Raw genomic sequence first — 41638 nt, 5'->3', positions numbered from 1 at the left:
TCCGGAAGTTAGCCAAGATCTTTCCTGCACCGCAGAAACCGCGAACAGCCTGACAAGAAAGGCATGCGGCCATTCTTTCTGGCGACACATTCTGCACTCGCGACACGTTGTTTTTCAACAGAATCAGCCCGAAGCAGTCGTTAGTCTAAGTCTTTTCATGTGGCTTGAATTGAATGATACTGACATATGGAGGGGGCAATGTTTGAAGCTGGGCTAAATCGAAGCGGATATCACATGCGACCCGTCTTGATGGCTGATGCCAACGCAATTGCCACAAAGTTATTTTTGGATATCGACGTCGCAAAAACCCTCATGCACGACGCATCAACGCCCGCCAAGGCTCAAGAATGCGCGGATAGCTGGTGCAATTTTTTTGCTCTGGATTCAGATGATGAAGACCACTGTGAACCCGGCTTAGGCCTGTGGGCAATCTGTGAACCAGACTCAATGGGGTCAGCTGGAGAATTGGTTGGGGTCAGAGGCTTATTTGTTGATCCAGCGTTGCCACCAAATACGGCAGAGGGCTTTGCGGCCATAACAAAGAGCCATTGGGGGCGAGGCTTATCATCAGAATCGTCAGTGATTTTACTCCGATATGCGTTCGAAGAGTTGAAGCTTGATGCCATCTACACAAACATTTGGCCTTTATTGAATCCGGCAAGCGAGGCCGTCCAACGAAAAGTTGGTTACGAGTATGTTGGTCGCACCACTGTACTTGAAAGCTTTGGAGCCGAACGGATTGAGGATGTGTTGCGACTTGAGCTACGTAGACTTTCGAACTCATCTGGCGAAGAGAGGTCTCAGATATTCAAAGAGGTTGGAATCAAGCTTGGTCAACTGTCGGCAGAAGATAACAATACTATAGGTGGCATCTTCGAAAGAGTGAAAGAAGTCTTGCTCGACGAGAGTGAGCGTCGTGTTGTTTTTGCCCACATGGAAAAGGGTTATGACAATCCCGGCTGGGCAACATATCGCCTCGCACGGGAAACTTGGCTTGCCAATCAATAAAGTTGACTGACCAATGGCGGCTCTTTCCGCATAGTGGTCATCGAACCCCTAAAAACATAAGCATGAAAAAGCCGCCCGAATGGGGCGGCTTTCCTGTTTCTGACCTTCTACCTTACAGCAGAGATTTGACCTTCTCAGCCACGGCTTCGGCGGTGATGCCGAAGTGCTTAAACAGCGTGCCAGCGGGCGCGGAGGCGCCGAAGCTCGACATGCCGACGAAGCCTGCCTTGTTTGATTTGCCACGCTCGCCGGTTAGCCAGCGATCCCAGCCTTGTTGGACGCCTGCCTCGACCGCGACACGGACCGGGCCGCCGGGCAGGACGCGTTTGCGGTAAGCCTCGTCCTGCTGGGCGAAGAGTTCCATACAGGGCATGGAGACGACGCGGGTGCCGATGCCCTCTGCCTGCAGGATATCGCGGGCTTTGAGCGCGACCTCAACCTCTGACCCGGTGGCGATGATGATCGCCTGACGTTTGCCCTCTGCATCGGCCAGAACATAGGCACCCTGTTCGGTCAGGTTCTTGTTTTTATGCTCGGTCCGCACGGTGGGCAGGCCCTGACGGCTGAGCGCCAGCACTGAAGGCGTGATTTTGGAGGTGAGCGCAATTTCCCATGCCTCCGCCGTTTCCACTGTGTCAGCAGGGCGGATGACCATGGTGTTGGGTGTCGCGCGGCTGATGGCCAGATGCTCGACCGGCTGGTGGGTGGGGCCGTCCTCTCCCAACCCGATGGAATCGTGGGTCATCACGAACACGGTCGGGATTTTCATCAACGCGGCCAGACGCAACGATGGGCGGGCGTAATCGGTAAAGCACATGAAGGTGCCGCCATAGGGGCGCACGCCGCCATGCAGCGCCATACCGTTCATCGCCGCCGCCATGCCATGTTCGCGGATGCCGTAATAGATGTAACGACCCTTGCGGTTTTCCGGCAGGAAGACGCCCAGATCGTTGGTCTTGGTGTTGTTGGACCCGGTTAGATCGGCAGAGCCGCCAACGGTTTCCTGCATGATCGGGTTGACGACCTGCAGCACCATTTCGGATGACTTGCGGGTCGCGGCCTTTGGTTGGGTCTCTGATACTTCGCGTTTCAGCTTCTTGATGGTGGCCGACAAACGTTTGGGGGCCTCCAGCGCGTAGGCGCGGTTGAATTCGGCCTGTTTGTTGGTTGACAGGGCGGCAAAGCGGGCTTCCCACTCTACACGATCAGCACCGCCACGGGCACCGATGTCTTCCCACCAGGATTTGACCTCTGCCGGGATTTCAAAAGCCGGGTAATCCCAGCCGTAGCCGGCCTTGGTGTCTGCGATCAACTGCGGATCGGTCAACGCGCCGTGGCCTTTGGATGTGTCCTGGGCAGAGGAACCAATTGCGATATGGGTTTTGCAGGCAACAAGAGCCGGCTTGCCGGTTTTCTTGGCCTCAGTGATGGCGCGGTCGATGTCTTCGGGATCATGGCCGTCGCATTCATGGGTGGACCAGCCTGAGGCCGCAAAGCGTTTGATCTGGTTGGTGCGGTCGGAGATGTCCACGGTGCCGTCGATGGTGATGCCGTTGTCATCCCACAAAACGATCAGCTTCGATAGTTCGTGGCGTCCGGCAAGGCCGATCGCCTCTTGGCTGACGCCCTCCATCAAACAGCCATCGCCGGCGATGACATAGGTGTGGTGATCGACAGCTTTTTTGCCGAAACGGGCGCGTTGGATTTCCTCGGCCATGGCGAAACCAACGGCATTGGAAATGCCCTGACCCAGGGGGCCAGTGGTGGTTTCGATGCCGGAGGCCAGGAAGTTTTCCGGGTGGCCTGCGGTTTTGGCGCCCAGTTGGCGGAAGTTCTTGATCTCTTCCAGCGTGATCTCTGGGTTGCCGGTGAGATAGAGGAGCGAATAGATCAGCATCGACCCGTGACCAGCAGACAGGATGAACCGGTCGCGGTCTGGCCAGTTTGGGTTGGCTGCGTCAAATTTCAGGTGATTGCCAAAGAGAACCGTCGCCACATCGGCCATGCCCATCGGCATGCCGGAATGGCCGGAATTCGCGGCTGCGACCGCATCAAGGGCAAGGGTGCGGATCGCGGTGGCGCGCATCCAGTGCTGGGGGTGTTTTTCGCGAAGGGCGGGAATATCCACGGATTTGTCCTCTGGCATTGCTCGGTTTCAAGGCCTCTTTAGCAGCGATTGGCCGAAGATCAAGCAAGCTGGCCGGAAAGGGGGCGAAATCAGTGCGGGCTTTGGGTAAGATTGGGGGAATATCGACCATCGCGATTCGCATCCGACAGGTCAGTGGGTACAGAGCTAAGAGTACGGCGGGACAGGGCAATGACAGATTTATCAGAATTGGAACGGCGGATCACCTATGCGTTAGAACGCATTTCAAAGGCCGCGGATCAGGGCGGGGGCAACAGCGTGGCCTTGTCCGAGCTGAAGGATCAACTGACCGAAGAGCAATTGGAATCTGAACGTCTGCGCGACCGGATCGAAGATCTGAAAGACAGCCACGGGGCGGCGTTGGAAGCGCTGGAGAAAAAGCTGGATAAGGTACGCGCCCAGGTCGCGCGGCAGGAACATGATCTGGCCAAGCTGCGTGGTGTGAATGCGCAACTGCGCGAAAACAATGCGAAATTGCGGGAGGCCAACGCGGCAGGTCTGGCTGACGCCGGATTGATCAATTCCGGTGTGGGGACCGAGTTGGATGCCTTGCGCACGGTGCAAGCTGCGGACCGGGCGGAGTTGGATGCGGTGCTGGAAGAGTTGCGCCCGATGGTAGAGGAGAGCGCCTGATGCCTGAGGTAACGATCACGATTGCCAGCCGAGATTTTGTGGTTGCCTGCCAGGATGGGGAGGAGCCCTATCTGAAAACAGCGGCCAAGATGTTGGACAACGAAGCAAAGATCATGATGGAGCAGGTCGGACGCCTGCCAGAGGGTCGGATGCTGTTGATGGCTGGCCTGATGCTGGCGGATCGCACTGTTGGGCTGGAAGACAGCCAGCGGGAGTTGAAAGACCGCGTTGCGAGTTTGGAACAGGAATTGGAGGAGCTGAAATCCACCCCCGCGCCGGAACCTGAGCGGGTGGAGGTTGCGGTGATTCCCGACAGTGTGACCGATACGCTGGCCGAGATTGCGGCCCGGGCTGAGGCCTTGGCGGACAGTCTGGAAGAGCGCGTCGGGTAGCGCGAGCAGGGGATTTCTACCCCCGGCAGCCCCGAGAGTGTTTATGGCAAAATGAAGCTGTAGGGGATTGTAAACAAAGAAAAACCCGCCGGAATGGCGGGTTTCTTTTTAGAGCAGTCCGGGCCGTTTAGGCGTTGGCCTCTCGGATTTTATCGGCAGCCTCTTTGTTATAGGCCACGTCGTTTTCATCAAACATCTGGTCCAACTCGCCAGACAGGGTCATTTCGGTGATGATGTCGCAGCCGCCGACAAACTCGCCTTTGACATAAAGCTGCGGGATGGTGGGCCAGTCGGAATAATCCTTGATACCCTGCCGAATGCCCTCGTCCGCCAGAACGTTAACATCGGTGAAATCCACGCCCATGAAGTTCAGAACGCCAGCCACACGGGAGGAAAACCCGCATTGGGGCATTTCCTTGGTGCCTTTCATATAGAGCACCACATCGTTGGCTTTGACAGTTTCGTCAATTTGGGTTTTCGCGTCGGTCATTTTGGTTTTCCTAAAGATGTCAGGACCTTGTCCTGGTTATTCGGGGGCCTTCGTGGTCAGGGCCAGAGCATGTAATTCACCAGCGGGCCCGTCCATTTTGCCCTTGAGCGCGGCATAGACGGCGCGTTGTTGCTGGACACGGTTCATACCGCGGAAGGATTCATCAACGACCATGGCAGACATATGCACGCCGTCATCACCGGCCACCATAATCTCGGCGTCAGGGAAAGCGTCGCGCAGCAGCTCTTCGAGGTCATGGGCATGCATCGGCATGGGCGGGTGTCCTTTGTCGTTTGGTTAAAAGTATGTCTGCATTGGGGTTGGCGCAAGGGGGGAGCGGTGCGGTCATTTGGCATAGTCGGCAGTTTTTTGGAAAACGGTGTTAACGAGCTTATTTTCCGGGGTTTGTTCGGTCTGCCGAGCGGCGGTATAGCGTCGGTTTTGCGACGGTGTGATTTGGCCCAAATTAGTGATAAACAGCCCGCGCGCGGTGTTAACGCGCGGGCATCAAATCAGGCGACGGCCTGAGCAAAGGCACCGCGATAGAGATTTGCGAGCTCTGCCAGAGAGCTGTTGCTGCCGCCGATGGTCACGGCCTCGCCACCAAACCGGCCGATGCTGGTTAGGGTAACGCCAGCCCCCGCCGCGTGGGTCATCAGGGCCTCTGCCTGGTCAAAGTTGCAGGCGATCAGATAGCGGGCCTGATCTTCGCCAAAGAGAGTGGGCGTGTCGTTGGTGTCGAGCGTGACGCCAACCTGGGACCCTTCGGCCAGTTCGAACGCGGCGAGCGCGATGCCACCATCAGAGACATCCGTGCAGGCGGTGATCAGGTCGCGGTTGGCGCGGATGAAATCGCCATTGGCCTTTTCTGCCGCCAAATCCACGGTTGGAGCGTCGCCCTCTTCCCGGTGGAAAACCTCTGCCAGAATGGCTGACTGGCCCAGATGGCCACGGGTTTCGCCCAGAACCAGCAAAACGTGGCCCTCGCGGACCTCATTACCGATGATATGATCTGGATGATCGATCAGGCCAACCGCGCCAATGGTCGGGGTGGGCAGGATCGCGGTGCCATCGGTTTCATTGTAGAGCGAGACGTTGCCCGACACGATCGGCATATCAAGTGCGGCCACAGCTTCGCCAATGCCTTTGATCGCGCCAACAAACTGGCCCATAATCTCGGGCTTTTCAGGGTTGCCGAAATTCATATTGTCGGTGGTGGCCAGCGGGCGGGCACCCACGGCGGTCAGGTTGCGGTAGGCCTCTGCCACCGCCTGCTTGCCGCCCTCGACCGGGTTGGCACGCACGTAGCGCGGAGTCACGTCAGAAGTGAAGGCCAGCGATTTGTCGGTGCCGTGCACGCGGATAATGCCAGAGCCGATACCCGGCGTGCGGGCGCTGTCGGCCATGACCATGGTGTCATATTGTTCATAGACCCATTGTTTGGCCGCGTAGTTGGGGGAGGAGATGAGCGCACGTAGTCCGTCGATCGGATCAACATTCGGCACGTCGCCCAGTGGTTCAGCCGCCGGGGTTTCTACCCAAGGACGGTCATATTCGGGGGCGGAGGAGGAAAGTTTCGACAGCGGCAGGTCTGCCTTGACCTCGCCATTATGCATGATGAGGAAGCGGTCCTCGTCAATGGTTTCTCCAACGATGGCGAAATCGAGGTCCCATTTCTCGAACACCGCTTTGGCTTTAGCCTCCAGTTCCGGTTTCAGAACCATCAGCATGCGTTCCTGAGATTCCGACAACATCATCTCATAGGCAGTCATGTTGCGTTCGCGCTGGGGAACATCCTCGAGATTCAGTTTGACGCCAAGGCCACCCTTATCTCCCATTTCTACGGCAGAGCAGGTCAGACCCGCGGCGCCCATGTCCTGGATCGAAATCACCGCGCCGGTTTGCATCAGCTCCAGCGTCGCCTCCATCAGGCGTTTTTCTGTGAAGGGGTCGCCGACCTGAACGGTGGGGCGTTTTTCCTCGATCGTGTCGTCAAATTCGGCCGAGGCCATGGTCGCGCCGCCAACGCCGTCGCGCCCGGTTTTGGCACCAAGGTAAACCACAGGCATGCCGATGCCAGAGGCGGCGGAGTAGAAAATTTTGTCGCTGTCCGCCAGGCCAGCGGCGAAGGCGTTGACCAGACAGTTGCCGTTATAGGCGGGATGGAAGCGCACCTCGCCGCCCGCGCAAGGCACGCCGAAGCAGTTGCCGTAGCCGCCGATGCCCTCGACCACGCCATTGACCAGCTGTTTGGTCTTGTGATGGCTGGGGGAGCCGAAGGACAGAGAGTTCATCGACGCGATCGGGCGGGCGCCCATTGTGAAGACATCGCGCAGGATGCCGCCCACACCGGTTGCGGCGCCCTGATAGGGTTCGATATAGGACGGGTGGTTGTGGCTTTCCATCTTGAACACCACAGCCTGACCATCGCCAATATCGACAACGCCTGCGTTTTCGCCGGGGCCGCAGATAACTTGCGGGCCGGTGGTGGGTAGGGTGCGGAGCCATTTTTTCGAAGACTTATAGGAACAATGTTCGTTCCACATAGCCGAAAAGATGCCAAGTTCCGTGTAGGTGGGTTCCCGGTTCAGGATCTTGATGACCTCTGCATATTCATCCGGTGTGAAGCCGTGGGCGGCGATCAGGTCTTCGGTGATGGCAGGCTCTTGCATGAAACGGATTCCCCCGGGTGACATAGTTGGCGTCTCTTTAGTCGAAGCGCGCGCGAGGGGGAAGGGCCGAGGTGCCGCAGATATTCGGTTTTCGAGCGGTGCGTCTGCGGCAGAAGTCATTTTTGTCACCTCTGCTGCCGATCAGCGGTTTTGATTGCCTCCGGTGGGAGTATCTTTGCCATAAAAGCAGCGGGACGAAAAAAAAGGCCGAGCACTAAGCTCGGCCGAAGTCCAACAGGGAGGTAGAAGGAAATGAGAATTCTCAATCACTGCCTTCTGAAGTTGAAGGTAGAATTTGGCGCTTGACATTTCAAGAAAAAAACTGTTGCCGCGACGCAAAGCCGCTATGCGCGTGACGCATAGGTCACGCTTTGTTGGCCTTTTGGTTTTTGCGGTACTGAATGATTTCTTCCTGCACGAAATCTCGGAACGCGGCGATGCGGCGGGATTGACGCAATTCCGACGGGTAGGCCAGATAGACTGGTACCTCGTTTGAATGGGTGTCAGGAAGCACTTCGATCAGATCCTCGAAATCCTCGGTCACGTAGTCGGGCAGGACGCCGATCCCCAGATCATGGGTCACGCCCTGCAAAATGGCGTAGTAATTGTTTACAGTCATCGTCGAGGTGACGCCTTGGGCCAGCAGCTCTTTGACAAACGCAGCGCCCGCGTAAACCTGCGCGGAATTGGGGCGCTGACACAGCAGGCGATGGTTGGCGATATCGGCCAATGTTTGGGGGGTGCCGTGTTTTTCCAGATAGGAGCGGGAGGCGTAGAGTTTCATCTGCACCGACATCAGCCGTTTGCGGATCAGATCGGCCTGACTGGGCTCTTTCATGCGAATTGCCACATCCGCTTCGCGCATGGGCAGGTCGAGCACCCGCTCCTCCAGCATTAGGTCGACTTTGATGTCGGGATATTGTTCGTAGAAATGGCCCAAGCGCGGGGCCAGCCATAGCAGGCCAAAGCCAAAGGTTGTGGTGACGCGCAGTTCGCCAAAGACCTCTTCTTCGGAATCGCGGATGCGGGCCTCTGCGGCCTCTAGCCGTTGATCCATGGCAGAGGTCGCCTCGAACAGCAATTCGCCCTGTTCAGTGAGAATCAGGCCGCGGGCATGGCGGTGAAACAGCGTCGCATTCAAGCTCTCTTCAAGGGCGCGAATTTGGCGGCTGACCGCGGATTGTGACAGGTGAAGTGTGTCACCGGCGTGAGTCAGACTGCCTGCATCTGCCACGGCGTGAAATATTCTGAGCTTATCCCAATCCATTTTTTACACTTCCTGCCATTCGCGCTGGTCATCCTTTACAGGAATTGCGCGCGGTTGTGCACCGTTCAAATCATCTCAAATGACATGATTTTTCCTTTGTAGGTCATTATTTATGACCTATTATTGTGTTATCATTCCCGCGTCAGGAGGTATGTGATGACATTGCACAATGTAAGCCTGAATGACCGATTTGATCTAAAAAAATCGCCGGTGTTGCTGAACGGAACCCAGGCGCTGGTGCGGTTTATGCTGATGCAAAAGGCGCGCGACCGGGCGGCAGGGTTGAACACGGCGGGCTATGTGACCGGATATCGGGGATCGCCCTTGGGGGCGGTTGATATCCAGATGGGCCGGGCGGAGAAACTGCTGGCCGAGGCGGATATCCGCTTTCAGGCCGGGTTGAACGAGGATTTGGCGGCGACAGCCCTGTGGGGATCGCAGCAGGCGGAATTGCGTGGTGAGGGCCGGTTCGATGGTGTCTTCGGCCTGTGGTACGGCAAGGGGCCGGGCGTGGATCGATCGGGCGATGTGATGCGCCATGCCAATATGGCCGGGACCAGCCCCTATGGCGGCGTGGTCATGGCAATGGGTGATGACCATACCGGGGAAAGTTCGACCGTCTGTCATCAATCGGACTGGGCGCTGGTCGATGCCTATATGCCTGTGCTGTCGCCCGCCGGCGTGCAGGAAATACTGGATTACGGGCTGTATGGCTTTGCCCTGTCACGCTTTGCCGGGGTTTGGGCCGGGCTGAAGGTGATGAAAGACACGATCGAGGTCACGTCCATCGTGGATGGGCGCGCGGACCGGATGGAATTCGTGACGCCTGATTTTGACATGCCGCCGGACGGGTTGAACATTCGCCTTGCCGATCATTGGATCCCGCAAGAGGCGCGGATGATTGATCATAAGCGTTTCGCGGCAGAGGCGTTTTCGCGCGCCAATCGCATGGACAAGCGGGTCTGGGGGAAGCCGGGGGCCAAGGTCGGCTTTGTCGCGGCTGGAAAGAACTGGCTGGATCTGACCCATGCGCTGTCCCTGCTGGGCGTGGATGCCGAGGAGGCAGGGCGGTTGGGCCTGACCACCTATAAAGTAGCGCAGACCTTCCCGCTGGATATGACCTCTTTCCACGAATGGGCCGAGGGGCTGGAGCTGATCGTGGTTATCGAGGAAAAGCGCAAACTGATCGAGGTGCAGATCAAGGAGGCGATCTTTGATGACCGGCGTGGGCGGCGGGTCTATGGCTGGTATAAGGGCGGTGCCGGCGGCATGCATCGCGAGGAACTGTTCCCCACGCGCATGGCGTTGGACCCGGTTTTGATTGCTGAAAAAATCGGCACGATCCTGATCGAGGAGGGACGCGGCACCGAAGGCGTCAAGGCCGGAATGGCCCGAATTGCGGAGGCACAGAGGGCCGATAATGCCGAGGATTACGCGGCGCGGTTGCCCTATTTCTGCGCGGGGTGTCCGCACAATACCTCGACCAAGTTGCCAGACGGATCACGCGCTTATGCCGGGATTGGGTGTCACATCATGGCCACCTGGATGGACCGGGAAACCGTTGGATACACCCATATGGGTGGCGAGGGCGCGAACTGGATCGGGGAGGCGCCGTTTTCGACCACACAGCATGTCTTCCAGAACCTCGGCGACGGAACCTATAACCATTCCGGCCTTTTGGCGATCCGGGCAGCGGTCGCGGCAGAGGTCAATATCACCTACAAAATCCTCTTTAACGATGCGGTGGCGATGACCGGCGGGCAAGCCAATGAGGGCGGGCTGACGGCGGACAAAATCGTGCGCGAACTATGGGCTGCAGGGGTCGGGCATCTATGCGTGGTTTATGACGAAAAGGAAGAAATTGATTTCAAAACCTTCCCGAAGGCCACGATCTTTCACCCCCGATCAGAATTGATGGCCATTCAGGAGGAGTTTCGGGAATTCAAGGGTGTATCAGCCATTGTTTATGTACAAACCTGCGCGGCAGAAAAGCGGCGGCGCCGAAAGCGCGGGGAGTTTCCCGACCCTGACAAGCGGGTCTTTATCGACACGGATGTGTGCGAGGGCTGCGGCGATTGTGGGGTGCAATCGAACTGTGTCGCGGTGGTGCCGGTGGAGACAGAGCTGGGCCGCAAGCGCGCGATTGACCAATCGGCGTGCAACAAGGATTTTTCCTGCCTGAACGGGTTCTGCCCGTCTTTTGTGACTGTCGAGGGCGGGGCGCTGCGCAAGGGTGCAGTGGTGGAGTTTGACGTGCCTGCATTGCCCGCGCCCAAGCTTCCCGTGATCCAGGGCACCCATAACATGGTGATCACAGGCGTCGGCGGGTCGGGCGTGGTGACCATCGGTGCGATCCTGGCCCAGGCGGCGCAGCTGGATGGCAAGGGCGCCGGTGTGATGGAGATGGCGGGCCTCGCACAAAAAGGCGGGGCGGTGCACATCCATTGTCGTCTGGCAGAGCGGCCCGATGATATCAGCGCCATTCGTGTGGCGACGGGGGAGGCCCATGCGGTGATTGGCGGTGATTTGGTCACCACGGCGGGGTCGAAAACCATCGGGCTGATGCGTGCGGGCCAGACCCGCGCGGTGGTCAACAGCCATGAAATCATCACTGGTGAGTTCACCCGCAATACAGAGTTTCGCATCCCGACCGACCGGCTGCGTCTGGCGTTGGAGGCGCGTCTGGGGGGCGGATTGCAGGTGTTCGATGCCACAGAGATCGCCACGAGTTTGCTGGGCGATTCCATCTTTGCCAACATGCTGATGCTGGGGGCGGCCTGGCAGCGCGGGTTAGTGCCCTTGTCTGACGCGGCGATCCTGCGGGCAATCGAAATGAATGGCGCGGCCGTCGAGGGTAATAAGCGCGCCTTTGCGCTGGGGCGCTGGGCCGGGCAAGATGCGGCGGCGGTGATGGCGATGTTGCCTGCTAAAGTGGTGGCAAAGCCAAAGACGCTGGACGAACAGATCGCATTTCGTGCCGATCATCTGGTGACGTATCAATCGCGGCGCTTGGCGAAGAAGTACCGCAGGCTGGTGGATGGCATCACAGATGAAGCGATGCGCGGGGCAGTGGCGAAATCATACCACAAGCTGTTGGCCTACAAGGATGAATATGAGGTTGCGCGGCTGTTGATGGACACCGAGGCCAAGGTGCGGGAGGTGTTTGAGGGGGACATTACCCTGAAACACCATCTGGCCCCGCCGATACTGGGGGGCACCGGGCCGGACGGTCGCCCGAAGAAACGCGCCTTTGGCCCCTGGGTGCGGCGGCTCTTCCCCTTGATGGCCGCGATGCGCCGCCTGCGGGGCACGCCGCTGGATGTCTTCGGCTATCAGGCCGAGCGGAAGGAGGAACGCCGCCTGATCCGGCAATATGAGTTGGATGTGAAGACGTTTCTGCTGTCCTCGAATGCGGATCATCACGATCTGCTGATGGAATTGGCAGGGCTGCCGCAGTCAATCCGGGGCTTCGGCTCAGTCAAACGTGCAAATATTGATCGGGTAGAAGCCAGGCGCGCCGAAATCTTGCAAATGTTGCGAGAGGGACGGCACGCGCCTGTTTTGGCAGCGGAATAGAGAAATAAAGGTTCGATTTGTGACAGGAGGGGCGCTGCCCCTCTGGCCCTACGGGCCATTCACCCCGAGGTATTTTTGGCGAAAGGGAAGGGGGGGATGCGGCCTGTAATGGACTAACCCCATCCATCGGCGTAGATATCGGACGAGGCAATATGGACTGATGCGATGGCGATTGGGGTTTTTGATTCTGGGCTTGGCGGGCTGACGGTATTGGATGCGGCGGCGGCGCGGTTGCCGGAACATGCGTTTGTCTATTATGGCGACAACGCCCATGCGCCCTATGGGGTGCGCGATCCCGAGGATATTTACAATCTGACCCGTGGGGCGGTGGCTCGGTTATGGGAGGAAGGCTGCGATCTGGTGATCTTGGCCTGCAATACCGCCTCTGCCGCTGCGCTGCGGCGCATGCAAGAAGCCGGCGTGCCGAATGGCAAACGGGTGTTGGGCGTCTTTGTCCCCCTGATCGAGGCGCTGACCGAACGGCAATGGGGCGACAATTCCCCCCCGCGCGAGGTCGATGTGAAAACCGTGGCGTTGTTTGCGACACCGGCGACGGTGGCCAGCCGTGCTTTTCAGCGGGAGCTGGCGTTTCGCGCCATTGGCGTGGATGTGGAGGCGCAGCCCTGTGGCGGGGTTGTCGATGCCATCGAGGATGGCGACGACATACTGGCGGAGGCGTTGGTCAAAAGCCATGTGGACGCGTTGAAGCGCCGGATGCCGCATCCACAGGCCGCAATATTGGGTTGCACGCATTATCCGTGGATGGAAGACACGTTTCAGGCGGCGCTGGGGCCGGAGGTTAAGGTATTCAGCCAGGCCGGACTGGTGGCCGAAAGCCTGGCGGACTATCTGGGTCGGCATCCTGACAAGGCTGGTGAGGGGATTGATACCAAATTTCTGACCACGGGTGATCCGGATCGGGTGTCGGTGCAGGCGACCAAGCTCTTGCGACGAAACATCGCCTTTGGCGCGGTTTGATTGCAGCCGCGTGAATTTGTGCTTACATCGTCTTTGCTGAGTTTTGGAACCTGATCATGACGCATCAAATCGCTATTCTGGGTGCCTCCGGTTACACCGGGGCAGAGCTTGTCCGGCTAATCGCCACCCATCCCAACATGGACATTGCGGCGCTGTCTGCGGACCGAAAGGCCGGGATGGATATGGGGGCCGTGTTTCCACATCTGCGCCATCTGGATCTACCCAAGCTGGTCAAAATTGATCAGATCGATTTTGCAGGCATTGATCTTTGTTTCTGTGCGTTGCCCCATGCGACCAGCCAGGCGGTGATCCGGGAGTTGCCGAAGGATCTGAAGATTCTCGATCTGTCAGCTGATTTTCGGCTGCGTGATCCGGCAGAGTACCAAAAATGGTATGGCGGGGAACATGCGGCGTTGGAGGCCCAGGCCGAGGCGGTATATGGCCTGACAGAGTTTTACCGCGAGGATATCCGCGCCGCGCGTTTGGTGGCGGGAACCGGCTGCAATGCCGCGACTGGACAATATGCGCTGCGGCCTTTGATCGCGGGTGGGCTGATCGATCTGGATGAGATTATTCTGGACCTGAAATGCGCGGTGTCCGGGGCCGGGCGGTCGTTGAAGGAAAACCTGCTGCATGCAGAGCTGAGCGAGGGCTATCACCCTTATGCCATTGGTGGCACGCACCGGCATTTGGGGGAATTTGATCAGGAGTTTTCTGCCATTGCCGGGCGGCCCGTGCGGGTCCAGTTCACGCCGCATCTGATCCCCGCGAACCGGGGTATTTTGGCGACGGTTTACGTGAAAGGTGATGCACAAGCCATTCATAAGGCATTTGAAACAGCCTATGCGGATGAGCCATTCATCGTGACGCTGCCGTTTGGTGAGGCCCCATCGACCCGCCATGTTCGGGGTTCGAACTTTTGCCATATCGGGGTGTGTGCGGATCGGACCCCCGGGCGCGCCATTGTTTTCGCGGCGCTCGATAACCTGACCAAAGGCTCGTCCGGGCAAGCGCTGCAGAACGCCAACCTGATGCTGGGTGAGGATGAGACCACGGGGCTGATGCTGGCCCCGTGCTTCCCATGAGGCCGCTATGAAATCGTTAAAGAAAACCCGCCGTATCCAGGTAATCGTCATGGCCTCTGTGGCGTTGGCGCTGGCGACCGCGTTGATTGGGTATGCGATGCGCGATGGGATCAATTTCTTCCGCTCACCGTCGCAGGTTGTGGTGGAAACCATTGTCCCGACAGAGGTGTTCCGGTTGGGCGGGTTGGTCGAGACCGGGTCGCTGGTTATCGGAGAGGGTGAAGCGATACGGTTCACCGTCACAGATGGCGGTGCGTCGATCCCGGTGACCTATACCGGCATCCGGCCAGACCTGTTTGAGGAGGGTCAGGGTACCATTGCCACCGGGCGTTATGTGGATGGTGTGTTTGTGGCAACAGAAATCCTTGCCAAGCATGACGAGACCTATGTGCCCAAAGAGGTCGTTGATGCGCTGAAAGAACAAGGCGTCTATCAGGAGCCAGAATAGGCACCGCGCGGCCCGGTTGGGCGGAGTTTACCATTAGAGATCACATTTCAGGCATGTCCAAGATGAGGGGATGCCATGAAAACGGTACGCGAACTGGCCGAAGAGATCGTCGCGCGGGAGGGCGGGTTTGTTCATGACCCGGACGATCCGGGGGGCGCCACGAATTACGGTGTGACGCTGGCCACCTTGCGCCGGGTGCGAGGACAGGCGGATGTGTCGGACGTTCGGGCCTTATCCCGGGCAGAGGCCGTTGATATCTATATCGAGCATTATTTTAATCATCCCCGGATCGGGGACTTGCCCCGGGTGCTGCAGGCGTCGGTCTTTGATATGTATGTGAATGCCGGGGCCAGTGCGGTGCGGATATTGCAGCGATTGTTGGGTGAAATGGGACAGATCTTGACAGTGGACGGGGTTATCGGCCCACAGACTGTGACCGCGACCAAAGCTGCCTATGCGGCGGGGCCGGGGCATTTGGCCGATGCTTATGGGATTGCCCGGCGGAACTATTACTACCGGTTGGGCGACGCCCGACCGCAAAGCCGAAAATATGCGCGCCGGCGTGATGGCGGCAAGGGTGGATGGATCAGGCGGGCCGAAGAGTTCATCTCGGCCCGCTACCATCTGAGCGATCAGGAGCACAGGGTGAGGGTTCAGGCATGGGGATGATCGGGGCGTTTCTGAACGTGCTGTTTGGCGGCGGGCGGAATGTGGTGGTCGAGACCGCCGAGGTGTTTCGGGAAAACGCAGAGGCCGGGGCCGACCGCGGCGCAGTATTGCGAGAGCAGGCCCTGCAACAATTCGCGGCCGAATTTGCCCGCGCGCAGAAAGGCCCATTTGATCGGTTTATGGATGGTCTTAACCGGGTGCCGCGCCCGGCGATGGCGCTGGGGGTGATCGGGCTTTTGATCGCGGCAATGGCTGACCCGGTGTGGTTCGCGGCCCGGATGCAAGGCCTGGTTTTAGTGCCCGAACCCCTGTGGTGGCTGCTGGGCATTGTGGTGTCCTTTTATTTCGGTGCGCGCCACCAGGCCAAGGGGATGGAGTTTCAGCAATCGCTGGCAGTGACGATGGCGCGGGTGCCCGGGGTGGTGGATAACTTGCAGGCGCTGGAGCAGGTCGAAGAGCCAAATCGCATTGACCGGAACGCCGCACTTGAAGACTGGCGCAAAAGCGCTGGTGGTTAGGTTGACGCCTTTGGCGGGCGTATTGAGAGCAAAAGAAACAAAGGGTTTATCTGGCTTCCTTTCGCCTGAAATACCTCGGGGGTGAGCAGGCCTGCCTGCGAGGGGGCAGCGCCCCCTCTTTTTCTTCTGAACTGGTTGTGACAATCTGCACCATCGGAACTTACCGATTGCAGTGGTGGATCGTCTGCTTCCTTCCTATATTTGATCCATGATTATTGAGTTGGGACATTTCGCGCTGATCCTCGCCTTCATGGTGGCGATTGTGCAGGCCGTGGTGCCGATGATTGGGGCCACGCGGGGTTGGCGTGGCTGGATGGCCGTGGCAGAACCTGCGGCCAATGCGCAGTTTCTGCTGATCGGGTTTTCCTTTGCGGCCCTGACCTACGGCTTTGTGACGTCAGATTTTTCATTGGAGCTTGTCGTCAAAAACTCGCACACCCTGAAACCGATGCTCTATAAAATTTCGGGCGTGTGGGGCAACCATGAGGGCTCGATGCTGCTATGGGTGTTGATCCTGGCGCTGTTTGGGGCCTCTGCCGCGTGGTTCGGTCAGGGGTTGCCGGATGATCTGCGTGCCCGGGTGCTGTCGGTGCAGGCGGCCATTGGCGTTGCATTTCTGGCCTTTATCCTGTTCACCTCTAACCCGTTTTTGCGCCTGGATGTGCCGCCGATGAACGGGCAGGATTTGAACCCGTTGTTGCAGGATCCCGGTTTGGCCTTTCATCCGCCGTTTTTGTATCTGGGCTATGTGGGGCTGTCGATGGCGTTCAGCTTTGCCGTTGCGGCGCTGATCGGTGGGCGGGTGGATGCCGCCTGGGGGCGCTGGGTGCGTCCCTGGACGCTGGCCGCCTGGCTGTTTCTGACCATCGGTATCGCACTGGGATCGTGGTGGGCCTATTACGAGTTGGGTTGGGGCGGTTTCTGGTTCTGGGACCCTGTGGAAAATGCCTCTTTCATGCCATGGATTTTGGCAGCGGCGCTTTTGCATTCCGCTATTGTGGTGGAAAAACGAGAAAGTCTGAAAAGCTGGACGATCCTTTTGGCGATCCTTGCTTTTGGCTTTTCCCTGATTGGGACCTTCATTGTGCGTTCGGGGGTTTTGACCTCTGTCCATGCCTTTGCCAATGACCCTGAACGGGGCGTGTTTATCCTGATCATTCTTGCTGTCTTTATGGGCGGCGCGCTGAGCCTTTTTGCCGCCCGGGCCGGATCGTTGGAGGCCAAGGGCGTTTTTTCCATGGTCAGCCGGGAAAGCGCGCTGGTTTTAAACAATATATTGCTGGCTGTGTCTGCCTTGGTGGTGTTTGTGGGCACCGTCTGGCCGTTGGTGTCAGATATGCTTTTTGATCGGCCATTGTCGGTTGGGCCGCCATTCTTTAACGCGGCCTTCACGCCGTTTATGGTGGCCTTGGCGGTGGTTTTGCCGGTGGGTGCGGTGTTGCCCTGGAAACGCGCGCGGCTGGGAAAGGCGATCTATTCCATGCGCTATGTGCTGGGGTTGGCCGTGGCGATCGCGCTTTTGGTTTGGGCGATGGCCGCCAACAAAAGTGCCATGGCGCCGGTCGGGCTGTTTCTGGGCAGTTGGATGATCCTTGGAGCCGTGGCCGATCTATGGCAGCGATCCGGGCGCAAGGGCATAGCAGATCGCCTGCGTCGGGTGTTGCGCCTGCCGCGGGCCGATTGGGGCAAAGCGCTGGCGCATTCCGGGCTTGGGATCACCTTTATCGGCATTGCCGGGCTGATGGCCTGGGAGGTTGAGGATATCCGCGTGGCAAAACCGGGCGAGGCATTCAACGTGGCCGGGTTTGAGATCACCCTGATCGGGGTGGAGGAAGTGCGCGGGCCAAACTATTTCAGCACGCAGGCAGAGATGGTTGTGGCCAAAGACGGGCGTGAGGTTTCACGCCTCTTTCCGGAAAAGCGGGTCTATCCGGTGGCCGGGATGCCAACGACAGAGGCCGCGATTGATAACGGGATCATGCGCGATATCTATCTGGTCATCGGTGACGCGCAGGCGGATGGCGGTTGGGCGGTTCGGACTTATATCAAGCCCTTTGCCAACTGGATTTGGGCCGGTAGCATCATCATGGCGTTGGGTGGGCTGATCAGCCTGACGGATCGCCGTTACCGGGTGGCATCGGGCGCGCGCAAAGGCTCTGGGTCTGTGGTCGCGGCGGAGTAGGTGATGATCAGGTTATTCCTTCTCCTCTTCATGTATTTCGCATTGCCAGCCCATGCGGTTGAACCGGATGAAATGCTGGCCAACCCAGCGCTGGAGGCACGCGCGCAGGCCTTGGACGAGGATATCCGCTGTGTTCAGTGCCAGTCGGAAAACATTGCGTCCTCCAATGCCGACTGGGCGCGGGATGCGCGGCTGATCGTGCGTGAATTGATCGTGGATGGCCGGTCAGACGTAGAGATCATGACCTTTTTTGTCGAACGCTATGGCGAACGAGTGATGATGAACCCGCGCAAGGACGGGGCGAATATGGTGCTGTGGCTGGCAGGGCCTGCAATGCTGATCCTGGCACTGATGATTGGTGCAGGATATCTGCGCCGTCGTCGGGTGGCAGAGGCACCAAAGCCGCTGAGCGCCAAAGAAGCGGCGCGGTTGAAGGAAATTCTGGAAGAGTGACGGCGGGTTTGGCTTTCGCTTGGCCTCAAGAACGCTAGAGTGCGCGCACAGATATTCAAAGAGGCATTTATGGACTATCAAACAATCCGGCTGACCACGCGTGAGGATATTGCGGTTCTGACGCTCAACCGTCCAGAATCGAAAAACGCGCTGAACACGCAGATGCGGGCAGAAATTACCCATGCCATGCGCGCGGCGGCGAAAACGGCGCGGGTTATTGTGATCACCGGTACGGCCGGCGCGTTTTGTTCCGGACAGGATTTGGGCGGCGGGCGCAATGTGGCGCATATGGACCTGCAGCGTACATTGCGTGATGAATATCTGCCGATGCTGATGTCGATTGTTGATTGCCCGGTGCCTGTTATTGCAGCGGTCAACGGCGTGGCCGCCGGGGCCGGGGCCAATCTGGCCTTGGCCTGTGACGTGGTGATTGCGACCCAATCGGCCAAATTCCACCAGCCATTTACCAAGATCGGGTTGATCCCCGGGGCGGGTGGCACCTATTGGCCGCCGCGGATGATGGGCATGGCCAAGGCGATGGGTGCAGCGCTGTTTGCTGAACCGATCACCGCTCAGCAAGCCAGCGATTGGGGTCTGATCTGGGAGGCTGTCGCTGACGACGCGTTTGAGGATCACTGGCACGCTCGTGCCCGCAGCCTGTCAACCGGGCCGACCGTCGCCTACACCCATTTGAAAGAGGCCATGCGTGCCAGTTTTGACAATACGCTGGAAGAGCAGTTTGCCCTGGAGGCCCGCCTGCAAGGTGCCTGTGGTCAGACCCGCGATTTCCAAGAGGGCGTCGTGGCGTTTTTGGAAAAACGCAAGGCGGAGTATGAGGGGCGGTAGGCAAGTGCGTGCATCCTTGCCGACAGCGAAATTGTTTGGCAGGATCATCGCATGTCACAGCAATGGCAAAGAGCAATTGGCTGGATCCTGTGCTGTTTCGGCTTTCTGGTAACGCTGATCGGTGTCTGGGCCGTTGGTGGCTATATCTGGGGCGTCATATCGGTTCTGGATGAGCCAGACAGATCCTGGATGTTCTGGGGGCTTGCCATTTTGTTCATAGGTCTCGCGGGCCTTGGTCTGGGAGTTGGATTGATCATGGCGGGCCGATCATTGATCAAGAGAAGCAAAGTCTAATCTGGCTGTCTTAACCGTTCCGCCATCACATCAAATCCATATATCTCTGCCAGTTCCAGTGGCGTCCTTCCGTTTCTATCGGTTAGGGTCCGGTCAGCACCGGCAGTCAGGAGCGCATCCAGCACTGCCTGATGATCCGGGCCGCCATCGCCCAAGACCACTGCCTCTATCACTGCGGTCCAGTGCAGATTGTTGATGTGATCAAGAGGCGCGCCTGCTGCAATCAGGCGGCGCACGACCTCCACATGGCCCAGATGGGCGGCGGCGATCAGGGCTGTTCCATCATAGGGGCTGGTCGTCAAACCGGGATCATTGCCAAGCTCTATCGCAAGTGACATGAGCTCCGGGTCATTATCGACGGCGGCGATGGTGACGATGTCATAGGCCTGAAACTCCAACGCATTCATATCGGCTCCATGTTCGGCAAGCGCGCGTAGGGCGTCATCTTGTGAAGCATAGGCCGCGACATGGGCGGGCGTGCGGCCACGGGGGTCGCGGGCGTTCACATCAGCGCCCTCGGCCACCAATTGCCGGATCGTCTCTACATCGCCGTCAATTGCGGCCCGAAACAAGCCGTCATAGGCGAGAGCCTCATTGGTGGAAGGTGGGGTTTGGGCGGCGGCCAGTGGAGCAATCAAGTAAAGGAAAAGAACAACAAGAAGACGAGACATGGGATAGTCCTGTTTTGGGGTTTGGCGCGAGTATAGCGCGTGGTCGCCAAATCAGCGACAATTCACGTCCCTTCTGCTAGTGTTCAGGCAACAATCAGGAGAGACCCGTGCCAGATCACAGCAATTTGCCGCAGATGAACGGCCACCTGATGACCTGTGGTGGAGGGTTTGAAACCTGGATGCAATATGTGGACGGGTTCGAGCTGCGCCATTTTTGTGCGTTTGAGTTGCTGAATGACAAGCGTGGTGTTGCCTGTTTGACTGACTATTTCCGCAAAATTGTCGAGGCGTCGGTGGCCAAAGGGTTTGGCGTGATCAATGAGGGGCTGCATTATCGGGCCAGCCGGGATTGGGGCGAATTGATCGGGTTTTCACGCAGTGCATTGGAAGAGATCAACATCCGCGGCATCGAATTCCATCGCGATCTGGCACGAGAATATGACAGCCCGGACACACCGATGCGGGTGGGTGGCGTGATTGGGCCACGCGGCGACGCCTATAATGTTGGGCGCACCCCTGATGCGGCAGAGGCAGAGGATTATCATGCTGAGCAGATCGCGACATTTAAGAAGGCTGGCGCCGATCAGGTCAGTGCCTTGACCTTTTCAAGTGTACAGGAGGTCATCGGACTATCTCGCGCAGCAAAGGGGTTAGAGATGCCGGTGGTGATTTCGTTCTTTGTGGCGCGCGGCGGGCGGCTGAATGGCGGCGAAACATTGGAAGAGGCGATCGCAGCGGTGGATGAAGCTACAGGGAATGCGCCCGCCTATTACATGGTTAACTGCACCCATCCCACTGAATTTGCCCCGGCGCTGACCGATGGAGAATGGACCCGTCGGTTGGGTGGTTTCATGCCCAATGCTGTGGCGATGGAAACACTGTCGCTGTGCAAACTGGGTCATCTGGAGGATGGCGATCCAGAGGAACTGGGCGGGCAGATGGCCGACATTGCACGCCGTTTCCCGCATATCAATGTCTGGGGCGGGTGCTGTGGCACCGACGGGCGCCATATCGGCGAAATCAGCCGTCAGGTGGGGGATGTGCGGCGGGGGCATTAGAAAACGCCAGATCGGACGCTGTACCGTGTCTGGTGTTTTTTTGATCAAGAACTGGAAGCGGCTTCGAGGAGTTCAACCTCGACAAAGGCGCATTCGAAGTCGTTTCCGTTGATGACATCGTGTTCAACGCCAATTTCCCGAAAGTAGGGAACGCCGGATTTCATTTCGGCGCGCGTGCGTTCCCCATTGCCAAGATCGATTTCCAAAATGCCATCAAATTGTGGAATGACGATGTAGTCATAGGCGTGTCGGTGCCAGCCTGTGTTGTCGCCTTGTTTCTTGAAACGCCACTCTGCGACTTTCACGCGTTGGTTTTCAATCATGAAGGTCGGAATTGCCGATCCTGTATTGTCACACATCTAAATATCCTACCCTGTGGTTTTGAAATGATATCAGATGCTTTGAGCAGCAATAGCGCCACTTTGGTGTGATCGCTAAGACCAAGCGAATGAGCCAACAGCATATAAAAAAAGCCGCGCTGTTGGGCGCGGCTTTCAAATATTCAGGTCGGGGATGTACGGCGGGGGATCGATAACTCAGCGCAGAAACCTGCTAGACAATACAGCCAATACGTGTGTTAATTTCAGCACAATACCAGCAAAAGTCATTGCAGTGTGAATGTGGCCAAAAATTTGCCGCGAAATTTCTTATGGTGCGACTTGCCTGAACGGGCGCATTTGAAAACACAAAAAGGTTGCAGAGGATTTCATGAAAAAAGCGATTATCGGTTTGTCTTTGTTGGTGTTGTCGGGGTGCAGTCTGACATATGCACAAAACGCAAGTGAACTGCGTGCAAATGCTGGAGGTGGAGGTCTCATCAGCATTACGTCGAGAAGTTTTGTTGTGGACCGAAGTTTTTCTTCGGTTGTGTCGGTTCTGCGCCGTATGTCGTCACAGTGCTATAATCATACCAAACAGGCCCAGCATGTGTATCGTGCGGGTGCGTACGGGCCGCAAAGTTTTGCGACAAGATATCAATATAGTAGCCGCGTGACGGTGAGTGGAGGTACGGCCGCGCTGCCAGTTCGCGTGAAACAGTTGAACAATAGTCTTGGCAATGCGATGGCAAAGCAGCCTGAGAATGGCTTCATCGGCATTCTGTTGGATGCAAAGCGTGTCAACAGCGGGACACAGGTTACCTATTATGGGCCGAATATTGGGATGAGAAAGCAGAGTGAATTGCTGCAGGAAGCGTTCCAAGAGGGCCGGGTCGAATGCGCCCATTACAATTGACGCGGTTTGTCTATGGCCTGAGTGTTGCCGTTGCTCTGGCAGGATGTTTGGGCGGTGCGCAACCATATATATCGCATAGCCGGGACAATCTGACCGTTGGTGTAGAGACAGTAGACGCCGCTGTGTTTCGGAGTCGTAGCACAGACATTGCGGTATTGTACGAATCTGAGCCGTGCCATTTTGATTATTCAGGTACGATTTACATGGGGCAGGAAGCATCCCGACACGGGCTGGAAACAGGCAGGCGGGTTGCGTTGCGATTCAATTTCCATGACGCGGGGGGGCTGCTGTCATATGGGGCGTCATACATCCAGCGAACCGGTGTTTTCATAGTGCAGCCCGGGCGCAATTACAGTGTTGACATGATTTACGTGGATGAGGGTGCGAATGTGATATTTCGAGAAAATGGCCGGGTGCGAGAATTGCCATCCTATGAGGCTGTATGTAGCAGTTAACTAAAAAAAGCCGCGCAGGAGCTGCGCGGCTTTTATGTTCGTTTTGCGGTGAAGATTACTCTTCTTCGCTGGCTTCTTCTTCGACTGCTTCGGCCAGGTCTTCGTCGTCGTTGGTTGCAGCGCCGATATCGTCGAACAGTTCGGCGATTTCAAACTCTGCTGCAGCTTCTTCTTCTGCGGCCAGTTCCTGGATGGATTTACCAGAAGCTTGCAGTTCTGCCTCTTCCGGGGAACGGGCGACGTTCAGTTCGATCTGGGCGTCTACTTCGGGGTGCAGATTGACGATCACACCGTGCAGGCCCAGGGCCTTGATCGGCGCAGACAGAACGATCTGGCTGCGAGAGATGGTGAAGCCAGACTCGGTTGCCGCTTCGGCTGCGTCACGTGTCGACACAGAGCCATAAAGCGAACCGCCATCGGAAGCCGCGCGAATCACAACGAATTGCTGACCGTTCAGCTTTTCGGCCATGGCTACGGCTTCTTTTTTGGTTTCCAGGTTGTCAGCTTCCAGCTGTGCTTTCTGTGCTTCAAACGCTGCAATGTTCGCCTTGGAGGCGGTCAGAGCTTTGCGCTGCGGTAGCAGGAAGTTACGAGCGTAACCGGGTTTCACATCGACGACTTCGCCCATCTGGCCCAGTTTGGCAACGCGTTCAAGAAGGATAACTTGCATGTCAGGTTCTCCTTATTTCACAGCGTAGGGCAGCAGGGCGAGGAAGCGGGCGCGTTTGATGGCACGGGCCAGTTCACGCTGCTTTTTCGCAGAGACTGCGGTGATGCGGGACGGCACGATTTTGCCACGCTCAGAGATGTAGCGTTGCAGTGTGCGTGTGTCTTTGTAGTCGATTTTGGGTGCGTTCTCACCAGAGAATGGGCAAACCTTACGACGGCGGAAAAATGGTTTAGATGCCATGATTTACAATCCTTTCCTAAACCAAATTAGCGACGTTCGCGGCGGTCGCCACGGTCGCCACGGTCATCACGTTTCTGCATTTGAACAGACGGGCCTTCGGCGTGGTCGTCGACCTTGATGGTCAGAATACGCATCACGTCATCATGCAGGCGCATCAGGCGTTCCATTTCCTGAATGGCCGGTGCCGGGGCATCGGATTTCAGGAAGGCATAGTGGCCTTTGCGGTTCTTGTTGATCTTGTAGGCCATGGTTTTGACGCCCCAGTATTCCTGGTCGACGACTTTACCACCATTGTCTGCAAGGACTGTGCCGAAATGTTCAATCAGACCTTCGGCTTGCGTGTTGGACAAGTCCTGACGCGAGATAAAAACATGCTCGTAAAGTGGCATGTGCTCTCCATTCATTTTCAAGCGCGTTTCAAAGGGCGGGCTGACCTTCTGCTCCCACCCACGAGAGACCGCGCGGTTCATACGAATCCGCAGAAGGACGGGGCCTTATAGGGGGGACCGTAAATTGATGCAAGCCTGCCCAAAAATGGCCACCTTCGCCGGTGATAAAGAAGGCGGGGATAACGAAGTAGAGCAAGCATGACTCTGAACGCACGATTTCCAGAACTGGAACAAGACATCGCCGCCGAGGTGGCGCTAAACACGCGCGTCGATGACACTTACTGGGGCTATGTCTTGCGCACCGAGGCCAATCCCGGATTTGTAATAATGATGATACAAGCGATTGCCGGGACAATCGGTATCCTGTTCATCCTTGCGACGCTTGCATTTTGGTTGTTGCCGGGGGCGATGCTGAGCGGCGATGTGATGGTGTTGAAACTGGTCGCATCGGGACTGTGTCTGGTGTTGGGTGGTATTTTGCTGCGCTACGCCTCTTCGGGGGCGCAGCCGGAACTGCATATTGATCAATCACGCTGCGAAGTCCGTGTTGTGACACGCAATGGGCGCGGGCGCACACGAATGGTCGGGCGCTATGCATTTGAAGACATCACCAATGTCCGGGTCCGGCCTGATGGTGAGAATGATGTGATGGGGCTATTGCTGTTGGAATTGGGCAGCCCGGAGGATGTAATCTTGGCGGCGCGCGCACCAGAACATCAACTAAGTATTTTGCGCCGCCGGATCGCCCGCGATCTGCGTCAAAGCAAACCGATGAAACCACGCCGGATTTTCCGACAGGTCAGCCGCCTGCACAAACCTGCAATTCTGGGCAACAAAACGGTTTCATCTGATCCTGATGCGGATGCCTTTCTGGAAGCTGATATTGATTGGAGCAAGGTGATGGGGGATTAAAAACCTCCCTGAAACTTTGCCTGAATTGCGTTCAGCAGGTCGAATTCATTGAAAATAGACGCCTCATGATTGCGCCCGCGCATTTGGCGGGGTATCTGCGATATAAGCAGAACAAAAAGGAGGGGGCATGACCCGCGCATTCGTATTTCCCGGACAAGGTGCACAAACCATAGGCATGGGTAAGGCATTGGCCGACGCCTATCCCGCAGCACAGGCGGTGTTTGATGAGGTTGACGAGGCGCTTGGAGAAAAGCTGTCTGCCTTGATTTGGGAAGGCGATATTGCCGATCTGACCCTGACGCAGAATGCCCAACCGGCACTGATGGCGACGTCATTGGCCGCAATGCGGGCGCTGGAGGCGGAAGGCATAGATGTCAATTCCGCCGCCTTTGTTGCCGGGCATAGTTTGGGCGAATATTCGGCGCTGGCCGCGGCTGGGGCGCTAAGCGTTGCCGATACGGCGCGCCTGTTGCGCATTCGTGGCAAGGCGATGCAAGAGGCCGTGCCCGTGGGTGTGGGCGCTATGGCGGCGCTCTTGGGGCTTGATTTTGACGGAGCATCTGAGGTCGCTGCAGAGGCCGCACAGGGGCAGGTGTGCCAAGCCGCCAATGACAATGATCCGGGGCAGGTGGTTGTATCGGGCCACAAGGAGGCCGTAGAGCGCGCGCTGGACATAGCTAAGGAAAAGGGTGCCAAACGGGCGTTGTTGCTGCCGGTTTCCGCGCCGTTCCATTGCGCGTTGATGGAACCGGCTGCGCAGGTCATGGCGGGCGCGCTGAACGATGTAGAGATTAAGGCCCCCGCTGTGCCTTTGGTGGCGAATGTGCGCGCCTCTGCCGTCAGTGATCCGGCGGAGATCCGGGCGCTGCTGATAGAGCAGGTCACCGGATCGGTGCGCTGGCGCGAATCCGTGGCCTGGATGGCGGGCGAAGGGGTTAGCGAGGCCTGGGAAATCGGTGCGGGTAAGGCGCTGTCAGGCATGATCAAGCGGATCAACCGCGATGTGGCCACCAGGGCCGTGGGCACACCGGATGATGTCGCCGCAGTGTTGGCGGGCTAGGGTTGAACCGGAGGGCCACAAAGCCCGCGGTGGATTTAGGGAAAATGAAGGTTGAACCGGGCGAACCGGGCAAGGAGACGAAAGAATGTTTGATCTGACAGGGAAGACGGCGCTGGTAACCGGGGCTTCTGGTGGGATTGGTGGCGAGATCGCCAAGGCGCTGCACGGGGCGGGTGCGACGGTAGCGCTGTCTGGCACCCGGGTGGAGCCGCTGGAGGCGCTGGCGGCAGAGCTGGGCGACCGCACCCATGTTTTACCTTGTAACTTGTCCGATGCCGAAGCAGTCGAAGCGCTGCCCAAACAGGCGGCAGAAGCGATGGGATCGGTGGATATTCTGGTCAACAATGCAGGGATCACCCGTGACAATCTGTTCATGCGGATGAAGGATGAGGAATGGGACAGCGTGATCAACGTCAACCTGACCTCGACCATGCGGCTGTGCCGGGGCGTGTTGCGCCCGATGATGAAGGCGCGTTGGGGTCGGATCATCAATATCAGCTCGATCGTCGGCACCACAGGCAATCCGGGGCAGGGCAATTATGCTGCGTCCAAGGCCGGGATGATCGGGATGTCAAAGTCGCTGGCCTATGAGGTCGCCAATCGCGGCATCACGGTGAATGCGGTCGCGCCGGGGTTTATCGCCACGGCGATGACCGACAAGCTGACAGATGATCAGAAAGACAAGATCAATGTGCAGATTCCCGCCGCCCGGATGGGCCAGCCGGGGGAAATTGCAGCGGCGGTCCTGTATTTGGCGAGCGCAGAGGCCGGTTATGTGACCGGTAGCACCTTGCATGTGAACGGCGGAATGGCCATGATCTGAGTCGCGAGCAGATGCCAAGCCATCAGGTGAAAACATTTGCCTTGCAGGAATCATGTGCTATAGGCGGCGCAGATTTACCGGTGGCGCGGTTATGGCCGTCGGTTTCCCGCATTAGCGGGAGCAGAGCGGTCTGAACGCAAAAGCGCAGGGCCAAACGGAACGAAAGGCGGGGTTGTCCCGCAAAATTGTGAGGAAGAAACATGAGCGACATCGCAGATCGCGTAAAAAAGATCGTTGTCGAGCACCTGGGTGTTGACGAAGGCAAAATCACCGAAGCTGCCTCTTTCATCGACGATCTGGGCGCAGACAGCCTGGACACCGTTGAGCTGGTAATGGCTTTCGAAGAAGAGTTCGGCATTGAAATCCCAGATGATGCAGCCGAAACCATCCAGACTTTTGGCGACGCTGTAGGCTTCATCAGCAAAGCTTCCTGATTCTGAATCAGATTGCAGATTTTTGAAACGACATCGATCTCGGTGTCGTTTTTTTTTCGTATTTTGCCTTGAGTGAGCGCGGCCTCGCATTTTTAATGCTATAATTGGGCGAGACTGCCCGGAATAATTGTATGAATCCGGATGGAATCACTTCAGATAGGCACTGTCATTTGCCCGGAGGACTAACTTCATGATCATTTTCCCTACGATCGAACTTCAGAACGGTCATTGCGTTACCCTGAATAGGGGCAATGTTGATGAGCCGACAATCTGGCATGTGGATCCGGTAAACACGGCAAAGAAATTTGCTCATGCTGGTGCGGAGTGGATACATGTCACCGACCTGAACGCGGTGGTTGGTGAAACTGCGAACAGCGAACTCGTGCTGGATATTATCCGTCAGGCCGGGGCACCAATCCAGTTGGCTGGCGGGTTCAGAACCATGGAACATATTTCCAAGGCCATGGATTTGGGCATCGGGCGCGTTGTCATCGGGACAGCGGCTGTACGTGATCCGAATTTCGTTAAAGAGGCTGCAAAGCTTTATCCCGACCAGATCGTTCTGGCGGTGGATGTTTATCAGGGCAGCGTGGTGATTGACGGCTGGCGCGCTTCTACCGCTTTTGATCCTGCCAGCTTTGTGCAGGAATTCGCAACGGCGCCTTTGGCGTCGATCCTGGTGACCGACGTTGACAACTACGCCGGTGATTCTGACGGATCTGTCGGAATGATCTCGGCCGTGGCTGGTGCCGCGCGCAGCCCGGTGATTGCTGGCGGTATTGCAGACAGTCTGGACGACATCTCTCGTCTGAAATACGTGCGCAATATTGCTGGTGCCCAGGTGGGACGGGCATTGTTCAACAAATCCATCGCCCTGGAAGAAGCGCTTGCTGTGGCCCGTGCCGAACCTGCGGAAACCGTGGCAGAGTGGATTTAAGCAAGACCCTCGATAATCTGATCAAACCCCTGTGGTCCTGGGACCATGGGGGTTTTTCGTATCATTATGCAGGCGGGCGTGAAGCGGGCTTGCCCATATGCGCCCTGCCGGGGTATCACCAAGGCTAATGGTCGGCATAAGTAGAAAAAGGACTGGGGCATGCGTCGAGTAGTTGTCACTGGATTGGGAATGGTAACACCGCTGGGGGATGGGGTGGATGTCACCTGGAATCGCCTTTTGGACGGGCAGTCGGGTGCCGGAACGATCACCAGGTTTGACCCGGAACGGGTGACAACCAAATATGCCTGCGAAATTCCGATGGGGGACGGGTCTGATGGCACGTTTAACCCAGACGCCTATATGGAGCCCAAGGAACGCCGCAAGGTCGATGATTTCATCCTTTACGGCATGGCCGCGGCCGATCAGGCGGTAAAGGACGCGGGCTGGATGCCCGAGGATGAGGAAAGCCGGTTGCGCACCGGTGTGATGATTGGCTCTGGAATCGGGGGGCTGTCTTCTATCGCCGATACTGCCGTGCTGCTGGCAGAAAAAGGCCCACGCCGGGTGTCGCCGTTTTTCATTCCCGGGGCGCTGATCAATCTGGTCTCTGGCCAGGTGGGAATTCGTTTTGGCTTCAAGGGGCCGAACCACGCGGTTGTGACTGCCTGTTCCACTGGCGCCCATGCCATCGGCGATGCGGCGCGGTTGATTCAGCTGGATGATGCCGATGTGATGATCGCGGGTGGTGCCGAAAGCCCGATTTCCGAGATTGGCATTGCCGGATTCAACGCCTGCAAGGCGCTGTCCACCAAACATGCTGAGGATCCGACAAAGGCGAGCCGTCCCTATTCCGACGATCGCGACGGGTTCGTGATGGGCGAGGGTGCCGGTGTCGTGGTCCTGGAGGAATACGAACATGCCAAAGCGCGCGGTGCAAAGATTTATGCCGAGGTGATCGGTTATGGCCTGTCGGGCGATGCCTATCACATCACCGCCCCGTCTGAGGACGGTGATGGCGGCTTCCGGTCGATGACGGCGGCGTTGAAGCGTGCGGGCGTTGAGCCAGGTGATGTGGATTATATTAACGCGCATGGCACCTCGACTATGGCCGATACGATCGAACTGGGCGCAGTCGAACGCCTGATGGGCGATGCAGCAGCCACCGCGACCATGTCCTCGACCAAGTCATCGATCGGTCACTTGTTGGGGGCTGCGGGAGCTGTCGAGGCGATTTTCTGTGTGCTTGCCATTCGTGATCAGGTGGCTCCGCCGACGCTGAACCTCGATACTCCGGCTGTAGATACCCCGTTGGATCTGGCGCCGAACAAGGCCGTGAAACGTGATATCGACGTGGCGCTGTCCAATTCCTTTGGTTTTGGCGGAACCAATGCCTCTTTGGTACTGCGCCGGGTCGCTGACTGATGTGGAAGTCATTGGCCTCTAACGGGCTGACCTTGCTGGTCGTGCTGGCCTTTGGTGCGGCGGGTGTCATCCTGTGGGGTAAGAACGAATTTAATGCCGAAGGGCCGTTGACGGATCCGATCTGTTTTCGCGTCGGCGGTGAGGTGCGCACCATTGCCGGCGTGACCCGGGCGCTAGAGGCGCGTGGGGCGATTGGCAATGCCTATGTCTTTCGTGCGGGGGCTGAATATACCGGGCGCGATACTTCGCGGCTAAAGGCGGGAAGTTTTCTGATTTCGCCGGGCGCCTCAATGGAAGAAATTATCGCGACTGTCACGGGTAAGGGCAATTCGACCTGCGGGACTGAGGTAAAGTTTCAAATCGGTATCACAAGCAGCCGGATCGAGATCAGTGAGCTGAATCTGGAAAGCAATCGGTACGAAGAGATTGCGCGGTTTGACCCCGCTGGAGATGAGGTGCCAAGCGCCTATTTGGAGCTGCGCCAAGATCCGGATGTACGATACCGGATCAGCATGGCCGAAGGCGTAACCAGTTGGCAGATCGTTGACGCATTGCGTCAGGCGGATTTTCTGACAGGTGAGATCGCAGAGGTTCCTGCGGAGGGTGTGTTGGCGGCCATCAGCGAGGATGTATATGCCGGGGCGGATCGCAATGAGTTGTTGGACAAGATGCAGGTAGAGCAGGCGACGAATCTGGAAACAGCATGGCTGAACCGCGCTGATGGTCTGCCAATTGCTTCGCCGGAGGAGGCGTTGATCTTGGCCTCTATCATCGAAAAGGAAACCGGCCTGCCGGATGAACGGGGGTTTGTGGCCTCTGTCTTTATCAACCGGTTGCGGCAGGGGATGAAGCTGCAGACCGATCCGACGGTGATTTATGGCATCACCAAGGGACAGGGTACACTGGGGCGCGGGTTGCGCCAGAGCGAGCTGCGCCGTGAAACCCCGTGGAACACCTATGTCATTGCAGGGCTTCCACCAACACCGATTGCCAATCCCGGCAAGGCCAGTATCGAGGCGGCATTGAACCCGGCAGAGTCTGATTATCTGTTTTTTGTGGCCGATGGTACAGGCGGTCATGCGTTTGCCGAAACACTGGCAGAGCATAATCGCAATGTCGCCAAATGGCGCGCGATTGAGGCACAGGGATCCGCGAACTGATTGGTTCTGATCCCAATGATCAACTTAACAGAGACCCGCCTTAAGGCGGGTTATTCTTTTTGTGGGTCAGCATGCGATGCGAGCCGGCGAAAGCGATTAAATGCCTGATGATGGAAGTGGGTTCATTGATGGCATTGTGCGTAAGAGTGTGAGTTATTACATATATAAATCATAGTGTTGTAAGGATAGTTAACAATCAATTACAACCATAGAGCGTGTATTGTTAGATGAATTCTCTTGACATTGCGCGCTGGCGCAAGTATACCTTTGGGCAAGCTAGAAGAAGTGGGCAAGCGGCCCCGGGGTGACCCGGTGGTCGCTTTTCTGTTTCGCTCGTGCGGACAGCATGAGAGGCAGGTTGAGAGACCATATGACATCTGAAAAACCCGAAGGGGAGCGGCGGGCGGCCCAAGAAATCCTTGTGGCCGCCATCGCCGAATACGAGCAATCCGTGGGGGAGTTGAGGGAATTGTTGTCACGCGCGAAGCGTGAGAACGGCCATGTGCAGCACAACAGCCGCGAGGTTTTACGGCAGGTGCATGGTGCCTTGCGGGTGGCATTACAGGAAAGGGACAGGCTTGAAGAATGTCGCAAGAAAGACGGTGATGCCGGTCGGGCAAATGAGCTCGACCTTGGCGCCGCACGCGATGAGGTCGGGCGCCGTCTGGCTCGCCTCCGCGCCGCTGGAGATGCAGGAAGCATTTCTGGCGGGGTTGAGTGAGGAGACCCTGCTGGCGCTACCCTATCTGTTCGAGTTCTGGGCGATGGAGCACCAATTGGCGCATGAGGGAGATTGGCGCAGTTGGGTCATCATGGGGGGGCGCGGAGCAGGCAAAACCCGCGCCGGGGCTGAATGGATCAGAACGCAAGTTGAGGGGGCGCGGCCCGGGGATCGGGGACGGGCCTGTCGTGTGGCGCTGATCGGCGAGACCATAGATCAGGTACGAGAGGTGATGATTTTTGGCGAAAGCGGGATCATGGCCTGTTCGCCACCCGATCGCAGGCCTGAGTGGCAGTCGGCACGTCGCCGGTTGCTGTGGCCCAATGGTGCAGTGGCGCAGATATTTTCCGCGTATGAGCCCGAAAGCCTGCGAGGTCCGCAGTTTGATGCAGCCTGGGCTGATGAAATTGCCAAATGGCGCAAGGGGCAGGAGGCTTGGGACATGCTGCAATTTGCCCTGCGTTTGGGGGAGGAGCCGCGCGCCTGTGTGACCACAACGCCTAGAAACGCGCAGGTGTTAAAAGCGATACTGGCCAATCCAAGCACGGTGGTCACAAAGGCCCCGACAGAGGCAAACCGGGCTCATCTTGCGGCCTCTTTCCTAGCCGAGATGCAGGCGCGTTATGGAGACACGCGATTGGGGCGGCAGGAACTGGAAGGAGAGTTGCTGGAAGATACCGAGGGCGCGTTGTGGCGGCGCGCGCGGCTGGAGGCGGCGCGGGTTTCAACCGCGCCCGATCTGGACCGGATTGTCGTCGCGGTGGATCCGCCGGTCACCGGTCGCGGGACGTCGGATGCTTGCGGGATCATCGTTGTGGGGGCGGTGACAAAGGGATCGCCACAAGACTGGCGGGCCTGGGTTTTGCATGATGCTACCGTCAGTGCCGCATCGCCAGATGAATGGGCGCGCGCGGCTATTCGGGCGATGGAGACGTATGGGGCGGATCGGCTCGTCGCCGAAGTTAATCAGGGGGGCGATCTGGTCGAGAGCGTGATCCGGCAGATTGATCCTTTGGTCCCCTACCGGGGCGTTCATGCGTCCAAAGGCAAGGTCGCGCGGGCCGAGCCGGTCGCGGCCTTGTATGAGCAGGGGCGTGTTGGTCATTTATCGGGTTTGTCCCAGTTGGAAGACCAGATGTGCCTGATGAGCCTGCAGGGGTTTCAGGGAGCAGGAAGTCCGGATCGGGTCGATGCTTTGGTTTGGGCGTTGCACGAATTGATCATCGCTCCGGCGGCGAAATGGCGGCGACCGGGCGTGCGCGCCTTGTGAGGGTATCGCTGCGCGGCGATATAGCGCCTCCGGCGGGAGTATTTAGAGCAAAATGAAACAGGGCCCGGTTTGCCGGAAGGGCGGAGCTATGGCTGAACGAGGAGTGGCATATGTTCGATTTTTTGAAGAAGAGCGGGGGTGAGTTGCCGGAGGTGAAAGCCTCTGCCGCGGGGCCGGTGATTGCTTATCATTCAGGTGGTCGCGTCGCGTGGTCGGCGCGCGATACGGTGTCGTTGACCAAGGCAGGCTTTGCAGCCAATCCGATCGGATTTAGGGCAGTAAAGCTGATCGCGGAGGCCGCTGCAGCTGTGCCCCTGGCCGTGCAAGATCAGGGGCAGCGGTATGAGGTTCACCCGCTCGCGGCGTTGATCCGGCGCCCAAACGGGGCGCAGGGTCGGGCGGAGTTGTTTGAAGCGCTTTATGGGCAGTTGCTGTTGTCCGGGAATGGCTATCTGGAGGCCGTACAAGGAGAGGCGGGGTTGCCGCTGGAACTGCACGTGCTGCGGTCGGACCGGATGCATGTGGTGCCGGGGGCAGACGGGTGGCCGGTGGCCTATGAATACCGTGTTGGTGGGCGTAAGCATCGGTTCGATGTGGCTGGGGAACAGCCGTTGGTCTGTCACATCAAAACCTTCCATCCGCAGGATGATCACTATGGGTTGTCGCCCTTGCAGGCGGCAGCGAACGCGGTGGATGTGCATAATGCGGCCTCGCGCTGGTCGAAATCGTTGTTGGACAATGCGGCGCGGCCGTCAGGGGCGATTGTTTATCACGGGGCGGATGGGCAATCGCAGTTGACGTCGGATCAATATGACAGACTGCAAAATGAAATGGCGGCGCATCATCAGGGGGCGGCAAATGCCGGGCGACCCATGCTGTTGGAAGGCGGACTGGATTGGAAGCCAATGGGGTTCAGCCCGTCGGACATGGAATTTCAGAAAACCAAAGAGTCGGCGGCGCGAGAGATTGCCATCGCCTTTGGCGTGCCTCCAATGCTGTTAGGCATCCCCGGCGATGCAACCTATGCCAACTATCAGGAGGCGAATCGCGCCTTTTACCGGCTGACGGTGCTGCCATTGGTCAGCAAGGTGGCGGCGAGTGTGTCGGATTGGCTGATGCGTTTTCATGGCGAAGCAGTTGGGTTGCGTCCGGATTTGGATCAGGTGCCTGCATTGGCCACGGAGCGTGAAGCGCAGTGGCGGCGAGTTGCTACGGCGGATTTTCTGAGCGAGGCCGAGAAACGCGCGCTGTTGGGACTGCCTGCGCGTGCGGATGATGTATGAGCGATCCGGTGAAGGAAGGCCATCGCAGCGGATCGCGGTTCCTTTATGACAGCTTTGATGCGGCGGCGGCCCGGATTGAGGCCAACGAACGTGTTGTTCAGGTGCAATTTACGGTTTTAGATCAACGTCTTGATCGAATTGAGGCAGTTATGGAGCGGCTGGAACGGCGGCTTTGGTTGACGGTGTATGGCGTTGTCGGGGTGATCCTTGCGCAGGGTGTGGCGACGCTGATTGAAACGGCACCGTAGAAGAAAGGTAGGAGAGTTGGAAAACTATCAAGAACATCGGCTGGAGGTGAAATTCTGTCGTCTGGAGGAAGGCGTGCAGATCACTGATGGTAGCCGGATTGAGGGCTATGCGAGCCTGTTTGGTAAAGGCGATCAGGGCGGTGATGTGGTGCAGCCGGGAGCCTATGCCAAATCACTGGCGGGGCTGAAAACAGCTGGGCGGCAGGTAAAGATGTTGTGGCAGCATGATCCGGGCCAACCCATCGGGATTTGGGACGAGGTTCGGGAGGATGCGAAAGGTCTTTACGTCAAAGGCCGCATTCTGACCGAGTTGGAAAAAGGGCGAGAGGCCGCCGCGCTGATCGGGGCGGGGGCGATTGACGGGTTGTCGATCGGATACCGCACGAAAACGGCCTCTCGCGATGGTCATGGGCGCAGGCTCTTGACGGAACTGGAGCTTTGGGAGGTGTCGCTGGTGACATTCCCGATGCTGCCGGAGGCACGGATCGCCGCCAAGGGTGAAGCGTCTGATGGCGATCTGATGCTGGAATTGGCGCAGGTCTTTGACGAGGCGCGCCAGGCACTGGCCCGCTGACGCGCGCCACATAACTGACAGGAACGAAGATGAAAGAAACCGAGACGAAGGCTCGGGGCGTGGGGATTGTTGTGCCTGCGGACCCGTCACCGGTGGCGGAGGTCAAGACCGCGCTGACCGGATTAATCAATGATATCAACGCAAAGCTAAACAAACAGGATGAAAAACTGACTATGTTTGAACGCAAGACCATCACTGCCGCACGCCCGGCACTATCGACCACTGCCGAAAACAACGCCCCGCATCAAAAGGCCTTTGCCGCCTATCTGCGCTCTGGCGATGATGATGCGTTGCGGGGGCTGGAAATGGAGGGCAAGGCCATGTCCACATCGGTGTCTGCCGATGGTGGATTTCTGGTAGACCCGGAAACAGCGGAAACCATCAAGGGTGTTCTATTTGGCACATCGTCGTTGCGATCGGTTGCCAATGTGGTGAATGTCGAGGCGACGTCGTTTGACGTGCTGGTTGATCACACGGAAATGGGTGCAGGCTGGGCAACGGAGGCAGGCCCCTCAACAGAAACCGGTACGCCGCAGTTTGACCGGATCACCATCCCACTGCATGAATTGAGCGCCTTGCCCAAAGCCTCGCAGCGTCTGCTGGATGATGCGGCGTTTGATATCGAGGGCTGGCTGGCCAAACGCATCGCCGACAAGTTTGCACGGGCGGAGGCCGCGGCTTTTGTTGCTGGTGATGGTGTGGACAAACCCAAAGGGTTCCTGACCCATGCGACTGTGGCTGATGACAGTTGGACCTGGGGCAATCTGGGCTATATCGCAACCGGCGTGGATGGCGATTTCTCGGGCGCCTCCCCTTGTGATGCGGTTGTCGATCTGGTCTATGCGCTGGGCGCTGAATATCGCGCCAATGCGAGCTTCGTGATGAATTCGAAAACCGCCGGCGCCGTTCGCAAGATGAAGGATGCGGATGGCCGGTTCTTGTGGTCTGATGGTCTGGCAGCCGGGGAGCCTGCGCGTCTGATGGGCTATCCGGTACTGATCGCCGAGGATATGCCGGATATTGCCAGCAATGCCCATGCAATTGCCTTTGGTGATTTCGGCTCTGGCTACACGATTGCCGAACGTCCTGATCTGCGGGTTTTGCGTGATCCGTTCTCTGCCAAGCCGCATGTTCTGTTCTACGCGACCAAGCGCGTCGGTGGCGATGTCAGCGATTTTGCGGCAATCAAGCTGTTGAAATTCGCGGTCAGCTAATTCGCTGAACGTGGCGGGTCGTGGGAACACGGCCCGTCTGGGCGCATGCCGGCATCCCTTGTCGTCTAGCTGTTTCCCTCCGTCCGAGCGGCCGGGACGGGATGCGCCCGGTATTTGGCGGAGGGCGGAATAGCGGGAGATTTCCATGATATTGAATGAACAGAGCACGGTTCCTGTCTCTGCCCTGCCGCTGGCGGAGTTCAGGGAGCATTTGAAGCTGGGATCTGGCTTTGCCGACGACGGAGCACAGGATGGGTTGCTGGAACGTATGTTTCGCGCGGCCATGTCGGCGATTGAGGCTCGAACAGGTAAAATCCTGGTGTCGCGGGAATTCATGTGGGTGATTGATGCCTGGCGTGATGAGCAGGAGCAAGCTTTGCCCGTGGCACCGGTAACGGCGATCACCTCTTTCAAGCTTGTGTCCCCAAACGGGGTGGAGGCCGTGGTGGCGGCGGAGCGCTATGCGCTGATGACAGATACGCACCGGCCCAAAGTGTTGGCGACGGCGGCCGCATTGCCGGATATTCCTTTTGCCGGGTTGGCAGAGATCAAGATGCAGTCGGGATTTGGCGCCGACTGGGCTTCGGTGCCGCATGATCTGGCCCAAGCAGTGTTCCTGTTGGCAGCGCATTACTATGAGGTGCGCGCCGAAGGGGATTTGCCCGGCATTCGCGGGTTGATGCCCACAGGGGTCAGCGCCTTGATCCAGCGCTACAAAACAGTACGCCTGCTGGGTGGCCGCGCATGAGACGACCCGAACTAACGCGCAAGCTGGTGCTGGAAGAGGCGCAGCGCGTACCGGATGGTGCGGGTGGGTTCACCCAAAACTGGATTGCATTGGGATCGTTATGGGCTGAAGTCCGGGCCGGGTCCGGGCGCGAGCAGGCGCAGGATTTGTCGACGGTGTCGCAACAGATGCTGAAGATTACCGTGCGGGCGACACCAGTGGGGGTGCCCTCTCGTCCAAGGCCGGATCAACGATTTCGTGAGGGTGGGCGGATATTCCACATCCTGTCGGTGACAGAAGCTGATCCATGCGGCCGGTTTCTGACATGTCGGGCCAGAGAGGAGCGTATCGCATGAGCTATGCAGTTTCTTCAGCCCTGCAGACCGCGATCTATCAGCATCTGGTGCAAGATGCAGCGTTGGTGGCGTTGGTGGGTGCGCATGTATATGACACGCTTCCGTCAGGGGAGATACCGGGCACTTACGTTAGCCTTGGCCCCGAAGATGTACGTGACAAATCGGATGGTTCCGGCAGTGGGTCAGAACATTTGTTCACCATCAACGTGATCAGTGACGCGGCGGGGTTTAGCAATGCCAAATCTGTAGCCGGGGCCGTATCAGATGCGTTGATAGACGTCGATCTGACACTTGCCCGTGGCACGCTTGTCTACCTGAAATTTGACCGGGCTACGGCCCGTCGTGTCGGAACAGGAGCGGTCCGGCGCATTGATCTGAGATTCCGCGCTCGCGTGGATGACCACCCAATTCCATAGGAGAAAACACAATGGTTGCCCAAAACGGCAAAGACCTGTTGATCAAGCTGGACCAGACCGGCAGCGGATCGTTTCAAACCATCGCTGGGCTTCGCGCTACGCGCATCAGCTTTAACGCCGAGGCAGTGGATGTCACAAACCTGGAGAGCCAGGGGGGCTGGCGTGAATTGCTATCGGGGGCGGGGGTGAAATCGGCCTCCGTTTCTGGCTCCGGCGTTTTCAAGGATGCCACGACGGATGAACGCGCGCGCCAGATATTCTTTGACGGTGAAGTGCCTGATTTTCAGGTAATTATCCCGGATTTCGGCATCGTTGAAGGGCCGTTCATGATCACCTCTGTCGAATACGCGGGCTCGCATAACGGCGAAGCGACCTATGAATTGTCGCTGGCCTCTGCTGGGGCGCTGACATTCACGGCGATCTGAGTATGGCAAATCCTTGGAGGGGAGAGGTCAGCCTGACTATCGATGGCGAGGCGCATGTGTGCAGATTGACACTTGGGGCTCTGGCGGAGCTAGAGGCATCTCTGGGCGCTGATACTTTGGTCGCCCTGGTGGAGAGGTTCGAGGCAGAAGCCTTCAGCGCGCGAGACGTTATGGCCTTGCTGCTGGCCGGGCTGAAGGGCGGCGGTTGGCAAGGTCAGGCCTCTGATCTGCTGGTGGCAGACATTGCGGGTGGGCCGTTGCAGGCCGCGCGGGTGGCGGCGCGGCTATTGACCTGTGCCTTTGTGCTTCCCGAGGCGGCAGATGCCGCGGATTGATTGGGCCCTGTTGTTGAAAGCGGGTCTGCACAGGGCGGGTCTGCGGCCGGCTGAGTTTTGGGCGCTAACCCCGGCTGAACTGATGCTGATCTTGGGGCGCGATCACGCAAAGCCTATGCAACGCGCCGGGTTGGAGGCGTTGCTGAAAGCATTCCCCGACACAATAGGAGGGCAATCCGAATGACGGATGACGATAAACTTGGGGCATTCGAGAACGAATTAGACGCGCTGCAGGATGTCATGGGGCAAGCGACCGATTTGACCAGTGCGTTTAAAATGGAACTGGCCCGTACCCAGACTGCAATTGATGGAACAACCAGCGAAATGCGAAAATTGTCTTCGGCGACGAGCCAGGGAATAAAGCGGGCGTTGGATGGCATTTTGCTGGGCGAAGCCACGTTAAGCGATGCGTTGGAAGGGATCACGCGGTCCATTCTTGATAGCGCCTATGCCATTGCAACCCGGCCTGTCACCGATGCGCTGGGTGGATTGGTTGCCGGTGGGATCAACAGCCTGTTTGGCGGGTTGTTCCAGTTCGTCGATGGGGCCGGGTTTGCACAGGGGCGGGTGATGCCCTTTGCCGATGGCGGTGTTGTCAGCGGGCCGACCTATTTCCCGATGCGTGGCGCAACCGGGCTGATGGGGGAAGCCGGACCAGAGGCGATCATGCCGCTGTCGCGTGGGGCCGACGGGCGGCTGGGGATTCGGGCCGAAGGCGGCGGTCGCGCGGTAAATCTTGTGATGAATATCAGCACCCCTGATGTGGCCGGGTTTCAGCGCAGCCAGACCCAGATTGCCGCCCAAATGGGTCGAGTATTGGGGCGCGGTGCCCGCAATCGATGAAAAATAAAAGCTGATCGCAGAAATGACCCGGGGCATTTGAGCGTCTGCCGGGCAACATTTTGCGAAATGTAATACCATCTCACGCAGCTGGAGAGGAGTAGTTCGGATGAGTTTTCATGAGGTTAGGTTTCCGACGACACTGAGCTTTGGTTCTGTCGGTGGACCTGAACGGCGGACGCAAGTGGTGACGCTGGCAAATGGGTATGAGGAACGCAATACACCCTGGGCGCATTCAAAGCGTCGCTATGATGCGGGGCTTGGGATGCGATCCCTGGATGATTTGCATCAGTTGATTTCGTTTTTTGAGGCCAGACTTGGCCGCATGTACGGATTTCGTTGGAAAGATTGGTCCGACTACAAAACATCAATGACGGCAACAGACATCGCCTTTGATGATCAGGTTATTGCGACAGGGGATGGATCCGTCGCCGATATTCAATTGATCAAAACATATACGTCAGGGCCCCATAAATATTCCCGACCCATTTCCAAACCGGTGGCAGGTCGGGTTCGTGTTGGGGTTGGCGGAGCTGAAGTGTTCGAAGGGGTGGATTACACCGTTGATGTTGCGGCAGGGCTTGTTCGATTCAACAGCCCACCGGATGCAGGTGCTCAGATCACAGCAGGGTTTGAGTTTGATGTACCGGTGCGGTTTGACACAGAGGCCATTCAGGTTTCGGTCGAAAGTTTTCAGGCAGGAGAGGTGCCATCGGTGCCCGTGGTAGAGGTGCGGATTTGATGGGGGAACTTTCTGAATGGGACGCGCATCTGAGGTCTGGTCGCACCACAGTTTGCTGGTGCTGGAAGATAGAGAGGCGTGATGGATTGGTCTTGGGGTTCACTGATCATGATTTGCCCCTGACGTTCGATGGGATCGAATTTCGTGCTGACACGGGGATGACGGCGCAGGCATTGTCATCAGGGACAGGGCTTGCCGTAGATAATACCGAAGCTGTTGGAGCGCTAAGCAGTTCTGCCATCACAGAGGCGGATATTTTGGCGGGCCGGTTTGATGGGGCGATTGTCGAGGCCTGGCTCGTCAACTGGTGCGACGTGTCGGCACGGCAAAAGCTGTTTCGGGGAACTTTGGGTGAAATTGCTCGCCGAGACGGAGCCTTTCATGCGGAACTGCGGGGGTTGACGGAGGCGTTGAATCAACCCCAAGGGCGGGTGTTCCAAAAACCCTGTTCGGCCGTATTGGGAGATCGTCTTTGTCAATTTGATCTTAGCCAACCCGGGTTTTTTGCGGAGCACCCGGTTGGTGTTGTTGATGGCGGGTCCAAGTTTGAGTTTATCGATTTGGCTGGGTTTGCTGATCAGTGGTTCGAGGGGGGACGTCTGACGGTACTGTCGGGTGCTGCCAAAGGTCTGATCGGGTTGATTAAGAATGACCGACTAAGTGGGGTGGGGAGAAAGATTGAGTTGTGGGACAGTCTTCGCGCCGATGTTCAGCCGGGAGATATTGTTCGTGTCGAGGCCGGTTGCGACAAGCGCGAGGAAACCTGCAAATTCAAATTCAACAATTTCATCAACTTTCGGGGCTTTCCGGACATCCCGGGGGAGGATTGGTTGATAAGTTATCCGACCCGGTCTGGCCGGAACACGGGTGGAAGTTTGAAGCGATGAATGACCAAAGATTGGTCGGGATACGTGCGGCAAATGAAGCGCGCCGTTGGATCGGCACACCCTATTTGCATCAGGCGAGTCTGATCGGGGCAGGGGCAGATTGTTTAGGATTGTTAAGGGGTGTTTGGCGATCACTTTACGGATCCGAACCAGAAACCATACCCCCCTATACGTCTGATTGGTCTGAACCTTCGGGCAAGGAACGATTGTGGCTGGCAGCGATCCGGCATCTAAAAGTCAAGTCAATTGAGCAAGCTGAGACCGGAGATGTTTTGTTGTTTCGCATGCGAGATGGATCGGTGGCCAAGCATTTGGGAATTCAGGGAAATGTTGGGAACCATGCGAGCTTTGTCTTGTGTGGATGTCTCCTGCAAAGCAAGACTTTTTTCGAGGTGATAGGCAATTTGTCAGATACGGTCTTGTGTCCGGCCTGTTCGCGCGGAACTTAAGCCCGCTGGCCTTGATGGTTTCCGCTGATC

General features: G+C 57.7%; 48 protein-coding genes. 38 read left to right on the top strand and 10 right to left on the bottom strand.

What is annotated here, in order from left to right:
• Nucleotides 1-198: 198 nt before the first annotated feature.
• Nucleotides 199-1008, top strand: a complete 810-nt coding sequence (locus tag AC2D8P_RS14905; RefSeq protein WP_484703595.1) for a GNAT family N-acetyltransferase — start codon at nucleotides 199-201, stop codon at nucleotides 1006-1008.
• A gap of 112 nt (nucleotides 1009-1120) precedes the next feature.
• Here the strand turns inward: AC2D8P_RS14905 and tkt are convergent, their stop codons facing one another.
• On the bottom strand, nucleotides 1121-3136 hold the full coding sequence (gene tkt / locus AC2D8P_RS14900) for a transketolase (RefSeq protein WP_484703594.1): 2016 nt from the start codon (nucleotides 3134-3136) through the stop codon (nucleotides 1121-1123).
• A 189-nt stretch (nucleotides 3137-3325) separates the two neighbouring features.
• Between tkt and AC2D8P_RS14895 the strand changes: the two genes are divergently transcribed.
• Both AC2D8P_RS14895 and AC2D8P_RS14890 read left to right on the top strand, forming a co-directional pair.
• A complete protein-coding gene (locus AC2D8P_RS14895; protein WP_484703593.1) occupies nucleotides 3326-3787 on the top strand; it encodes a hypothetical protein in 462 nt (153 codons plus the stop codon).
• On the top strand, nucleotides 3787-4179 hold the full coding sequence (locus AC2D8P_RS14890) for a cell division protein ZapA (RefSeq protein WP_484703592.1): 393 nt from the start codon (nucleotides 3787-3789) through the stop codon (nucleotides 4177-4179). Before AC2D8P_RS14895 ends, AC2D8P_RS14890 begins: the two co-directional genes overlap by 1 nt.
• Nucleotides 4180-4306: 127 nt before the next feature.
• Here AC2D8P_RS14890 and grxD read toward each other — a convergent pair whose 3' ends face one another.
• From grxD to AC2D8P_RS14870, 4 genes are all read right to left on the bottom strand, one after another.
• Entirely contained in the window at nucleotides 4307-4669 is a 363-nt protein-coding gene (gene grxD / locus AC2D8P_RS14885; protein ID WP_484703591.1) for a Grx4 family monothiol glutaredoxin, read from the bottom strand.
• 36 nt (nucleotides 4670-4705) lie between these two features.
• Nucleotides 4706-4942: a BolA/IbaG family iron-sulfur metabolism protein gene (locus AC2D8P_RS14880; RefSeq protein WP_484703590.1), complete on the bottom strand. Its 237-nt coding sequence runs from the start codon at nucleotides 4940-4942 to the stop codon at nucleotides 4706-4708.
• Between the two features lie 239 nt (nucleotides 4943-5181).
• Complete coding sequence (purL, locus tag AC2D8P_RS14875; protein ID WP_484703596.1) at nucleotides 5182-7341, bottom strand: phosphoribosylformylglycinamidine synthase subunit PurL; 2160 nt, start codon at nucleotides 7339-7341, stop codon at nucleotides 5182-5184.
• Nucleotides 7342-7705: 364 nt separating this feature from the next.
• A complete protein-coding gene (locus tag AC2D8P_RS14870) occupies nucleotides 7706-8608 on the bottom strand; it encodes a LysR family transcriptional regulator (protein WP_484703589.1) in 903 nt (300 codons plus the stop codon).
• 156 nt (nucleotides 8609-8764) lie between these two features.
• Here AC2D8P_RS14870 and AC2D8P_RS14865 point away from each other — a divergent pair, with 156 nt between their 5' ends.
• The 10 genes from AC2D8P_RS14865 to AC2D8P_RS14820 all read left to right on the top strand — a co-directional run bounded on the left by AC2D8P_RS14865 (nucleotide 8765) and on the right by AC2D8P_RS14820 (nucleotide 19657).
• On the top strand, nucleotides 8765-12184 hold the full coding sequence (locus AC2D8P_RS14865; RefSeq protein ID WP_484703588.1) for an indolepyruvate ferredoxin oxidoreductase family protein: 3420 nt from the start codon (nucleotides 8765-8767) through the stop codon (nucleotides 12182-12184).
• A 165-nt stretch (nucleotides 12185-12349) separates the two neighbouring features.
• Complete coding sequence (locus AC2D8P_RS14860; RefSeq protein ID WP_484703587.1) at nucleotides 12350-13162, top strand: glutamate racemase; 813 nt, start codon at nucleotides 12350-12352, stop codon at nucleotides 13160-13162.
• Nucleotides 13163-13218: 56 nt separating this feature from the next.
• Nucleotides 13219-14247 carry an N-acetyl-gamma-glutamyl-phosphate reductase gene (gene argC, locus AC2D8P_RS14855; RefSeq protein WP_484703586.1) on the top strand — a complete coding sequence of 343 codons (1029 nt, stop codon included), beginning with the start codon at nucleotides 13219-13221 and terminating at the stop codon, nucleotides 14245-14247.
• Between the two features lie 7 nt (nucleotides 14248-14254).
• On the top strand, nucleotides 14255-14695 hold the full coding sequence (ccmE, locus tag AC2D8P_RS14850) for a cytochrome c maturation protein CcmE (RefSeq protein ID WP_484703585.1): 441 nt from the start codon (nucleotides 14255-14257) through the stop codon (nucleotides 14693-14695).
• Nucleotides 14696-14770: 75 nt separating this feature from the next.
• A complete protein-coding gene (locus AC2D8P_RS14845; protein WP_484703584.1) occupies nucleotides 14771-15364 on the top strand; it encodes a holin-associated N-acetylmuramidase in 594 nt (197 codons plus the stop codon).
• On the top strand, nucleotides 15355-15882 hold the full coding sequence (locus tag AC2D8P_RS14840) for a holin family protein (RefSeq protein ID WP_484703583.1): 528 nt from the start codon (nucleotides 15355-15357) through the stop codon (nucleotides 15880-15882). The genes AC2D8P_RS14845 and AC2D8P_RS14840 overlap by 10 nt, the downstream gene beginning before the upstream one ends.
• Nucleotides 15883-16090: 208 nt before the next feature.
• Complete coding sequence (locus AC2D8P_RS14835; protein ID WP_484703582.1) at nucleotides 16091-18064, top strand: heme lyase CcmF/NrfE family subunit; 1974 nt, start codon at nucleotides 16091-16093, stop codon at nucleotides 18062-18064.
• 3 nt (nucleotides 18065-18067) lie between these two features.
• On the top strand, nucleotides 18068-18517 hold the full coding sequence (locus tag AC2D8P_RS14830; protein ID WP_484703581.1) for a cytochrome c-type biogenesis protein: 450 nt from the start codon (nucleotides 18068-18070) through the stop codon (nucleotides 18515-18517).
• Between the two features lie 69 nt (nucleotides 18518-18586).
• Nucleotides 18587-19363, top strand: coding sequence for an enoyl-CoA hydratase-related protein (locus AC2D8P_RS14825; RefSeq protein ID WP_484703580.1), 777 nt, complete (start codon nucleotides 18587-18589; stop codon nucleotides 19361-19363).
• Between the two features lie 51 nt (nucleotides 19364-19414).
• Nucleotides 19415-19657 carry a hypothetical protein gene (locus AC2D8P_RS14820; protein ID WP_484703579.1) on the top strand — a complete coding sequence of 81 codons (243 nt, stop codon included), beginning with the start codon at nucleotides 19415-19417 and terminating at the stop codon, nucleotides 19655-19657.
• On the opposite strand, the gene AC2D8P_RS14815 is transcribed toward AC2D8P_RS14820, so the two are convergent.
• Entirely contained in the window at nucleotides 19654-20328 is a 675-nt protein-coding gene (locus AC2D8P_RS14815; RefSeq protein WP_484703578.1) for an ankyrin repeat domain-containing protein, read from the bottom strand. The two genes, AC2D8P_RS14820 and AC2D8P_RS14815, sit on opposite strands and share 4 nt — an antisense overlap.
• Before the next feature lie 107 nt (nucleotides 20329-20435).
• Here AC2D8P_RS14815 and AC2D8P_RS14810 point away from each other — a divergent pair, with 107 nt between their 5' ends.
• Nucleotides 20436-21386: a homocysteine S-methyltransferase family protein gene (locus AC2D8P_RS14810; RefSeq protein ID WP_484703577.1), complete on the top strand. Its 951-nt coding sequence runs from the start codon at nucleotides 20436-20438 to the stop codon at nucleotides 21384-21386.
• Nucleotides 21387-21430: 44 nt separating this feature from the next.
• On the opposite strand, the gene AC2D8P_RS14805 is transcribed toward AC2D8P_RS14810, so the two are convergent.
• On the bottom strand, nucleotides 21431-21745 hold the full coding sequence (locus AC2D8P_RS14805; RefSeq protein ID WP_484703576.1) for a cupin domain-containing protein: 315 nt from the start codon (nucleotides 21743-21745) through the stop codon (nucleotides 21431-21433).
• A 349-nt stretch (nucleotides 21746-22094) separates the two neighbouring features.
• Between AC2D8P_RS14805 and AC2D8P_RS14800 the strand changes: the two genes are divergently transcribed.
• Nucleotides 22095-22619, top strand: a complete 525-nt coding sequence (locus AC2D8P_RS14800) for a hypothetical protein (RefSeq protein ID WP_484703575.1) — start codon at nucleotides 22095-22097, stop codon at nucleotides 22617-22619.
• 510 nt (nucleotides 22620-23129) lie between these two features.
• Here the strand turns inward: AC2D8P_RS14800 and rplI are convergent.
• The 3 genes from rplI to rpsF are packed head-to-tail and all read right to left on the bottom strand — an operon-like array spanning nucleotide 23130 to nucleotide 24373.
• Nucleotides 23130-23744 carry a 50S ribosomal protein L9 gene (rplI, locus tag AC2D8P_RS14795; protein ID WP_484703574.1) on the bottom strand — a complete coding sequence of 205 codons (615 nt, stop codon included), beginning with the start codon at nucleotides 23742-23744 and terminating at the stop codon, nucleotides 23130-23132.
• Between the two features lie 12 nt (nucleotides 23745-23756).
• Nucleotides 23757-23984, bottom strand: a complete 228-nt coding sequence (gene rpsR / locus AC2D8P_RS14790) for a 30S ribosomal protein S18 (RefSeq protein ID WP_484703573.1) — start codon at nucleotides 23982-23984, stop codon at nucleotides 23757-23759.
• 26 nt (nucleotides 23985-24010) lie between these two features.
• Nucleotides 24011-24373, bottom strand: a complete 363-nt coding sequence (gene rpsF, locus AC2D8P_RS14785; RefSeq protein WP_484703572.1) for a 30S ribosomal protein S6 — start codon at nucleotides 24371-24373, stop codon at nucleotides 24011-24013.
• 198 nt (nucleotides 24374-24571) lie between these two features.
• On the opposite strand from rpsF, the gene AC2D8P_RS14780 reads away from it, so the two are divergent.
• The 23 genes from AC2D8P_RS14780 to AC2D8P_RS14670 all read left to right on the top strand — a co-directional run bounded on the left by AC2D8P_RS14780 (nucleotide 24572) and on the right by AC2D8P_RS14670 (nucleotide 41608).
• Nucleotides 24572-25285: a hypothetical protein gene (locus AC2D8P_RS14780; protein WP_484703571.1), complete on the top strand. Its 714-nt coding sequence runs from the start codon at nucleotides 24572-24574 to the stop codon at nucleotides 25283-25285.
• Nucleotides 25286-25412: 127 nt separating this feature from the next.
• Nucleotides 25413-26345 (top strand): ACP S-malonyltransferase, encoded by a 933-nt coding sequence (gene fabD / locus AC2D8P_RS14775; protein ID WP_484703570.1) that lies wholly within the window; start codon nucleotides 25413-25415, stop codon nucleotides 26343-26345.
• An 85-nt stretch (nucleotides 26346-26430) separates the two neighbouring features.
• A complete protein-coding gene (gene fabG / locus AC2D8P_RS14770) occupies nucleotides 26431-27168 on the top strand; it encodes a 3-oxoacyl-[acyl-carrier-protein] reductase (protein ID WP_484703569.1) in 738 nt (245 codons plus the stop codon).
• A 200-nt stretch (nucleotides 27169-27368) separates the two neighbouring features.
• Nucleotides 27369-27602: an acyl carrier protein gene (locus AC2D8P_RS14765; protein ID WP_484703568.1), complete on the top strand. Its 234-nt coding sequence runs from the start codon at nucleotides 27369-27371 to the stop codon at nucleotides 27600-27602.
• A 190-nt stretch (nucleotides 27603-27792) separates the two neighbouring features.
• Entirely contained in the window at nucleotides 27793-28539 is a 747-nt protein-coding gene (locus tag AC2D8P_RS14760; RefSeq protein WP_484703567.1) for a 1-(5-phosphoribosyl)-5-[(5-phosphoribosylamino)methylideneamino]imidazole-4-carboxamide isomerase, read from the top strand.
• Between the two features lie 159 nt (nucleotides 28540-28698).
• Nucleotides 28699-29961, top strand: coding sequence for a beta-ketoacyl-ACP synthase II (gene fabF / locus AC2D8P_RS14755; RefSeq protein WP_484703566.1), 1263 nt, complete (start codon nucleotides 28699-28701; stop codon nucleotides 29959-29961).
• Complete coding sequence (gene mltG, locus AC2D8P_RS14750; RefSeq protein ID WP_484703565.1) at nucleotides 29961-31121, top strand: endolytic transglycosylase MltG; 1161 nt, start codon at nucleotides 29961-29963, stop codon at nucleotides 31119-31121. The genes fabF and mltG overlap by 1 nt, the downstream gene beginning before the upstream one ends.
• 370 nt (nucleotides 31122-31491) lie before the next feature.
• Complete coding sequence (locus AC2D8P_RS14745) at nucleotides 31492-31842, top strand: hypothetical protein (RefSeq protein ID WP_484703564.1); 351 nt, start codon at nucleotides 31492-31494, stop codon at nucleotides 31840-31842.
• Entirely contained in the window at nucleotides 31769-33112 is a 1344-nt protein-coding gene (locus AC2D8P_RS14740) for a DNA-packaging protein (RefSeq protein WP_484703563.1), read from the top strand. Before AC2D8P_RS14745 ends, AC2D8P_RS14740 begins: the two co-directional genes overlap by 74 nt.
• A 110-nt stretch (nucleotides 33113-33222) precedes the next feature.
• Nucleotides 33223-34395 (top strand): phage portal protein, encoded by a 1173-nt coding sequence (locus tag AC2D8P_RS14735; protein ID WP_484703562.1) that lies wholly within the window; start codon nucleotides 33223-33225, stop codon nucleotides 34393-34395.
• Complete coding sequence (locus AC2D8P_RS14730) at nucleotides 34392-34643, top strand: GTA head formation protein, RCAP_rcc01685 family (RefSeq protein WP_484703561.1); 252 nt, start codon at nucleotides 34392-34394, stop codon at nucleotides 34641-34643. Before AC2D8P_RS14735 ends, AC2D8P_RS14730 begins: the two co-directional genes overlap by 4 nt.
• Nucleotides 34644-34659: 16 nt before the next feature.
• A complete protein-coding gene (locus tag AC2D8P_RS14725; RefSeq protein WP_484703560.1) occupies nucleotides 34660-35217 on the top strand; it encodes an HK97 family phage prohead protease in 558 nt (185 codons plus the stop codon).
• A 29-nt stretch (nucleotides 35218-35246) separates the two neighbouring features.
• The gene (locus AC2D8P_RS14720) at nucleotides 35247-36431 is read left to right on the top strand and encodes a phage major capsid protein (RefSeq protein WP_484703559.1); all 1185 of its coding nucleotides are present in this window, start codon (nucleotides 35247-35249) and stop codon (nucleotides 36429-36431) included.
• Between the two features lie 145 nt (nucleotides 36432-36576).
• On the top strand, nucleotides 36577-37179 hold the full coding sequence (locus AC2D8P_RS14715) for a head-tail connector protein (protein ID WP_484703558.1): 603 nt from the start codon (nucleotides 36577-36579) through the stop codon (nucleotides 37177-37179).
• The gene (locus AC2D8P_RS14710; protein ID WP_484703557.1) at nucleotides 37176-37514 is read left to right on the top strand and encodes a head-tail adaptor protein; all 339 of its coding nucleotides are present in this window, start codon (nucleotides 37176-37178) and stop codon (nucleotides 37512-37514) included. The genes AC2D8P_RS14715 and AC2D8P_RS14710 overlap by 4 nt, the downstream gene beginning before the upstream one ends.
• Nucleotides 37511-37930, top strand: coding sequence for a DUF3168 domain-containing protein (locus AC2D8P_RS14705; protein WP_484703556.1), 420 nt, complete (start codon nucleotides 37511-37513; stop codon nucleotides 37928-37930). The genes AC2D8P_RS14710 and AC2D8P_RS14705 overlap by 4 nt, the downstream gene beginning before the upstream one ends.
• 11 nt (nucleotides 37931-37941) lie before the next feature.
• Nucleotides 37942-38355, top strand: coding sequence for a phage major tail protein, TP901-1 family (locus tag AC2D8P_RS14700; protein ID WP_484703555.1), 414 nt, complete (start codon nucleotides 37942-37944; stop codon nucleotides 38353-38355).
• 2 nt (nucleotides 38356-38357) lie between these two features.
• A complete protein-coding gene (locus AC2D8P_RS14695) occupies nucleotides 38358-38690 on the top strand; it encodes a gene transfer agent family protein (RefSeq protein ID WP_484703554.1) in 333 nt (110 codons plus the stop codon).
• Nucleotides 38677-38874: a rcc01693 family protein gene (locus tag AC2D8P_RS14690; protein ID WP_484703553.1), complete on the top strand. Its 198-nt coding sequence runs from the start codon at nucleotides 38677-38679 to the stop codon at nucleotides 38872-38874. The genes AC2D8P_RS14695 and AC2D8P_RS14690 overlap by 14 nt, the downstream gene beginning before the upstream one ends.
• Nucleotides 38871-39533: a phage tail tape measure protein gene (locus AC2D8P_RS14685; RefSeq protein ID WP_484703552.1), complete on the top strand. Its 663-nt coding sequence runs from the start codon at nucleotides 38871-38873 to the stop codon at nucleotides 39531-39533. The genes AC2D8P_RS14690 and AC2D8P_RS14685 overlap by 4 nt, the downstream gene beginning before the upstream one ends.
• 106 nt (nucleotides 39534-39639) lie before the next feature.
• Nucleotides 39640-40272, top strand: a complete 633-nt coding sequence (locus AC2D8P_RS14680; RefSeq protein ID WP_484703551.1) for a phage distal tail protein, Rcc01695 family — start codon at nucleotides 39640-39642, stop codon at nucleotides 40270-40272.
• On the top strand, nucleotides 40272-41159 hold the full coding sequence (locus AC2D8P_RS14675; protein WP_484703550.1) for a DUF2163 domain-containing protein: 888 nt from the start codon (nucleotides 40272-40274) through the stop codon (nucleotides 41157-41159). The genes AC2D8P_RS14680 and AC2D8P_RS14675 overlap by 1 nt, the downstream gene beginning before the upstream one ends.
• The gene (locus tag AC2D8P_RS14670; RefSeq protein ID WP_484703549.1) at nucleotides 41156-41608 is read left to right on the top strand and encodes a C40 family peptidase; all 453 of its coding nucleotides are present in this window, start codon (nucleotides 41156-41158) and stop codon (nucleotides 41606-41608) included. Before AC2D8P_RS14675 ends, AC2D8P_RS14670 begins: the two co-directional genes overlap by 4 nt.
• The last annotated feature ends 30 nt before the right edge of the window (nucleotides 41609-41638 follow it).

It is taken from the genome of Roseovarius sp. YIN77 (genome assembly GCF_057219155.1).
This window is presented reverse-complemented; position numbering and strand designations above follow the sequence as displayed.

Excerpts from the sequence above, each read along its gene's own strand:
- AC2D8P_RS14905 (WP_484703595.1), top strand. The coding sequence starts at position 199 with ATGTTTGAAGCTGGGCTAAATCGAAGCGGATATCACATGCGACCCGTC.
- AC2D8P_RS14895 (WP_484703593.1), top strand. The coding sequence starts at position 3,326 with ATGACAGATTTATCAGAATTGGAACGGCGGATCACCTATGCGTTAGAA.
- AC2D8P_RS14890 (WP_484703592.1), top strand. The coding sequence starts at position 3,787 with ATGCCTGAGGTAACGATCACGATTGCCAGCCGAGATTTTGTGGTTGCC.
- grxD (WP_484703591.1), bottom strand. The coding sequence starts at position 4,669 with ATGACCGACGCGAAAACCCAAATTGACGAAACTGTCAAAGCCAACGAT.
- AC2D8P_RS14880 (WP_484703590.1), bottom strand. The coding sequence starts at position 4,942 with ATGCCGATGCATGCCCATGACCTCGAAGAGCTGCTGCGCGACGCTTTC.
- purL (WP_484703596.1), bottom strand. The coding sequence starts at position 7,341 with ATGCAAGAGCCTGCCATCACCGAAGACCTGATCGCCGCCCACGGCTTC.
- AC2D8P_RS14870 (WP_484703589.1), bottom strand. The coding sequence starts at position 8,608 with ATGGATTGGGATAAGCTCAGAATATTTCACGCCGTGGCAGATGCAGGC.
- AC2D8P_RS14865 (WP_484703588.1), top strand. The coding sequence starts at position 8,765 with ATGACATTGCACAATGTAAGCCTGAATGACCGATTTGATCTAAAAAAA.
- AC2D8P_RS14860 (WP_484703587.1), top strand. The coding sequence starts at position 12,350 with ATGGCGATTGGGGTTTTTGATTCTGGGCTTGGCGGGCTGACGGTATTG.
- argC (WP_484703586.1), top strand. The coding sequence starts at position 13,219 with ATGACGCATCAAATCGCTATTCTGGGTGCCTCCGGTTACACCGGGGCA.
- ccmE (WP_484703585.1), top strand. The coding sequence starts at position 14,255 with ATGAAATCGTTAAAGAAAACCCGCCGTATCCAGGTAATCGTCATGGCC.
- AC2D8P_RS14845 (WP_484703584.1), top strand. The coding sequence starts at position 14,771 with ATGAAAACGGTACGCGAACTGGCCGAAGAGATCGTCGCGCGGGAGGGC.
- AC2D8P_RS14840 (WP_484703583.1), top strand. The coding sequence starts at position 15,355 with ATGGGGATGATCGGGGCGTTTCTGAACGTGCTGTTTGGCGGCGGGCGG.
- AC2D8P_RS14835 (WP_484703582.1), top strand. The coding sequence starts at position 16,091 with ATGATTATTGAGTTGGGACATTTCGCGCTGATCCTCGCCTTCATGGTG.
- AC2D8P_RS14830 (WP_484703581.1), top strand. The coding sequence starts at position 18,068 with ATGATCAGGTTATTCCTTCTCCTCTTCATGTATTTCGCATTGCCAGCC.
- AC2D8P_RS14825 (WP_484703580.1), top strand. The coding sequence starts at position 18,587 with ATGGACTATCAAACAATCCGGCTGACCACGCGTGAGGATATTGCGGTT.
- AC2D8P_RS14820 (WP_484703579.1), top strand. The coding sequence starts at position 19,415 with ATGTCACAGCAATGGCAAAGAGCAATTGGCTGGATCCTGTGCTGTTTC.
- AC2D8P_RS14815 (WP_484703578.1), bottom strand. The coding sequence starts at position 20,328 with ATGTCTCGTCTTCTTGTTGTTCTTTTCCTTTACTTGATTGCTCCACTG.
- AC2D8P_RS14805 (WP_484703576.1), bottom strand. The coding sequence starts at position 21,745 with ATGTGTGACAATACAGGATCGGCAATTCCGACCTTCATGATTGAAAAC.
- AC2D8P_RS14800 (WP_484703575.1), top strand. The coding sequence starts at position 22,095 with ATGAAAAAAGCGATTATCGGTTTGTCTTTGTTGGTGTTGTCGGGGTGC.
- rplI (WP_484703574.1), bottom strand. The coding sequence starts at position 23,744 with ATGCAAGTTATCCTTCTTGAACGCGTTGCCAAACTGGGCCAGATGGGC.
- rpsR (WP_484703573.1), bottom strand. The coding sequence starts at position 23,984 with ATGGCATCTAAACCATTTTTCCGCCGTCGTAAGGTTTGCCCATTCTCT.
- rpsF (WP_484703572.1), bottom strand. The coding sequence starts at position 24,373 with ATGCCACTTTACGAGCATGTTTTTATCTCGCGTCAGGACTTGTCCAAC.
- AC2D8P_RS14780 (WP_484703571.1), top strand. The coding sequence starts at position 24,572 with ATGACTCTGAACGCACGATTTCCAGAACTGGAACAAGACATCGCCGCC.
- fabD (WP_484703570.1), top strand. The coding sequence starts at position 25,413 with ATGACCCGCGCATTCGTATTTCCCGGACAAGGTGCACAAACCATAGGC.
- fabG (WP_484703569.1), top strand. The coding sequence starts at position 26,431 with ATGTTTGATCTGACAGGGAAGACGGCGCTGGTAACCGGGGCTTCTGGT.
- AC2D8P_RS14765 (WP_484703568.1), top strand. The coding sequence starts at position 27,369 with ATGAGCGACATCGCAGATCGCGTAAAAAAGATCGTTGTCGAGCACCTG.
- AC2D8P_RS14760 (WP_484703567.1), top strand. The coding sequence starts at position 27,793 with ATGATCATTTTCCCTACGATCGAACTTCAGAACGGTCATTGCGTTACC.
- fabF (WP_484703566.1), top strand. The coding sequence starts at position 28,699 with ATGCGTCGAGTAGTTGTCACTGGATTGGGAATGGTAACACCGCTGGGG.
- mltG (WP_484703565.1), top strand. The coding sequence starts at position 29,961 with ATGTGGAAGTCATTGGCCTCTAACGGGCTGACCTTGCTGGTCGTGCTG.
- AC2D8P_RS14745 (WP_484703564.1), top strand. The coding sequence starts at position 31,492 with ATGACATCTGAAAAACCCGAAGGGGAGCGGCGGGCGGCCCAAGAAATC.
- AC2D8P_RS14740 (WP_484703563.1), top strand. The coding sequence starts at position 31,769 with ATGAGGTCGGGCGCCGTCTGGCTCGCCTCCGCGCCGCTGGAGATGCAG.
- AC2D8P_RS14735 (WP_484703562.1), top strand. The coding sequence starts at position 33,223 with ATGTTCGATTTTTTGAAGAAGAGCGGGGGTGAGTTGCCGGAGGTGAAA.
- AC2D8P_RS14730 (WP_484703561.1), top strand. The coding sequence starts at position 34,392 with ATGAGCGATCCGGTGAAGGAAGGCCATCGCAGCGGATCGCGGTTCCTT.
- AC2D8P_RS14720 (WP_484703559.1), top strand. The coding sequence starts at position 35,247 with ATGAAAGAAACCGAGACGAAGGCTCGGGGCGTGGGGATTGTTGTGCCT.
- AC2D8P_RS14715 (WP_484703558.1), top strand. The coding sequence starts at position 36,577 with ATGATATTGAATGAACAGAGCACGGTTCCTGTCTCTGCCCTGCCGCTG.
- AC2D8P_RS14710 (WP_484703557.1), top strand. The coding sequence starts at position 37,176 with ATGAGACGACCCGAACTAACGCGCAAGCTGGTGCTGGAAGAGGCGCAG.
- AC2D8P_RS14705 (WP_484703556.1), top strand. The coding sequence starts at position 37,511 with ATGAGCTATGCAGTTTCTTCAGCCCTGCAGACCGCGATCTATCAGCAT.
- AC2D8P_RS14700 (WP_484703555.1), top strand. The coding sequence starts at position 37,942 with ATGGTTGCCCAAAACGGCAAAGACCTGTTGATCAAGCTGGACCAGACC.
- AC2D8P_RS14695 (WP_484703554.1), top strand. The coding sequence starts at position 38,358 with ATGGCAAATCCTTGGAGGGGAGAGGTCAGCCTGACTATCGATGGCGAG.
- AC2D8P_RS14690 (WP_484703553.1), top strand. The coding sequence starts at position 38,677 with ATGCCGCGGATTGATTGGGCCCTGTTGTTGAAAGCGGGTCTGCACAGG.
- AC2D8P_RS14685 (WP_484703552.1), top strand. The coding sequence starts at position 38,871 with ATGACGGATGACGATAAACTTGGGGCATTCGAGAACGAATTAGACGCG.
- AC2D8P_RS14680 (WP_484703551.1), top strand. The coding sequence starts at position 39,640 with ATGAGTTTTCATGAGGTTAGGTTTCCGACGACACTGAGCTTTGGTTCT.
- AC2D8P_RS14675 (WP_484703550.1), top strand. The coding sequence starts at position 40,272 with ATGGGGGAACTTTCTGAATGGGACGCGCATCTGAGGTCTGGTCGCACC.
- AC2D8P_RS14670 (WP_484703549.1), top strand. The coding sequence starts at position 41,156 with ATGAATGACCAAAGATTGGTCGGGATACGTGCGGCAAATGAAGCGCGC.